Origin of the sequence: Kitasatospora sp. NPDC098652 (genome assembly GCF_044760155.1) — a bacterium.
In the GTDB taxonomy this organism is placed as follows: domain Bacteria; phylum Actinomycetota; class Actinomycetes; order Streptomycetales; family Streptomycetaceae; genus Kitasatospora.
The window spans coordinates 57,416-113,126 of record NZ_JBIWAQ010000024.1 but is presented as its reverse complement, the minus strand read 5'-3'; the positions used below and the strand labels follow the sequence as shown (position 1 = coordinate 113,126).

General features: G+C 74.3%; 48 protein-coding genes and 2 pseudogenes (1 of these 50 only partly in view). 22 read left to right on the top strand and 28 right to left on the bottom strand.

Annotation, left to right across the window (positions count from 1 at the left end; translation table 11 throughout):
• The 3 genes and pseudogenes from ACIQWA_RS35010 to ddaH all read right to left on the bottom strand — a co-directional run.
• Positions 1-373, bottom strand: a pseudogene (locus tag ACIQWA_RS35010) (NADH dehydrogenase subunit D); the annotation flags it as partial.
• A gap of 131 nt (positions 374-504) precedes the next feature.
• Positions 505-1,143 carry an endonuclease gene (locus ACIQWA_RS35005; protein ID WP_402489608.1) on the bottom strand — a complete coding sequence of 213 codons (639 nt, stop codon included), beginning with the start codon at positions 1,141-1,143 and terminating at the stop codon, positions 505-507.
• Positions 1,144-1,163: 20 nt separating this feature from the next.
• Positions 1,164-1,991 carry a dimethylargininase gene (ddaH, locus tag ACIQWA_RS35000; protein ID WP_402489606.1) on the bottom strand — a complete coding sequence of 276 codons (828 nt, stop codon included), beginning with the start codon at positions 1,989-1,991 and terminating at the stop codon, positions 1,164-1,166.
• A gap of 145 nt (positions 1,992-2,136) precedes the next feature.
• Between ddaH and ACIQWA_RS34995 the strand changes: the two genes are divergently transcribed.
• A complete protein-coding gene (locus ACIQWA_RS34995) occupies positions 2,137-3,177 on the top strand; it encodes an iron-containing redox enzyme family protein (RefSeq protein ID WP_402489603.1) in 1,041 nt (346 codons plus the stop codon).
• Here the strand turns inward: ACIQWA_RS34995 and ACIQWA_RS34990 are convergent.
• Positions 3,127-3,339 carry a CDGSH iron-sulfur domain-containing protein gene (locus ACIQWA_RS34990; protein ID WP_402489615.1) on the bottom strand — a complete coding sequence of 71 codons (213 nt, stop codon included), beginning with the start codon at positions 3,337-3,339 and terminating at the stop codon, positions 3,127-3,129. The genes ACIQWA_RS34995 and ACIQWA_RS34990 overlap by 51 nt on opposite strands.
• Positions 3,340-3,364: 25 nt before the next feature.
• Positions 3,365-4,018, bottom strand: coding sequence for a HemK2/MTQ2 family protein methyltransferase (locus tag ACIQWA_RS34985; protein ID WP_402489600.1), 654 nt, complete (start codon positions 4,016-4,018; stop codon positions 3,365-3,367).
• 188 nt (positions 4,019-4,206) lie between these two features.
• Between ACIQWA_RS34985 and ACIQWA_RS34980 the strand changes: the two genes are divergently transcribed.
• Together ACIQWA_RS34980 and ACIQWA_RS34975 are read left to right on the top strand one after the other, a co-directional pair.
• Positions 4,207-4,431, top strand: coding sequence for a DUF6480 family protein (locus ACIQWA_RS34980; protein ID WP_360231787.1), 225 nt, complete (start codon positions 4,207-4,209; stop codon positions 4,429-4,431).
• A gap of 74 nt (positions 4,432-4,505) precedes the next feature.
• Positions 4,506-5,066 carry a type 1 glutamine amidotransferase domain-containing protein gene (locus tag ACIQWA_RS34975; RefSeq protein ID WP_402489598.1) on the top strand — a complete coding sequence of 187 codons (561 nt, stop codon included), beginning with the start codon at positions 4,506-4,508 and terminating at the stop codon, positions 5,064-5,066.
• Between the two features lie 172 nt (positions 5,067-5,238).
• On the opposite strand, the gene ACIQWA_RS34970 is transcribed toward ACIQWA_RS34975, so the two are convergent.
• The 3 genes from ACIQWA_RS34970 to ACIQWA_RS34960 all read right to left on the bottom strand — a co-directional run bounded on the left by ACIQWA_RS34970 (position 5,239) and on the right by ACIQWA_RS34960 (position 6,957).
• The gene (locus ACIQWA_RS34970) at positions 5,239-5,427 is read right to left on the bottom strand and encodes a hypothetical protein (RefSeq protein WP_402489595.1); all 189 of its coding nucleotides are present in this window, start codon (positions 5,425-5,427) and stop codon (positions 5,239-5,241) included.
• 114 nt (positions 5,428-5,541) lie between these two features.
• On the bottom strand, positions 5,542-5,715 hold the full coding sequence (locus tag ACIQWA_RS34965) for a CsbD family protein (protein WP_360231778.1): 174 nt from the start codon (positions 5,713-5,715) through the stop codon (positions 5,542-5,544).
• Positions 5,716-5,955: 240 nt separating this feature from the next.
• On the bottom strand, positions 5,956-6,957 hold the full coding sequence (locus ACIQWA_RS34960; protein ID WP_402489592.1) for a PHP domain-containing protein: 1,002 nt from the start codon (positions 6,955-6,957) through the stop codon (positions 5,956-5,958).
• Between the two features lie 447 nt (positions 6,958-7,404).
• On the opposite strand from ACIQWA_RS34960, the gene ACIQWA_RS34955 reads away from it, so the two are divergent.
• Complete coding sequence (locus ACIQWA_RS34955) at positions 7,405-8,364, top strand: SigB/SigF/SigG family RNA polymerase sigma factor (RefSeq protein ID WP_402489588.1); 960 nt, start codon at positions 7,405-7,407, stop codon at positions 8,362-8,364.
• Positions 8,365-8,403: 39 nt separating this feature from the next.
• Here the strand turns inward: ACIQWA_RS34955 and ACIQWA_RS34950 are convergent, their stop codons facing one another.
• The 6 genes from ACIQWA_RS34950 to ACIQWA_RS34925 form a co-directional block, all read right to left on the bottom strand.
• Positions 8,404-9,456 carry a YihY/virulence factor BrkB family protein gene (locus ACIQWA_RS34950; protein ID WP_402489585.1) on the bottom strand — a complete coding sequence of 351 codons (1,053 nt, stop codon included), beginning with the start codon at positions 9,454-9,456 and terminating at the stop codon, positions 8,404-8,406.
• Positions 9,457-9,711: 255 nt separating this feature from the next.
• Positions 9,712-11,934: a catalase gene (locus ACIQWA_RS34945; protein WP_402489583.1), complete on the bottom strand. Its 2,223-nt coding sequence runs from the start codon at positions 11,932-11,934 to the stop codon at positions 9,712-9,714.
• A 225-nt stretch (positions 11,935-12,159) separates the two neighbouring features.
• On the bottom strand, positions 12,160-12,333 hold the full coding sequence (locus tag ACIQWA_RS34940; protein ID WP_402489580.1) for a hydrophobic protein: 174 nt from the start codon (positions 12,331-12,333) through the stop codon (positions 12,160-12,162).
• A 136-nt stretch (positions 12,334-12,469) separates the two neighbouring features.
• On the bottom strand, positions 12,470-12,796 hold the full coding sequence (locus ACIQWA_RS34935) for a hypothetical protein (protein ID WP_402489577.1): 327 nt from the start codon (positions 12,794-12,796) through the stop codon (positions 12,470-12,472).
• A 126-nt stretch (positions 12,797-12,922) separates the two neighbouring features.
• On the bottom strand, positions 12,923-13,360 hold the full coding sequence (locus ACIQWA_RS34930; protein WP_402489574.1) for a hypothetical protein: 438 nt from the start codon (positions 13,358-13,360) through the stop codon (positions 12,923-12,925).
• Positions 13,351-13,545: a hypothetical protein gene (locus tag ACIQWA_RS34925; protein WP_402489572.1), complete on the bottom strand. Its 195-nt coding sequence runs from the start codon at positions 13,543-13,545 to the stop codon at positions 13,351-13,353. The genes ACIQWA_RS34930 and ACIQWA_RS34925 overlap by 10 nt, the downstream gene beginning before the upstream one ends.
• 228 nt (positions 13,546-13,773) lie before the next feature.
• Here ACIQWA_RS34925 and murJ point away from each other — a divergent pair, with 228 nt between their 5' ends.
• Positions 13,774-15,342: a murein biosynthesis integral membrane protein MurJ gene (murJ, locus tag ACIQWA_RS34920; protein WP_402489613.1), complete on the top strand. Its 1,569-nt coding sequence runs from the start codon at positions 13,774-13,776 to the stop codon at positions 15,340-15,342.
• A gap of 154 nt (positions 15,343-15,496) precedes the next feature.
• A complete protein-coding gene (locus tag ACIQWA_RS34915; RefSeq protein ID WP_360231754.1) occupies positions 15,497-17,137 on the top strand; it encodes a metallophosphoesterase family protein in 1,641 nt (546 codons plus the stop codon).
• Positions 17,138-17,218: 81 nt separating this feature from the next.
• On the opposite strand, the gene ACIQWA_RS34910 is transcribed toward ACIQWA_RS34915, so the two are convergent.
• The 6 genes from ACIQWA_RS34910 to ACIQWA_RS34885 form a co-directional block, all read right to left on the bottom strand.
• Entirely contained in the window at positions 17,219-17,545 is a 327-nt protein-coding gene (locus ACIQWA_RS34910) for a hypothetical protein (protein ID WP_402489569.1), read from the bottom strand.
• 185 nt (positions 17,546-17,730) lie between these two features.
• Complete coding sequence (locus ACIQWA_RS34905) at positions 17,731-19,260, bottom strand: cytochrome P450 (protein WP_402489567.1); 1,530 nt, start codon at positions 19,258-19,260, stop codon at positions 17,731-17,733.
• An 83-nt stretch (positions 19,261-19,343) separates the two neighbouring features.
• Entirely contained in the window at positions 19,344-19,961 is a 618-nt protein-coding gene (locus ACIQWA_RS34900; protein WP_360231745.1) for an ATP/GTP-binding protein, read from the bottom strand.
• Positions 19,942-20,301, bottom strand: coding sequence for a DUF742 domain-containing protein (locus tag ACIQWA_RS34895; protein ID WP_350510307.1), 360 nt, complete (start codon positions 20,299-20,301; stop codon positions 19,942-19,944). Before ACIQWA_RS34895 ends, ACIQWA_RS34900 begins: the two co-directional genes overlap by 20 nt.
• Positions 20,302-20,424: 123 nt before the next feature.
• A complete protein-coding gene (locus ACIQWA_RS34890) occupies positions 20,425-20,811 on the bottom strand; it encodes a roadblock/LC7 domain-containing protein (RefSeq protein WP_360231742.1) in 387 nt (128 codons plus the stop codon).
• Between the two features lie 17 nt (positions 20,812-20,828).
• Complete coding sequence (locus ACIQWA_RS34885) at positions 20,829-22,514, bottom strand: ATP-binding protein (RefSeq protein WP_402489564.1); 1,686 nt, start codon at positions 22,512-22,514, stop codon at positions 20,829-20,831.
• A gap of 526 nt (positions 22,515-23,040) precedes the next feature.
• On the opposite strand from ACIQWA_RS34885, the gene ACIQWA_RS34880 reads away from it, so the two are divergent.
• The 5 genes from ACIQWA_RS34880 (at position 23,041) to ACIQWA_RS34860 (ending at position 26,949) form a co-directional block, all read left to right on the top strand.
• Positions 23,041-23,976: a class I SAM-dependent methyltransferase gene (locus ACIQWA_RS34880; protein WP_402489561.1), complete on the top strand. Its 936-nt coding sequence runs from the start codon at positions 23,041-23,043 to the stop codon at positions 23,974-23,976.
• Between the two features lie 16 nt (positions 23,977-23,992).
• Positions 23,993-24,589 carry a GNAT family N-acetyltransferase gene (locus ACIQWA_RS34875; RefSeq protein ID WP_402489558.1) on the top strand — a complete coding sequence of 199 codons (597 nt, stop codon included), beginning with the start codon at positions 23,993-23,995 and terminating at the stop codon, positions 24,587-24,589.
• Between the two features lie 113 nt (positions 24,590-24,702).
• Positions 24,703-25,308: a hypothetical protein gene (locus tag ACIQWA_RS34870; protein ID WP_402489556.1), complete on the top strand. Its 606-nt coding sequence runs from the start codon at positions 24,703-24,705 to the stop codon at positions 25,306-25,308.
• Positions 25,238-26,344 (top strand): sensor histidine kinase, encoded by a 1,107-nt coding sequence (locus ACIQWA_RS34865; RefSeq protein ID WP_402489610.1) that lies wholly within the window; start codon positions 25,238-25,240, stop codon positions 26,342-26,344. Before ACIQWA_RS34870 ends, ACIQWA_RS34865 begins: the two co-directional genes overlap by 71 nt.
• Positions 26,341-26,949 carry a response regulator transcription factor gene (locus ACIQWA_RS34860; protein WP_360231724.1) on the top strand — a complete coding sequence of 203 codons (609 nt, stop codon included), beginning with the start codon at positions 26,341-26,343 and terminating at the stop codon, positions 26,947-26,949. The genes ACIQWA_RS34865 and ACIQWA_RS34860 overlap by 4 nt, the downstream gene beginning before the upstream one ends.
• Here the strand turns inward: ACIQWA_RS34860 and ACIQWA_RS34855 are convergent.
• Entirely contained in the window at positions 26,865-27,110 is a 246-nt protein-coding gene (locus ACIQWA_RS34855; RefSeq protein ID WP_402489552.1) for a hypothetical protein, read from the bottom strand. The two genes, ACIQWA_RS34860 and ACIQWA_RS34855, sit on opposite strands and share 85 nt — an antisense overlap.
• Here ACIQWA_RS34855 and ACIQWA_RS34850 point away from each other — a divergent pair.
• The gene (locus ACIQWA_RS34850) at positions 27,109-27,549 is read left to right on the top strand and encodes a VOC family protein (protein ID WP_360231719.1); all 441 of its coding nucleotides are present in this window, start codon (positions 27,109-27,111) and stop codon (positions 27,547-27,549) included. The two genes, ACIQWA_RS34855 and ACIQWA_RS34850, sit on opposite strands and share 2 nt — an antisense overlap.
• A gap of 93 nt (positions 27,550-27,642) precedes the next feature.
• Here the strand turns inward: ACIQWA_RS34850 and ACIQWA_RS34845 are convergent, their stop codons facing one another.
• Positions 27,643-28,086 carry a hypothetical protein gene (locus ACIQWA_RS34845; protein WP_402489548.1) on the bottom strand — a complete coding sequence of 148 codons (444 nt, stop codon included), beginning with the start codon at positions 28,084-28,086 and terminating at the stop codon, positions 27,643-27,645.
• 291 nt (positions 28,087-28,377) lie between these two features.
• Here ACIQWA_RS34845 and ACIQWA_RS34840 point away from each other — a divergent pair, with 291 nt between their 5' ends.
• Positions 28,378-28,878 carry a hypothetical protein gene (locus tag ACIQWA_RS34840; protein ID WP_402489545.1) on the top strand — a complete coding sequence of 167 codons (501 nt, stop codon included), beginning with the start codon at positions 28,378-28,380 and terminating at the stop codon, positions 28,876-28,878.
• 78 nt (positions 28,879-28,956) lie between these two features.
• On the opposite strand, the gene ACIQWA_RS34835 is transcribed toward ACIQWA_RS34840, so the two are convergent.
• Complete coding sequence (locus tag ACIQWA_RS34835; protein WP_402489542.1) at positions 28,957-29,301, bottom strand: DUF664 domain-containing protein; 345 nt, start codon at positions 29,299-29,301, stop codon at positions 28,957-28,959.
• 224 nt (positions 29,302-29,525) lie between these two features.
• Here ACIQWA_RS34835 and ACIQWA_RS34830 point away from each other — a divergent pair, with 224 nt between their 5' ends.
• Entirely contained in the window at positions 29,526-30,734 is a 1,209-nt protein-coding gene (locus tag ACIQWA_RS34830; RefSeq protein WP_402489540.1) for a lipase, read from the top strand.
• A gap of 65 nt (positions 30,735-30,799) precedes the next feature.
• Here the strand turns inward: ACIQWA_RS34830 and ACIQWA_RS34825 are convergent, their stop codons facing one another.
• Entirely contained in the window at positions 30,800-31,912 is a 1,113-nt protein-coding gene (locus ACIQWA_RS34825; protein ID WP_402489537.1) for an ABC transporter substrate-binding protein, read from the bottom strand.
• Between the two features lie 431 nt (positions 31,913-32,343).
• On the opposite strand from ACIQWA_RS34825, the gene ACIQWA_RS34820 reads away from it, so the two are divergent.
• The gene (locus ACIQWA_RS34820) at positions 32,344-33,717 is read left to right on the top strand and encodes a DUF4190 domain-containing protein (RefSeq protein WP_402489534.1); all 1,374 of its coding nucleotides are present in this window, start codon (positions 32,344-32,346) and stop codon (positions 33,715-33,717) included.
• A 134-nt stretch (positions 33,718-33,851) separates the two neighbouring features.
• Here the strand turns inward: ACIQWA_RS34820 and ACIQWA_RS34815 are convergent.
• Positions 33,852-33,989, bottom strand: a pseudogene (locus ACIQWA_RS34815) (DUF1330 domain-containing protein); the annotation flags it as partial.
• Between the two features lie 39 nt (positions 33,990-34,028).
• Here ACIQWA_RS34815 and ACIQWA_RS34810 point away from each other — a divergent pair.
• Positions 34,029-34,421, top strand: a complete 393-nt coding sequence (locus tag ACIQWA_RS34810) for a hypothetical protein (RefSeq protein ID WP_402489532.1) — start codon at positions 34,029-34,031, stop codon at positions 34,419-34,421.
• Between the two features lie 120 nt (positions 34,422-34,541).
• On the opposite strand, the gene ACIQWA_RS34805 is transcribed toward ACIQWA_RS34810, so the two are convergent.
• Positions 34,542-34,886 (bottom strand): hypothetical protein, encoded by a 345-nt coding sequence (locus ACIQWA_RS34805; protein ID WP_402489529.1) that lies wholly within the window; start codon positions 34,884-34,886, stop codon positions 34,542-34,544.
• Positions 34,887-35,154: 268 nt separating this feature from the next.
• Positions 35,155-35,958, bottom strand: a complete 804-nt coding sequence (locus ACIQWA_RS34800) for a hypothetical protein (RefSeq protein ID WP_402489526.1) — start codon at positions 35,956-35,958, stop codon at positions 35,155-35,157.
• A gap of 427 nt (positions 35,959-36,385) precedes the next feature.
• Here ACIQWA_RS34800 and ACIQWA_RS34795 point away from each other — a divergent pair, with 427 nt between their 5' ends.
• From ACIQWA_RS34795 to ACIQWA_RS34780, 4 genes are all read left to right on the top strand, one after another.
• Entirely contained in the window at positions 36,386-36,712 is a 327-nt protein-coding gene (locus ACIQWA_RS34795) for a hypothetical protein (protein ID WP_402489524.1), read from the top strand.
• Between the two features lie 316 nt (positions 36,713-37,028).
• A complete protein-coding gene (locus tag ACIQWA_RS34790; protein WP_360231698.1) occupies positions 37,029-38,327 on the top strand; it encodes an MFS transporter in 1,299 nt (432 codons plus the stop codon).
• 238 nt (positions 38,328-38,565) lie between these two features.
• A complete protein-coding gene (locus ACIQWA_RS34785) occupies positions 38,566-51,927 on the top strand; it encodes a MupA/Atu3671 family FMN-dependent luciferase-like monooxygenase (protein WP_402489521.1) in 13,362 nt (4,453 codons plus the stop codon).
• Positions 51,924-53,459, top strand: coding sequence for a condensation domain-containing protein (locus ACIQWA_RS34780; RefSeq protein ID WP_402489518.1), 1,536 nt, complete (start codon positions 51,924-51,926; stop codon positions 53,457-53,459). The genes ACIQWA_RS34785 and ACIQWA_RS34780 overlap by 4 nt, the downstream gene beginning before the upstream one ends.
• Positions 53,460-53,552: 93 nt before the next feature.
• Here ACIQWA_RS34780 and ACIQWA_RS34775 read toward each other — a convergent pair whose 3' ends face one another.
• A complete protein-coding gene (locus ACIQWA_RS34775; RefSeq protein WP_402489515.1) occupies positions 53,553-54,089 on the bottom strand; it encodes a helix-turn-helix domain-containing protein in 537 nt (178 codons plus the stop codon).
• Positions 54,090-54,154: 65 nt separating this feature from the next.
• On the opposite strand from ACIQWA_RS34775, the gene ACIQWA_RS34770 reads away from it, so the two are divergent.
• Positions 54,155-55,012 (top strand): alpha/beta fold hydrolase, encoded by an 858-nt coding sequence (locus tag ACIQWA_RS34770; protein WP_402489513.1) that lies wholly within the window; start codon positions 54,155-54,157, stop codon positions 55,010-55,012.
• Between the two features lie 225 nt (positions 55,013-55,237).
• Positions 55,238-55,711, top strand: the 5' end (the start) of a protein-coding gene (locus ACIQWA_RS34765; RefSeq protein ID WP_402489510.1) for a hypothetical protein. It continues 588 nt past the right edge of the window; the window shows 474 of its 1,062 coding nt (coding positions 1-474); the start codon lies at positions 55,238-55,240; its stop codon lies off the right edge, out of view.

The window sequence follows — 55,711 nt, the reverse complement described above, 5'->3', positions numbered from 1 at the left end:
CGAGCAGCTTCTCGACCGCCAGGCAGTAGGCGGTCTCGTTGAACAGCGGGGTCAGGTAGTCCATCCGGGTCACGAAGGTGGTGCCCTGGACCCAGTTGCGGAACTCCATGTTCTTCTCGATGCCGGTGTGGAGGTAGCCGATGCCGCAGCGGGCCTCCCGCACCGTCTCGCCGTCGATCTCCAGGATCAGCCGCAGCACGCCGTGGGTGGACGGGTGCTGGGGGCCCATGTTGACGATGATCCGCTCGTCGTCCGCCCGTTTGCGCGCCAGTACGGCATCGGCGACCTCGTCCCAGTCACCGCCGGTGACGGTGTAGACCCGGCCCTCGGTCGTGTCCCGTGTTTCTGCCGGCTCGTGCTCGGTGCCGCTCATCAGTCGTCCGACCTCCGCCCGGGCGCCGGTCGCGTCCGTCCTTCGATCGTGCCTCCGCGGCCCCGGCGGGGGCCACCGCTGGGTCGCCGCGGGGCCACCGCTGGGTCGCCCGGAGCCGGGCCGGCCCGGGTTCAGGCGGCTCGGCGTGTGTCGGCCACGCGCTTGGACAGGCGCACGCGCACCAGGGCGGCCGCCAGCCGCGCCGAGTCCGCCGCCGGTACGAGTTTCGCGAGGCCGTCCGGGGTGTGCGGCAGGCCGAGTTCGGCGGCGGTCGCACATGCGCGCTCGTCGAAGAACGGACGCAGGTCCGGCCAGACGGCCTGGGCCTCGCGGCAGAAGATGTCGGCGCCCACCGGTCCGATCCTCGGTACCTCCTGGAGCAGCTCGCGCAGCCTCCCCAGGTCGCCGTCGGCCCGCGCGTGCAGCTTCCGCAGGTCGCCCGCGTAGCGGTCGAGCAGCAGGGCGGCGCCGTCCCCGAGGGCGGTGGCGGTGCTCTCGTCGTACCGGACGTAGTGCGCCCGGCCGAGCGCGTCCACCCGGTCCTGCCAGCCGGAGTCCGCCATCGCGCGCGGCGTCCGCAGCCCCGCGGCGAACAGCTCGCGGGCCGCGGCGGTGGCGATCTCCGCTTTGATCCGGATCGAGCAGAGAACAGTGAGGACCAGCAGCTGGTACAGCGGGGCGGGCTTGTCGCGAAGGGTGATGCCGGCTTCGTCGGCGTACGTCCGCCCGTGGTCGCGCAGCAGCGCGGCGGTCACGTCGGCGGTGTCCATCGGACGGTCCTTTCCATGAGTCAGGCAGGGCGCAGTTCGAGTACGCAGCACTTCGGCCCGCCGCCGCCCTTGAGGAGTTCGGGCATCCGGACCGGTACGGGCACGTACCCCTCGGCGTGGAGGCGGCCCGCCAACCCGTGCGCGCCCGCGGGCAGGACGACGTGGCGGCCGTCGCTGACCGCGTTGAGCCCGAACGTCGCCGCGTCCTGCGCCGAGGCGAGGATCGCGTGCGGGTAGAGCGTGTGCAGCAGGCGTCTGCTGGCGGGGGCGAACGCGGGCGGGTAGTACATGATCTGGTCGTCGTCCAGGACGGTGAGCGCGGTGTCGAGGTGGTAGAACCGCGGGTCGACCAGGGTCAGTGTGACCACGGGCCGGTCCAGCAGCCGACGGGCCTCGCGGTGCGCCGCCCGACTCGTGCGGAAGCCCGTCGCGGCCAGGATCCGCGGCCCGGCGAGCAGGAAGTCGCCCTCGCCCTCGTTGACCGGCCCCGCCGTGTGCACCGGCCGGTAGCCAGCGGCCACGAACCAGCGCCGGTGCGCCTCCGCTTCCGCCGCGCGCTGGTGGTGCCGGAAGCGGGCGACCAGGACGCGGCCGTCGACGACCGTGGCGCCGTTCGCGGTGAAGACCATGTCCGGCAGCCCCGGCAGCGGAGCGAGGAGTTCGACGCGGTGCCCGAGGGCGAGCAGGACGGTGCGCAGCCGGTTCCACTGCCGCAACGCGGTACCCGGGTCGACCGGCCGGGCCGGGTCCATCCACGGGTTGATGGCGTACTCCACGGCGAAGTGCACCGGAGGGCAGAGCAGGTAGCGGCGGCGCCGGGCCGTCCGAGGGGAACCGGACTTGTCCATGCGCGGCGCGTGCCCGGACCGGCGGGCGGGAAACCTGGGGGCGGACCGGGAGCGGGGCCGCGGCCCGGGCGTTAGTCCTCGGCGGGGTGGGGTAGCCGCACCGGCGGGTGGGCGGGGGCAAGGGTGTGCGAGGAGGCGGGAGCCGATGGGCGGAGCGGAGTGGGCGGTGGACGGGCGGTGGGGCGCGCGCGGGCCGTTGTCGGCCGCGGTGCTGGGGCTGGTGACCGCGGGGCCGCCGGGGGCGGGGCGGTTGCTGGCGCCGCCGGGCCCGTTCGCCGACCCCTGGGGCGAGGACCACCAGTTCGCGCTGTACCTGTGCTACGAACTCCATGACCGGGGACTGCCCGGGGTCCTTCCCGGCTGGGAGTGGGAGCCCGAACTGCTGACCTTGCGAAGGAATCTGGAGCGCTCGTTGCTCGCTGCGGTGCGCGCCGAGGCGGAGCCTGTCCGGTCGGTCGCGGACGCCCTCGACCAGCTGCTGACGGAGTCCCCGGACGACATCGGCCCGTCGCACTTCCTGCGCGACGAGGGCGGCCTCCGGCACGTCCGCGAGTACCTGGTGCACCGCTCGGTCTACCACCTCAAGGAGGCCGATCCGCAGCTGTGGCTGCTCCCGAGGATCCACGGCTCGGCGCAGGCCGTCCTGATGGCGATCGTCTACGACGAGTACGGCGCAGGGCGCCCCGAACGCGCCCACGCGGGGCTGTACGCCCGGATGATGGCGGCCTTCGGCCTCGAACCGGACTACGCCCACTACCTGGACCTCGTCCCGGCCCCCGCCCTGGCGGTGGTCAACCTGATGACGCTCTTCGGCCTGCACCGGGCGCTGCGCGGAGCGGCCGTCGGGCAGTTCGCCGCCCTGGAGATCACCTCCTCGCCGGGGTCCGCACGGCTGGCGGCCGCGCTGGAGCGACTGGGCGGCGGGCCGGACGGCACCCTGTTCTACCGGGAGCACGTGGAGGCCGACGCCGTCCACGAGCAGCTGGTCCGGCGTGGGGTCGTGGAGCAACTGATCGCAGACGAGCCGGAGTTGGCACCGGACATCGCCTTCGGTCTGGCCGCCGCGCAGGTCGTCGAGGGCCGGTTCGCGGACCACCTGCTCGGCTGCTGGCGGGCCGGACGCACGTCCCTGCGCTCAGCCCTCCCCGCCCTTCCCGCGCTCCCCTCGGAAGTCACCGCGGCTTGAGCCGCCCCTGCGGGGGCGACGGTGGCTGGTGTCGCAGAACGGGTAGCACCGGCTGCGGTGGCACGCGCAGAGCGCCACGACCGGTCGCTCGGAGCGCCGGACCTCGCCGTTCGGCAGGACCACCTCCACCGGTCCCTCGACCAGCAGCGGACCGCCGGGCACCACGACCACCCGGGTCGTGGGCCGGTCAGCGTTCCCGGACACCGCGCACCACCACCAGGACCTCGTGGCGCTCGCCCGGAGCGATCAGCCCGAGCCGCTCGAACAGTGCGGCCCGCGCCGTCATCACCGGACCGAAGGCCTGCCGGCGCCGGGCTGTCACCGCCGTCCGCAGCCCGGACGCGCCGAGGGCCGCCAGCGTGGCGGGGACGTCCGCGAGGGAGGACTGCACCAGGAGCAGCACGCCCCCGGGGGCCAGCCGCCGCGGTGCCTCCCGGCAGATCCGGTCCAGGACGAGCCGTCCGTCCGGCCCCGCGTCCCACGCGAGCCCGGGCCCGGGTCGGCCGCCCGCGGGGGCCACGGCCGGGACGTAGGGCGGATTGGCGGTGATCAGGTCGAAACGGCGCTCCGCCACCGGGGCCAGCAGATCGCCCCGGCGCAGCCGGACCTGGCTGCGGTGCAGCCGCGCGTTGAGCCAGGCCGTGGCCACGGCCCGGCGGGAGAGGTCCACCGCCGTCACCCGGGCGCCGTCGCCCGCGGCCGCCAGCGCGACCGCCCCCGTACCGGTGCAGAGGTCGAGCACCCGGCTGGCCCGGCCGAGGCGCTCGTGGTGCACGCAGGAGACCAGCAGTTCGGTGTCGCCCTGAGGCCGGTAGACACCCGGCGGTCTGATCAGCAGCACGGCGTCCGGTCTCCTCTCGGGGGAGGCGGCGCGGCGGGGCCGGCCGGCGGTGTGGTGGGAACGCCCATGACCGGCGGCTTGCCGGTTTCGGGGCGGCGAAACCGGTCCGCCCGGTTCCGTGCGAGGTTTCGGACCAGGGGCCCCGGGAAGCCGCCCGGCATCGGAGCCCGCACCACCCTGGACGCATCATGACCACACCCGACCCGGACCCGGCCCACACCCCGGCGCTCAACGAGCACGGCACCCTGCCCGGTGGGGACACCCCGCCGGCCGAGGGAGGCACGTCCGGCATCTCCCATCCCGAACCCGTGGAACTCCGCAGGGCCTGGGGCATCTGGCCCGCGGTCGTGATCGTGGCGTTGGCGCTGGCCGTCGCGGTCATGCTCGTCGCCATGATCTTCGTACTGGCCTGACCGGATCCGGGCGTGCCGGCCGTATCCCGCGGCCCGGCGGCGCCGCACCCGACCACGACCCGCAGGAGGTAACCGTGAACCGCGACACCAAGGCCCTGGCGATCGTCACCAACTACGGGGTCGAGCAGGACGAACTCCTCGTCCCCGTCAAGCACTTGCGCGAGGACGGTGTGCACGTCGACATCGCCGCCCCCACCCGGGACGACATCCGCACCCTCGTCGGCGACAAGGAGCCCGGCGAGACGGTGAGCCCGACCCACACCCTCGAGGAGGTGGACGCCACCGGCTACGACCTGCTCCTCATCCCCGGCGGCACGCTCAACGCCGACACCCTCCGGACCCACCGGGAAGCCGTCGACATCCTGCTCGCCTTCACCACGTCCGGCCGCCCCGTCGCCGCGATCTGCCACGGTCCCTGGCTGCTCGCCGAGGCCGGGGTGGCGCACGGCAAGGAGCTCACCTCCTACCCGTCGCTGCGCACCGACCTCGCCAACGCCGGTGCGACCTGGGCGGACGCCGCGCTCGTGACGGACGACACCGGCGGCTGGCGCCTCGTGACCTCGCGCAAACCCGACGACCTCGACCAGTTCCTGCGCGGGATCGACGCCGCGCTCAAGCTGGGGGCCACACCGTGAGGTCCCACTGAGCTTGCTCGTGAGCCCGTTGCCCGGCCCGCTGTGTCCGGGGCCGCCACCTCGGCCCGACCGGTGGCGTCGAAGCCGGGCTCGGCGAACTGCAGCGCGGGAGCGGATCATGTGATCACCTTTACAGCCCGGGCCGCCGCTCCCGCGCCGGCCGCCGGTGTCGTCAGCCGCGCTCCGGTGGAGCGGGCCGGTGTTCGTCCGCGGGCTCGGTGACTTCGAACTCCGGGCCGTCCTGCGGGCCCTTCTCCTCCTCGTGTTCGGGCGGCGGTCCGCCCTCGCCGGTCATCCGCGACTCGGGAGTCTCGATCGGGGACGCCGGTTCCGTCGGCGCGCGGTCCTTCCCGTCGCTCATCCTGCTCACCTCCTCGAACGTCCTCCGCCCCGACGCGATGTCAGGGCCGAACAGCACCTTCATCACACGGACGTCTCGGCGTACGTGCCACGTCACGGTCTTCCGGGCGGCGTCTCAGTGCTTGCCCGCGTCCTTGAGCTTCTCGGCGGCCTGCTTGAGGTCGCCCTTCACCTGGTCGACGCGGCCCTCGGCCTCCATCGGGCGGTCGCCCGTCGTCCGGCCGACGGCCTCCTTCGCCTTGCCGCGGGCCTTCTCGGCCATGTTGCGGATCTTGTCCGAGGTACCCATGCCGTACGCTCCTTTCGCCGGTGGGGCGAGCTCCGCCCCTGGCGGCGCCTGCCCGGGCAGCGCGGTTCCATGCGCGCCGTCCGCCGACTCGTCGTCCGGCGGTTCGTCGTCCGGCGGTTCGGCGTCCGCGGGGAGGCCGGCGGCGGGCCGCTCGTCGGGGGCGGTGCGGGAGCCGCCTGAGGGCCTGTTCCAGCGCGAACTCCTCCTGGTGGGGAACCGGGTGCCCGGGCCGGAGTCCGCTCAGGCGTGGGCGGACCCGGCCCAGGCGAGGAGGCGCTCGCCGGACCACGTGGTGACGAGCCGGTCCCGGGTGAGGCCGACGCGTGCGGCGCGGGCGTAGCCGGTGGTGTGCCAGTGGAGTTGGTCCGGTGCGTGGGCGTCGGTGTCGACGGCGAACAGGCAGCCCGCGTCGGCGGCCAGTCGCAGCAGGTCGTCGGGCGGATCACGGCGCTCGGGGCGGCAGTTGATCTCCACCGCCGTGCCGTTCTCGGCACAGGCGGCGAACACGGCCTCGGCGCCGAAGCGGGACTGCGGCCGGCCGCGCCCGGTGACGATCCGGCCCGTGCAGTGTCCGAGCACGTTGGTCCGGGGGTTGCGGACGGCCGCGAGCATCCGGCCGGTCATCGTTTCCGGGTCGGAGCGGAGCTTGGAGTGCACCGAGGCGACCACCACGTCCAGGCGGTCGAGCAGGCCGGGCTCCTGGTCGAGCGCGCCGTCGTCCAGGATGTCGCACTCGATTCCGCTCAGGAGGCGGAAGGCGCCGTCCCGGCCGTTGTACGCGGCGACGGCGTCGAGCTGGTGCCGCAGGCGTTCCGGGCTGAGCCCGTGGGCGATCGTGAGGCGCGGGGAGTGGTCGGTGAGCACCGCCCACCGGTGTCCGAGAGCCCGGGCGGCGGCCGCCATCTCCTCGATCGGGTGGCCGCCGTCGGACCAGTCCGAGTGCAGGTGGCAGTCGCCCTGCGCCGCCGACGCCAGCTGCCAGCCGGAGCGGGCGGCCGGTCCGGCGGCCTCCTCCAGGCGGCGCAGGTAGCCGGGCGTACGGCCGTCGGAGGCCTCCGCGATCACCTGGGCGGTCACCGGGCCGATCCCGGGCAGCTGCCGGGCGCGGGCCGGGTCCACCGGGCCCGGGGGCAGGCCCGTCAGGGCGCCGGCCGCGGTGTGGAAGGCGCGGACCCGGTAGGGGGAGGCGCCGCTCCACTCCAGCAGGAACGCGATCCGTCGCAGTGCCTCCGCGGGGTCCATGACGATCCGTCCCGTTCGGTCACCGCACCGGCGGGGACCCGGCGCCGGCGCCCGTGATGACCACGGTGCGGGGTCGGGTGGGCACGCTGGTTGTCGTCATGGCGGGCGTCTTGCCGGGTGAGCGGGGCCGAAACTTCGGGCCAGTGCGAGGGTAGACATCTGGTCGAATCTGCACAAGTCAGACTAAACGTGAATTCAATGTCGTATATCTGGGTAGAACACCCGTTGCAGCGGCCCTCGGCTGGTCCGACGGCCGCACCGGCACCCATGAATGCCACCGGCACCCATGAATGCCACCGGCACCCATGAATGCCACCGGCACCCCCGAGTGCCACCGGGACCGTCGCTTGAAGAAGCAGGGCACAGGTCCTGGGGGAAGAAGTCCTCAGCACGCGAGCGGCCACCGTTCGCGGAGCGGGGCGTTCACCCCGATGCCCAGGAGCAACAGTGTTCACCCTTTCGAAGCCTGTTTCCCGCCCGCTGTCGAATCCCGTACACCGCCCGTCCGATCCCGTACACCGCCCGTCCGACCTGCCGCCCCGGTACACCGAGGCCGAGCTGCGGGCGATGGGCAAGGCCGAGGCGCGCGAACTGAGCGACGCGCTGTTCGAGCGGCTGGCCGCGCTGGCCCGCGAGAGCAGCGCCTACAGCTACGTCCGCGGCACCATCATCGAGCTGAACATGCCGCTGGTGCGCTTCATCGCGGCCCGCTTCCGCCACCGCGCGGAGGACATGGAGGACATCCTCCAGGTCGGCACGATCGGCCTGATCAAGGCCGTCGACGGCTACGACCCGCAGCGCGGCGTCGAGTTCATCACCTACGCCGTCCCCACCATCACCGGCGAGATCAAGCGGTTCTTCCGCGACACCTCCTGGCCCGTCCGCGTGCCGCGCAGCATGCAGGAGCTCTACCTGACCGTCGCCCGCGGCTCGGACCGGCTGGAACAGGAACTCGGCCGCCTCCCGAGCCCCGAGGAGATCGCGGAGGGCCTCCACCTCACCGTGGAGCAGGCCACCGAAGGACTGGTGGCCGGCCGGGTCTACCGCCCCGACTCCCTCGACGCGCTGCGCGACCAGGACACCGACGAGAGCGGCAGCGCGATGCTCGACCGTCTCGGCGACTGCGATCCCGGCATCGAACTGGCCGACTTCCGCACCGCCGTGCGCCCCCTGCTGGCCCACCTGCCCGAGCGCGAGCAGACCGTGCTCAAGCTGCGCTTCTGGGACGGCCTGACCCAGTCCGAGATCGCGGCCCGGATCGGCGTCTCCCAGATGCACGTCTCCCGGCTGCTCAGCACCACCCTGAGCGGGCTGCGCGAACGCCTGGAGAACGACGACGCGCCCGGCTGGTCGGACCCGCACCCGGACGATCCGGTCGCCTGCGGGGCCGAGCCGCGGGCCCGCTGAACGACGCCGGGGGCGGTGGGGTCGGGCGTGGTCGGCGGTTCACCTTCCGGGGGCGTCACGGGTGGGGCCCTGCGGCGAAGCGCCGGGGTCGGGCTCCGGGGGCTCGGGGCCCGGTGGGTCGTTGTCCGGCGGGGGCCCGTGGTCCGTGAAGGCGACGTCGACCCGCTGTTCGGGGCGGCGCTCCTCCTGGCGGGCGATCGCGTCGAGCACCCGTTCGTCGGCGTTGGTGAGCGGCGGCTGGAGCAGGCTGCGCGGCCACAGCCGGCGGGCGAGGACGACATTGCTCTCGGCGGCGTAGACGGTGATCTGCGCGGCCAGGTAGAGCCAGGAGAGCAGGCCGATCACGGTGGCGAAGAAGCCGTACACCTGGCCGGCGTGGCGCAGCTCGTGCACGACGAGAAGCGAGCCGAAGGCCTGGAGGACGGTGAACAGCGGGCCCGCCACCGCGCAGCCCGGCCAGAGCGCGCTGGTCGGGATCCCGCGCGGGGTGAGCACCCGGAAGCAGGCCAGGCACAGGGCGGCGTTCAGCAGCGCGGAGACGAGCAGCCCGCCCACCCGGGCGGCGGGCCCGCCGAGCGAGGAGGTGACGACCGAGGCGGCCGCGGTGCCGAGCACCAGGCCGCTGCCGAGCACCACCAGGAGCAGCAGTCCACGGGCCAGCCGGGGCCAGTAGCCGGGGCGGCGCACGCCGGGGACGTTCCAGATCTCGGCCATCGCGTGCTGCAGCACCTGGGCGATGCCCAGGGCGCCGTAGAGCAGGAACAGCATGCCGACGGCCAGGGCGAAGCCGCTGCCCCGGAGCGAGTGGACGTTCTGGCGGAGCTGGTCGCCGATGATCGGGAAGTCGGCGAGGGCGGAGTCGAGGACGGACCGCTGCGCCCCGGGGTTGCCGTGCAGCACGAAGCCCAGCACGGTGCTCAGCAGGAGCAGCAGCGGGATCAGGGCGAGGAAGCCGTAGTAGCTGATCAGCGCGGCGAGCAGCCCGCCGCGGTCGTCGCCGTACTTCTTGACCACGCCGAAGACCACGGCGGTGGGCCGGTGGCGCTGCTGGAAGCCGTCCAGCGAGCGCAGCCCGCGTTCGACCGGGTTCATGCCGTCCTCCTCCGCGCCGCCGGTACGCGGACCCGCCACGGCCTGGGCCCGCGCGGGTGCGTCTGCCCGCTCGGGTCGTCCCTACGCCACGGGGCGCGAAGCCGGGGCTCGGCACGGTGAGGCCGGCCCGTCAGCCGCGACCATGGCGTCGGCCGGACCCCGCGCTGCCCCGGAGTGGTCCGGGGCAGCGCGCCCGGGGGCAGCGGGCGGAGGTCAGCGGTCGGGGCTCTGCGGGCGGAGGTCAGCGGGCGGGGCTCAGCGGGCGGGGAAGCGGTGGTGCTCAACCAGGCGGGCGAAGCCGTCCCAGAACTCCCGCCCGGCGGGCTCCTCCGGCCCGCCGACCGCGACGCCGGCCAGGCCGTCCGGCGCGCCGAAGCCTCCCGCCCGGGCGAGCTCGACGCCCGAGCCCAGCAGCGCGGCGGGCTTGCCGTGGCGCAGCGCCTCGGCGAGGAAGCGGACCGCGTCGGGATCGGCGGACAGCGCCGGCTCGCAGCCGTCCGGCACCACGACGGCGTCGTACAGCACCGAGGCCGTGGTGGGCAGCGGACGGTCCACGGGCAAGTGGCCGCCGTCGTGGGCGAGCACGTGCCCGCCGTGTGCGGCCAGCGTCTCCACCGTTGCGCCCTCGGCGCCCAACCCGTCGCGTGCGGCACGGACCTGGTCGCCGTCCACGCCCGGAGCCGTCAGGACGGCGACCCTGCGGGTACGGATGCCGGAGCCGCGCAGGTTCTCCAGGCTCAGCGCGGGGGAGACGGACGATTCGTCGGCGGCCGCGGTCGTTCCGGCGTCCCCGCCGAGGGCGGCGTCCTCGAAGGGCGGCTGCGGCTCGGGCACGCCGATCCGCCGGGCGACATCGGCCGCCAGCCCCCCGTCCACGTGCACCAGGTTGCCGACCATGCGGCGGCGGACCTCGTCGCTGCCCACCTTGCCCAGCTCGAAGGCGAAGGCGGCCGTGATGTGCTGCTGCTCCCAGTCCGCCATGCTGCGCCAGAACAGCCGGGCCTGGCTGTAGTGGTCGGCGAAGCTGGGGCTGCGGCGGCGTACGGCCGCGCCGTCGATCCGCTCCTGGTAGTGCTGGAACACCCCCTCGGGCAGGTGGCCGCCGCCCATCGTGGCGGGGCAGCCGCCGCCGAGGGAGTTCGGGCTGTAGCTGGGGCCGTCGTGGATCTGCTGCTGGCCGTAGCCGTCGCGGTGGTTGGTGCGGACCTCGGCGAGCGGGCGGTTGACGGGCAGCTGGGAGAAGTTGGGACCGCCCAGGCGGATCAGCTGGGTGTCCAGGTACGAGAAGTTGCGGCCCTGGAGCAGCGGGTCGTTGGTGAAGTCGATGCCGGGGACGATGTTGGCGGTGTGGAAGGCCGCCTGCTCGGTCTCGGCGAAGAAGTTCTGCGGGTTGCGGTCGAGGACCATCCGGCCGACCGGGCGCACCGGGACGAGCTCCTCGGGGACCAGCTTGGTCGGGTCGAGCAGGTCGAACGGGAAGGCGAACTCGTCCTCCTCCGGGATGAGTTGGACGCCGAGTTCGTACTCGGGGAAGTCGCCGTCCGCGATCGCCTCCCACAGGTCGCGGCGGTGGAAGTCAGGGTCCCGCCCGGCGGTCAGCTGGGCCTCGTCCCAGACCTGGCAGGCCACACCGAGCAGCGGCCGCCAGTGGAACTTCACGAAGGTGCCGCGCCCGGAGCGGTCCACCAGGCGGAAGGTGTGCACGCCGAAGCCCTGCATCATCCGGTAGCTGCGCGGGATGGCCCGGTCGGACATCGCCCACATCAGCATGTGGGTCGACTCGGGCTGGAGGGAGCAGAAGTCCCAGAAGGTGTCGTGGGCGGAGGCGCCGGTGGGGATCTCGTTCGGCGGCTCGGGCTTCACGGCGTGCACGAAGTCCGGGAACTTCGCGGCGTCCTGGATGAAGAACACCGGAATGTTGTTGCCGACCAGGTCGTAATTGCCGTGCCGGGTGTAGAACTTGACGGCGAAGCCGCGGACGTCGCGAACGGTGTCGGCGGAGCCGCGCGGCCCTTGGACGGTCGAGAAGCGGACGAACACGGGTGTCCGTCGGCCCGCCTCCTGGAGGAAGTCGGCGCAGGTGAACTCGGCGAGCGACTCGTAGGCCTCGAAGTAGCCGTAGGCGCCCGCGCCGCGAGCGTGCACCACCCGCTCGGGGATGCGCTCGTGGTCGAAGTGGGTGAGCTTCTCCCGCAGGTGGAAGTCCTCCAGCAGGGTGGGGCCGCGATCGCCGACCGAGAGGGAGTTGTCGGTGTCGTCGACGCGCACGCCCTGGTCGGTGGTGAGCGGGCCGTCCGGGTCGGGGGCGCGGACGGCGTCGAGTGCGGCGTCCTTGGCGTCGGTGGGTTGCCGGTCCTTGGTCGGGGGACCGGGGTTCTGCGGCTCGGGCGCCTGCGCGGGCTCGGGCGAGGGGGTCGTCGTGGGCGGGGTGGCCGGGGCGGTCGGACGGTGTTCGGGGCCTCCGGGATTGATGCTCATTGCGCGTTCTCCGTCCTGGGGTGATGGGCAGCAGGGTGGGGTCGGCAGGGGTGGGACGGCAGGGTGGTGGGGTTCTCAGGGGTGCAGCAGCAGGTCAGCGGCCTGGGCCGGGCCGGCGGCGGCCCGGCAGGCGGTCAGGGGCAGAGGGGACGGCCGCAGGGGCTCAGTCATCGTCCATGGCGTGCCGGTGGGCGACCCGGGCGAAGTGCAGCAGGGCGGCGACGGTCACCATCGGTACCACCGCCCACGGCCCCGGCCGCCACCGCTGCCCGTGGTGAAGAAGAAGCCCAGCACCCAGATCACCAGGACAGCGAGGGCGATCCACCACAGCACGTGGACGGCGAAGCCCGCGCCGCCCAGGATCAGGGCCAGGAGCAGGACGAGGATCAGGATCAGCATGGGATTCGGCCTCCTTCTCAGGGGCGGATGTTCGAACACGACGTGTGCCCGATCGAGGCCGGTCCATGCGGAGGTGACCGAACGCGTTTTTCCTGGATCCCGAGCCGCCCCCGGCGCGGCGGCGGCCGGTGGCGGGCTACTGGGTGCGATCGATGAGCCAGGAGCCGAGTTCCTTGGTGATCAGGGACGTGCCCGTGTTCGGGGAACTGGAGAAGTGGTCGTCGAAGTCGTCGTCGCTCAGGGTGTTCTTGAAGTCGCCGCTGACCAGCTTCAACAGCCGGGGCCTGAGGGGCCAGTTGCCCAGCTGTTCCAGCCCGGGGCTCTCCCGCTCCGGGATCGGCGCGGTGCCGTTGTAGGAGAAGTAGACCCGGGTCTGGTGGTCCAGCCTCTCGCGCTCCATCTTGGCCAGGGCGTAGCGGGCCGTCAGGGCACCCCGCCCGATGCCGCCCGCCACCAGCGGCACGAAGCCCCGACGCTCGGCGATGGCCCGCAGGACGGCGTGCTCCAGTACCCGCGCCGTCCGGGTGAAGCCGGCCAGCGGCCGTGGTCGCCGGGCGAGTACTGAGGCTGTCGCGCCCGGGGAGGGCCCTCAGCCGTGGGTGTGCGGGACGGGCTTCCCGGTGACGGCGTCGGTCAACGTGCGTGCCCCGAGCGGGCGGTGGAGGACGGCGGTGAGCCGGGCGATGCCGCCGTCCTCGCAGCCGATGTCCGGCCCGGAGGCGTCGCGGCGGTTCAGCAGCAGGGTGACCTGGTCGGCGGATTCCTTCGCCACCAGGTCCGGCTTGTAGTCGCAGCCGCTCCAGGAGGCGTCCAGGGTTATGGTGCGGTCGTCGGCCGCCACGGTGGTGTTCCTCGCGTCCGGGTCCGCCAGATCGATCCGCAGGAGGAGCGAGGCGGGGCGGCGCTTGTACGGGAGCGGGTAGTCGGATCCGCTCCCGTCGCCGCCCCACACGTAACAGGCCGCCACCCCGACGCCGATCAGCGCCACCGCCGCGATCGAGCGCCGCTCGCCCCTGGTCAGTTCCATGTCCTGCCGTTCTCCCGCTCGTCGAGCTCGTCGGGCTTGTCGAGACCGGTGCCGGGCCCGGTCACCCTGCCGAGGCCGCCGCCCGGGGACGGCGCGGCCTGCTCCGACCGCCATGCGTCGGCCCAGCGGTCGGCCGGTTCGTCCGTGCCCAGCACGAGGCCGTCGGGTGGGAGGGGATCGGTCATCGTGACAACCTACCGGCCCGGGGCGCGGCCGTGCACCATGGGCCGGAACGGGCGCGGATCACAGCGGAGTTGGGGGGAACGGCCGGAAGTCGCGGCCCAGGCCCGTAGATTGTGGCCATGATCGAGAAGACGTCGCCCGAGAGGTCAGCGCGATCCACGGGGCAGCGCCGGAGACACGCGGCGCCCAGGCGGGCCGGGGACGGCGGGGTGGCGCGGTCGTCCGCGCTGATGGCCGTCGGGACGGTGGTGTCGCGGGGCACCGGGCTGATCCGGCAGGTGGTGCAGGGCGCGGCGTTGGGCACCGGCCTGCTGGCCACGACCTACAACCAGGCCAACACGGTGCCCACCAGCCTGTACTTCCTGCTGATCGGCGGTGCGCTGAACTCAGTGCTGGTCCCGCAGTTGGTGCGGGCCCGGGTGGAGCACGCGGACGGCGGGGTCGCCTTCGAGCAGCGGCTGGTCACCCTGGTGCTGTGCGTGCTGGGCGTCGGCAGTGCGCTGGCCACCTGGGCCGCGCCCGCGATCATCGGCATCTACCAGGACGACACCCCGGCCACCCACGAGGCGTTCGAACTGACCGTGGTCTTCGCCCGGTTCCTGCTGCCGCAGATCTTCTTCTACGGGGTGTTCGCCGTCTTCGGGCAGACCCTCAACGCCCGGAACCGGTTCGGCGCGATGATGTGGACGCCGGTCCTGAACAACCTGGTGCTGATCGCGGTGTTCGGCCTCTACCTCGGCCTGCTGACCGTCCCGGCGACGGTCACGGAGATCACCGGCGCCCAGGTCCGACTGCTGGGCATCGGCACCACCGTCGCCCTGGCCCTCCAGGCGCTGGCGTTGGTCCCGTACGCCCGGGCGGCCGGCTTCCGGCTGCGGCCGCGGTTCGACTGGCGGGGCACCGGGCTGCGCAGCAGTGTGGGCGCGGCCCGCTGGACGCTGCTGTTCGTCCTGGCCAACCTGGTGGCGAGCACCGTGGTGACCAGGCTGGCCTCCGACGCGGACGCCGCACTGCCCGGCGACGGGGTCGGCTACACCGCCTACAGCTACGCCCAGCAGATCTGGATGCTGCCCCAGTCGGTGGTCACGGTGTCGCTGATCACCGTGCTCCTCCCGCGGATGAGCCGGGCGGCGGCTGAGCACCGGCTCGACGACCTGCGCGCCGACCTCTCCCGCGCGCTACGGGTCAGCGGGGTGGTGATCGTCCCGGCGGCGTTCTTCTTCGCCGCCTTCGGCCCGCAGCTCGCCCGACTGCTGTTCGCCCACGGCGCCGCCGACGCCGCCACCACCGCCCCGCTGGGCCACATGCTGCAGGCCTTCGGGCTGGGGCTGATCCCGTTCTCGGCCCAGTACCTGCTGCTTCGCGGCTGCTACGCCTTCGAGGACACCCGGACGCCGTTCCGTACGGCGCTGTGGATCGGCGGCGTGAACATCGCGCTGGCCCTGGCCTGTCACCAACTGCTGCCCGCCCGGTGGGCGGTCACCGGTATGGCCGCCGCCTACGCCGTCTCGTACGGGGTCGGGCTGCTGCTCACAGCGGTGCGGCTGCGCCGCCGCACCGGCGGGCTCCTGGACGGCCGGCGGATCTGCCGGACCTACGCCAAGCTGACCGTGGCCGCCGCGGTGGCCGGAGGCGTCGGCTGGGTCATCGCTCGCTCCTGCGGCAACGGCCCACTCCCGGCCGCCTGGGCACCGGCCCTCCCGCTGCTGGCGGGCGGTGCCACGATGGCGCTGCTGTTCCTCGCCGCCGCCCGGCTGTTGCGGATCGGGGAGCTGCGCAGCCTGCCGGGCCTGGGCTGAGCCTGCCCGGCGGCCCGGGCCGGGCCCGACCGGGTGCGACCCGCGGCCGAGCCTATGGCCGGACCTGACCGTTCGTCGGAAAAGCGATCGCCATTGCATGTTCATGTCGCTACAGTGCTGCGGATCCCGAACCCCACTCGGCAGACGGAGCGTCATGACGATCGCACGCAGGTCCATCCTCAAGGGCACGTCGGCGGCTGGGGCCGCCCTGGTCGCCGGGGGCGCCGCCGCCGGAGAGGCCGCGGCGGACGACGGCGCGGACAGCCCGTCGGCCCCGCCCGCGAGCCCGCTGCTCCAGGCCCGGCCGCACCGGATCGGCGCGCCCGCGGTGAGCGGCCTGCACCTGCAGTTCGGCACCGACCCGGCCACCGAGATGACCGTCTCCTGGCTCACCCCGCAGTCCGTCCGGCGCCCCCTGGTCCGGCTCGGCACGCCCGAGGGCGGCACCGGGGCGGTGGTCGAGGCCGAGACCCGCACCTACCGGGACTCCCTCGGCAAGGACGAGGTGTACGTCCACCACGCCCGGCTCACCGGACTGCGCCCGGCCACCACGTACCTGTACAGCGCCGGGCACGACGGCGCGAACCCCGAGACCGGCACGTTCACCACCGCCCCGCGCGGCCGCACCCCCTTCACCTTCACCAGCTTCGGCGACCAGGCCACCCCCAACCTGCGCCGCAAGGTGGACTTCCCGGACGGCATGCCCTCACCGCTCGGCAAGTACCCGGTGTACACCAGCAGCCAGATCGGCAGCCCGCACGCCGCCGACATCGTCGCCGCCGTCGAACGCGTCGGCCCGCTGTTCAACCTGGTCAACGGCGACCTCTGCTACGCCTCCTACGGCGGCCGGCACGGCCAGAGCCGTACCGCCATCTGGGCCGACTGGTTCATCAACAACAGCCGCTCGACCCGGCTGCGCCCCTGGATGCCCTGCGCCGGGAACCACGAGAACGAGCGCGGCAACGGCCCGATCGGCGCCGCCGGCTACCAGGCCTACTTCACCCTCCCCGCCTCCGCCGCCGACCGCGACGAGGAGACCCGGGGCATGTGGTACGCCTTCACCGTCGGCTCGGTGCGCTTCCTCAGCCTCGCCAACGACGACGTCGCCATCCAGAACTCCGGCGAGACCTACCTGCGCGGCTACTCCGGCGGAGCCCAGCAACGTTGGCTGGAGCGGGAGTTGCGCACGGCGCGGAGCGACCGGGGGATCGACTGGATCGTGGTCTGCATGCACCACCCGATGATCTCCAGCTCCAAGCACGGCTCCGGCAGCGACCTCGGCATCCGCGAGGCCTGGGGCCCGCTGTTCGACGCCTACGGGGTCGACCTGGTGGTCAGCGGCCACGAGCACTACTACGAGCGCTCCCACCCCGTCCGCGGCACCCTGCCGAACGACACCCGCACCCCGGTGCCCACCGGCACCGACCCCCGGCTGGCCGACACCGGCCGGGGCACCGTCCACATGGTCATCGGCGCCGGGGGCAACGCCGCCACCACCCAGGACGACCTGTTCGAGCGCCCCCAGGGGCGGGTGGTGATCGGCCTGGAGGACAAGCCCGCGCCGGGCGCGCCCTACCGGGAGTCGATCTGGCTCACCGAGGACGCCCCCTGGGCCGCCTACCAGGACCGCACCCACACCCACGGCTTCGCCGCCTTCGAGGTCGACCCCGGCGACCGCCGCGGCGGCACCACCACGATGCGGGTCACCTACTACACCTTCGACGGCCCGCACGGCGACCTCACCCCGGTGGACACCTTCACCCTGCACCGCCGCCGCACCGACGGGCACGGCTGAGGCGGAGGACCCGGGCGGGGCGGCTGCGGGCCGGTACCGGAGTCGCGCATCCGGGTGAACGGTCGCCGGGATCGCGCCCGGCTACCCGGGCACGGCGTCGCCCTCGGGGCCGTCCGGCGCGGCCACGGTACGGGTACGGGGCGCCGCGCCCTCCTCGACGGCGCGGCAGTTCCGGCAGGTGTTCCAGTGCGGCTGTGGCCGAGCGCCCTCGGTGGAGCGGCGGGGGGCGAGCGTCATGCCGGCGGTGTCCAGGCCGCACAGGGTGAGCGGGCCGCAGATGCCGGAGGGCTCGGCGGGGGTGGCGTGCGCGAGGCGCACCGGGTTCTCCGGATCGGCCGGCTGGTGGCCGGGGCCGAGGAGCCGGACATTGGTCGGGATGTCGGGTTCGAGCACGATGACGGTGTCCATCCCATCAACGTCGTCGCAGATCCGATGCGTTGCACGCGCACCGGGGCATCCGGACGAGTCGGCGCCGGACGAGGCGGCGGAGGGTGCTCGACAGCCACTGCTTCTCGCGACCGGCGCCGGGCCCCGCGTCCTCGCAGGTGGGGCCCGGCGCCGGGGTCGGTCGCCCCGGGGATCAGCGCCGGGGATCAGCGCCGGAACAGGCCGGTGAGCACATCCCACCAGCTGCGCCGCTGCGCGGGAACGGTCGCGGTCGCGGTCTCAGCCGATGCCGAGGCCGCCGCCGTTCCCGTCGCCGTTCCGACCGCCGGTGCCGCGGCCTGGGCGGCCGCCCGCTGGGTGGCCGCCAGCGCGCGCTCGGCGAGCTTCTGCGCCTCCGCCGCCGCCCGCTCCGCCGCCCGCTCGGCCTCCGCGACCGACTCCGGGTCGGGCTCGATCTCCTGCGGCGTGAACTCCACCGGCAGCGCCGTCAGGTGGCGCGAGATCCAGGCTGAGTTCCAGGTCAACTCCTCCTCGGGGACGGCCAGTCGGAGGTCCGGCAGGAGGGTGAGCAGGATGTCGATCCCGGCCTCGGCGACGTGCCGGCCGATGTCCTGCCCGGGGCACTCGTGCGGTCCGGCCCCGAAGGACAGGTGGGAGCGGTTGCCGTAGAGCGGGGTGGTGAGGTCGGGCCGGACGGTCGGGTCGACGTTGCCCGCGGCGAGGCCGAGCAGCAGCATGTCGCCGGCCTGGATCTGCTGGCCGCCCAGTTCGGTGTCCGCGGTGGCCCAGCGCCCGGCGACCAGGGACATCGGCGGGGAGTCCCAGAGCACCTGGTCCAGCGCCTCGCCCAGGGTCATCTGGCCGCCGGACAGGTGGGCGCGGAAGCGCGGGTCGGTGAGCACCATCTTCAACGAGTCGGCGATCAGGTTGACGGTGGTCTCGTTGGCGGCGAGCAGCACCACCCGCAGGTGCTCCATCACCTCGTCGTCGGTCAGCCCGGCCGGGTGGGCGAGCAGGCGGCTGGTCAGGTCGTCGCCGGGGGACTCGTGCTTGATCGCGATGGTGCGGCGCAGGCTCGCCACCACGTACTCGTTGCTGGCGATGGCCGTCTCGGTGCCCTTCATCAAGTCCCGGGCGGCGTTGACGAGTTGGGGGCCGTACTCGTCGGGCATGCCGATCAGCTTGGTCATCACCAGCATCGGCAGGTGCTCGGCGAACTGGGTGATCAGCTCGGCCCGGCCGGTCGGCCCGACCACCTGGACCAGGTCGGTGGTGAAGCGGCGGACGTGGCGGCGGATGCCGCGGCGGTCGAAGCCGTTCAGACCGTCCAGCACGGCGTTGCGCAGCCGGCGGTGCTCCTCGCCGTCGGCGAAGACGCAGATCGGCTGCCAGGCGACCACCGGCAGCAGCGGGGAGTCGGGCGGCACCTCGTTGTTGCGGAAGGCGCTCCACAGCCGGGAGTCGCGGGAGAACAGCGAGGGGGTGCGCATCGCGGTGATGTTGGCGGCGTGGCCGAGGATCAGCCAGGCCCGCTGGTCGCCGTGCAGCAGCACCGGGGCGACGTCGCCGTGCTCGGCGCGCAGCTTCTCGTACAGGCCCGCCGGGTCGGCCTCGGCCTCGGGGCCGTACAGCCGGCGCAGTCCGCCGGGGCCGGTCGGCTCGACGGCGCGCCCGTGGGCGGGGCAGCCGGGGGGCGGGGCGGGGGCGGCGGCGTCGTCGGGGAACGGGGTGGTCAACAGGGTCTCCGGGTCACGAGGTTCGGAAGCGGTACGACGGGGGTGGGCGCCAGGGGAGAGTGCCCCGGGGGCGTCAGCGGGCCTCAGCCCGCGGGCGGTGCGGCCAGCTCGTATAGGTAGTGCATCAGCGTCATCAGGGTGTCCCGGCTGGACTGCCGGCTGCGCGCGTCGCAGGCGACGATCGGTACGTCGGCCGGGAGGTCGAGCGCCTGGCGCAGCTCGTCGAGGGGGTAACTTGGCGCCTCCGGGAAGCCGTTGACGGCCACCACAAAGGGCACGCCGCGGTCCTCCAGGCGGCCGATCACCTCGAAGCTGACCTCCAGCCGGCGGGTGTCCACCAGGACGACGGCGCCCAGCGCGCCCTCGAACAGGCCGTTCCAGAGGAACCAGAACCGCTCCTGACCGGGGGTGCCGAAGACGTACAGCACCAGCTTGTCGCTGATGCTGATCCGGCCGAAGTCCATGGCCACCGTGGTGGAGGTCTTGCGTTCGACCCCGGTCGGGTCGTCCACGCCGACCCCGGCCTGGGTCATGGTCTCCTCGGTGGTCAGCGGGCGGATCTCGCTGACCGCGCCGACCAGGGTGGTCTTGCCGACGCCGAAACCGCCGACGATCACCACCTTGACCGCCGTGGTGACGGTGTCGGGGAGCAGGTCCGAGCTCGCCGGGCCGACGACCGTGTCAGAGCCGCTGAAGTCCATGGATCACCGCCTCCAACAGGGCACGGTCGGGGAGTTCCGCCGCGGGCACGGCGGAACGGGCCTCGATCCGCCCGTCGTCGAGGAGGTCCGCCAGCAGGACGGTGACCACGCTCGTGGGCAGTTCGAGGTAGGCGGAGACCTCCGCCACCGAGAGCGGCGAGCGGCACAGCCGCAGGATCGCCGCGTGCTCGGGCTGCATGGCGGGGGTGGGCTCCGCGAGGGAGACGATCAGGGTGACCAGGTCGAAGACGCCCGGCCCGGAGGGGCCGCTGCGGCCGCGGGTGATCACGTACAGGCGATCGGGCTCGGGTCCGTCCCAGCCGCCCTGGTCGGCGGTCATGTCACTGCCTCACTGTGCTCGTTCATGTGCCCGCCCGGGCGCCGGGGGCGCTGGTCGGGGCCGCCGCCGGGGTCGCGGCGCGGGCCGGGGCCGGGGCGGGGGCGGGGGCCGCGGTGCGGCGGGTCACGCGACCACCTCCGGGTTGCGCGGCGGGGTGGAGAGGTGCTCGCCGATCCGGTCGACCAGGTCGCGCATCTGGTGGCTGACCAGCCCGGCGTCCACGCCCTCGTCGGCGAGCACCGCGAGGTAGGCGCGGTCGCCGGCCGACATCAGGTAGAAGTAGCCGCCGTCCACCTCGATGACGACCAGCTTCATCGCGCCGTTGCCGTGCGGGAACTCGTGCCCGACGGCGGCGGCCAGGCTCTGCAGCCCGGCGCAGGCGGCGGCCAGCCGGTCGGCGGTGTCCGGGTCGGCGCCGTACTGGGCGATCCGCAGGCCGTCGGCGGAGAGCACGATGACGTGGCGCACGTACGGGACGCTGTGTGCGAGGTCGTTGAGGATCCAGTCCATGTTGCTGCGGTGCGGAATCACTGCTCGCCTTTCGCTGCCGTCTCTTCGGTACCGGTCTGTCCGGCGCTGTGCTGCGGGGTGGTGCCCGGGGGGTCGCCCGGGGTGGCGTCCTTGCTGCCGCCGGTGCCCTTGTAGCCCTCCATGAAGGCCTCCAGCCATAGGCCGGGCTGCTTCTTGGGGCGGGGCGCCGGGGCGGCCGGTCCGGCGGCGGGCCCGGCGGTGGGGCCGTTGGGCTGGGCGGTGCCGCGCGGGGGCGTGGTGAAGGCGGCCCGGCCGGTGGGGCGGCTGCGGCGGCGCTGGGGCAGGCCGTTGGCGGTGCGCTCGGTGACCACCACCTCGTCGTCGCCGGGTGCGGCGGGGGGCGGCCCCCAGGGGGTGGTGGCGCCGAAGGACGGTCCGATGCCGGCCGACCGCGCCGGTTCGGTGGCGGTGCCCGGGGCCTGGTGCCCCGGCCCGCCGGCGGATCGGGCACCGGCGGATCGGGCGCCGGGCGATCCGGCACCCGGCGATCCGGCACCGGCCGGTGCCGTCCGGGCGCCCCAGGGCCGGGCGGCGGCGGCATGCCGGGGCGGGTTGGCCGGGAGCGGCCGCGGCCCGGAGAAGGCGCCGATGCCGTGCGCCCGCCCGGTCGGGGGAGCGGTGGTGAGCAGTTCCTGCGGCACCACCAGCACCGCGCGCACGCCGCCGTACGCGGAGCGGCGCAGCGACACCTGGAAGCCGTACGCCTGGCAGAGCCGGCCGAGGATGGCGAAGCCCAGCCGGGGGGACTCGGTGAGGTCGTCGAAGTCCTTGGACACCATGGCCTCGCGCATCGAGCGCTCGGCCCGGGCGCGGGCCTCGTCGGTGAGTCCGAGGCCGCCGTCCTCAACCTCGATCGCTATCCCGCTCTGCACCTCGGAGGCGCTCAGGTGGACGTGGGTGTGCGGCGGGGAGTAGCGGGTGGCGTTGTCGAGCAGCTCGGCCACGGCGTGGATCAGGGGTTCGACGGCCGGTCCGGTGACCGAGATCTGGGTGACCGGGTGGAGGTCGACCCGCTGGTACTCGAGGATCCGGGACATCCCGCCGCGCAGCACGCTGTAGAGGGCGATCGGGCGGGTCCACTGGCGGCCGGGCCGGGCGCCGGAGAGCACGGCGATGGAGTCGGCGAGACGGCCGACCAGGGCGTTGCCGTGGTCGAGGCGCAGCAGGTCGTCGAAGACCGCCGGGTCGTTGCCGTGCCGGTCCTCCATCTCCCGCAGGTCCTTGGCCTGGCGGTGGATGATCGCCTGGACCCGGCGGGCCAGGTTGACGAAGGCGCGCTCGGCGGAGTCGCGCCGACTGACCTCGTCGTCGACGGCTTGGGCGATGCCGCGCACCACCCGCTCCAGCGAGGCGCGGAACTTCCGTGACAGCAGCGGGTTCGGCTGCTGGAAGGGCTGGAGCAGCACGTCGATGGAGGAGCCGTACCGGGCGCCGCCGACGAGTCGGCGCAGTTCGCCGGCGGCCATCCGCTCGATCTCGTCCTCCTGCCCGGCCAGCTTGCGGTGCAACTCCTCGACGCGCCGGGTGTGTTCGTCCCGCAGTTCGGCGAGCGCCCGCCCGCGGCGGGCGGACTCGGCGGCCACCACGGCGACCAGCACGGTGGCCGTCGCCCCGCACCACAGCACCTGGGCCCGGGCTCCGGCCGACACCACCACCGCGGCGACCGCGACCGCCGCAGCCATCACGGCGGTGGGCAGTATCCAGCCGAGCAGGGGCGCGGGGCGCCGTCTGATGGGTGACGTACCAGCTCGAAGCATTCGGCATCCTCAAACGATCGGAACAGAAGTCGGAACACAGTGGGGTACGAACGGGGTCGGGCGACGACCGGCTCCGGAGGCGTGGTGCTGCAGCATAGCCAAGTTCAGGACAATCCTGACCGAAACTCAAAAATACTGTCCGTCAACCGACTTGTGGCAACTTGCCCGGACATGACCGACAACTCGTACACCTGTCGCAGCCCGGTCGACCACCGCCGGTCACCAGGCTTCTCGCCCGGCCGCCCGCGCACCGGCAACCCGGCCGGGATTCGCCCATGTGAAGGGTTTCCAGCCCAAGTCGCCACGATCAGCAGTGAGTTCGTGCTACGTCGGGCTCGCGGTGCCCGGCGATCACTCCTCCGGGGGATGGACCGGCGTGGCGCAACAACCGTTGCCCCAGGCAGCAATGACTGTTGACGCCCTCGGCAGCCCGCCCCTACAGTGCGGGGCCATGGACGACGACGACCCCGGACGGCGGGTGGCGGCCCAGGTGGCCGCAGGTGGCGGGCTGGACGGCCTGCGGCGGCTCTCGGAGACGATCGAGGCACTGGAGGAACGGCGCACGGACCTGGTCGAGGAGCTCCGGCGCGGCCGGCAGGCGACCTGGGAGGAGATCGGCCGGGCCTGCGGGATGACCCGCCAGGGCGCGACCCGCCGCTGGGCCGGCCGGCTGCGCGCCCGCTCCTTCGGCCTCGCGGCCACCGCCTACCAGCACGGCCGGCCCGGCTACCCGCAGGCCCTGATCGGCTCCGCGGTGCCCCGCGAGGCCCGGCGGGTGCTCGACCTGGGCGCCGGCACCGGCAAGTTGACCCGGATGCTGGTCGAGGCCGGGCTGGACGTGGTCGCGGTCGAACCCGACCCGCAGATGCGCGACCGGCTCGCCGCCGCCGTGCCGAAGGCCGCCGTACGGGCCGGCTCGGCCGAACGCATCCCGCTGCCCGACGCCAGCGTGGACGCGGTCGTGGTCGCCCAGGCCTGGCACTGGTTCGACCGGGCCGCGGCCCTCCCGGAGATCGCCCGGGTGCTCGTCCCCGGCGGGACCCTCGCCCTGATCTGGAACGTCCGGGACGAGACCGAGCCCTGGGCCGCCGAACTCGGCGCCCTGATGCACGGCGCGGACCGTCAGCGGCTCGACACCGCACCGGACCTGCCGGCCCCCTTCGGCACCCCCGAGCGGCTGGAGATCCGCTGGGAGCACCCCACCACCCCGGCCGGAGTCCTCGACATGGTCGCCTCCCGCAGCTACGTCATCGCCCTGCCCGAGGCCGACCGCGCCCGGCTGTTGGCCGAGGTCGGGCAACTGCTCGCCACCCACCCCGAACTGGCCGGGCGGGAAGAGCTCGCCGTGCCGTACGTGACCAGGTGCACCCGTGTCCGCCTCGGCTGAGCCCGGGGCCGGGGGCATGGCCGAACCCGTGGCCGGAACCGTGGCCGCGCAGCCGCCCGTCACCGTCCGCCGCCTCGGCGTCGCGGACGCCGAACCGTACCGGGCGTTCCGGCTCACCGCCCTGCGCGAGACACCCACCGCCTTCACCTCCTCCCACGCCGAGGAGCGGGACCGGCCGATCGCCGCCACCCTCGCCCGCCTCGCCGACGCCGAGCAGGGCCCGGGCGCCCTGCTCGGCGCCTTCGACCCGGACGGCACCCTGCTCGGCACCGCCGGACTGCGGGTCGGACGGCGCGGCCAGGAACGCCACAAGGCCACCCTGTACGGCATGGCGGTGGCCCGGCCGGCCGGTGGGCGCGGCATCGGGCGGGCCCTGGTCGACGGGGTGCTCGCGGTGGCCGCCGAGGACGGGCTGCTGCGGCAGGTGCTGCTCACCGTCTCGGAGGGCAACGAACCGGCGCTGCGGCTCTACACCGCCTGCGGCTTCCGGGTGTGGGGCCGGGAGCCCGCCGCCGTACTGGTGGACGGGCGACCGGTCGCCAAGCTGCACATGATCAGGCCGCTCGGGGCGGCGCCGGACGGCGACCGACCGCGCCCGGCGGCGAGCGGCTGACAGGCACGGGGCTGACCGGCACGGGGTGACGGGCGCGGGGCTGACAAATGTCACGGTCCGGGGGTGTGGCAGCACACTGCCGACCACCCCGGGCCGGCGGCCACGCTGAAGCCATGACCTCCACCGACCGGCACCACCCCGACACCCGTCGGGCCTTCCGCACCGTACGGCACTTCGTGCTCGTCTACCTCGGCCTCAGCGCGCTCACCATGCTGGCCGCCTTCGCGCTGCGCTCCCACACCGACCTGATCACCCCGGCCGTGTGGGTGCGCGGCACCATCGTCCTGATCGGCGCCGCCGTCACCCTGCTGCTCACCGTCCGGGCGGCCCGCGGCTCCCGCGGCGCCTTCCGGCGGCTGCGGATCATCTCCGCCGTCATGCTGGTCGCGATTGCTGCGATCATCGCGGTGCCGGGCGTCTTCCCGGTCTGGATGAAGATCGAACAGGGCCTGTGCGGCCTCGCCCTCGCAGGGGTGGCCGTGACGCTCAACGGGACGGCAGCTGCGCACGCTGTTCGCCCGGCCCTGAGGAAGGGGCGCAAGGGTGACCGACCGGGTGACCGACGCAAGGACCGACGGGGCGACGGGCGGGGCGACCGACCTCGACCGGGAGGGCACGCCGGCCCCCGCCCACCGCTGGGCGGGCGGCCTGCGGCGGATACTGCTGGCCACCGGGATGCTGGTCTTCCCGGCGCTGACCGCCATGGCCGTCAGCCGTAACGTCAGCGGGCCGGCGGCGGTCACCGGGTATGCCGTCGTGGTCGCGTTCGGCGTCTGCTACGTCCTCCTCGCGCTCACCACCGGGCGCGCCCCCGGGGCGCGGCGGACGCGGCGGATCAGGGTGCTGCTGGCCGCGATGACCGCGCTGTTCCTGGCCGCGCTGCCGTCCGCCCACGCGGACGCCTTCTTCCTGGCCACCGTGCTCGTCTCCGCGGTCGCCGTGCTGTGGCACAAGCACACCGTCCCCGCGGTGGCCGCCGGCACCCTCGCCGCCCTGCTGCTGCCCTGGGCGGTGCCCGCCTGGCACACCGGGCCCGGCGGATTCCAGGCGCTCGCCCTGCTGTTCACCTCGATGACCTGCGCGGCCTTCACCGAGATCGCCGCCACCAACCAGGCGCTGGTGGCCGCCCGGGCCGAGGTCGCCCGGCTCGCCTCCGAGGCGGAACGCAACCGGATCGCCCGCGACCTGCACGACCTGCTCGGCCACTCGCTCACCGCGATCACCGTCAAGTCCCGCCTGGCCCAACGGCTGGCGGTCAAGGACGTGGACCAGGCGGTGGCGGAGATGACCGCCGTGGAGACGCTCTCCCGCCAGGCCCTGGCCGACGTCCGGGCCGCCGTCTCCGGCTACCGCGAGGTCACCGTGGCGGGCGAACTCGCCCGCGGCCGCGAACTGCTGCGCGCCGCCGGGGTGGTGGCCGACCTGCCCTCGGCGGCCGACGCGGTCGGACCGGACCAGCGCGAACTCTTCGGCTGGGTGCTGAGGGAGGGCCTCACCAACGTCGTCCGGCACGCCCGGGCCGCCCGCTGCTCGGTGCTGCTGACCGCCACCTCGGTGGAGATCCGCGACGACGGCCGGGGCGGGGCGGGCGGCCCCGGCGCCGGGCTGGTCGGCAGCGGCAAGGGACTGACCGGGCTGCGCGAACGCGTCGCGGCGGCGGGCGGTACGGTCGAGGCCGGCCCGCTCGACCCGCGCGGGTGGCGCCTGCTGGTCACCGTCCGGCCGCCCGACTCCCGCTCCGAAGGGACGACATGACGATCCGCCTGCTGCTCGCCGAGGACCAGGAGCTGGTCCGCACCGCGCTGCGCGCCCTGCTGGACCTGGAGGACGACTTCGAGGTGGTCGCCGCCGTCGGACGCGGCGACCAGGTCGTCGAGGCCGCCCGCGAGCACCGGCCGGACGTCGCCCTGCTGGACATCGAGATGCCCGGACTGGACGGCCTGGCGGCGGCCGCCGTGCTCGCCCAGGAGGTGCCCGACTGCCGGGTGGTCATCCTCACCACCTTCGGCCGGGCCGGCTACCTGCGCCGGGCGATGGAGGCGGGCGCGCTCGGCTTCGTGGTCAAGGACGCCCCGGCGGAGGTGCTGGCCGACGCCGTCCGCCGGGTCGCGGTGGGCGAGCGGGTGGTCGACCCGGAGCTCGCCGCCGCCACCCTCGCGGCCGGCACCTCCCCGCTCACCGCCCGCGAACGCGACGTCCTCAACGCCACCCGCTCCGGCGCCGGAGTCGCCGAGATCGCCGGGAAGCTCTACCTCTCCGAGGGCACCGTCCGGAACTACTTCTCCTCGGCCATCGCCAAGACCGGCACCCGCAACCGCACCGAGGCCCTGCGCACCGCCGACGAACGCGGCTGGCTGTAGCCGTTCACCCGGCAGGCTCCGGCGCCGCCGGAGGGGGCCGCGGTGGCGAACCCCGAACCGTGGCCGACGGCGACCGGCTCGTGGACGATGGCCAGGCCGGGCCAGGCCAGGGCCCGGGCCCGGACGCGGATGTCGCAGCGGCGCGGTACGGTCCTGGTCATGGCAGCCCGGATCGATCTGACCCTCGACTGCGCGGACGCGCAGCTCCTCGCCGCGTTCTGGCGGACGGCCCTGGGATACGTGGACGAGCCGCCGCCGCCCCCGTTCCGGACGCGCGCGGAGTGGCTCGCACAGTTCGACCTGCCGGAGGACGACTCGGCGGACGACGGCGCCTGGCTCTGCGACCCGCAGGGGGTGGGCCCCCGGCTGTCCATCCTCCGGGTGCCCGAGCCGAAGCGGGCGAAGAACCGGCTGCACATCGACATCCGGGTGCCGGGCCACGGCAGTCCGGCCGAGCGCTGGGCCCGGATCACCGCGGAGGCCGCACGGCTGGTGGCGGCGGGCGGCCGGGTGCTGGCGGAGGCCGACGGGCACCACGTGGTGATGGCCGACCCGGAGGGCAACGAGTTCTGCGTGGCGGCCGGCCCGGCCACGGGCTGAGCCGGGGCGTGCCGCCGCCGGACTGCCGGCCCGACGGGGGAGTGCGGCGGGCCGGGCCGGTGGTCGGCCCGGCCCGCAGGGGGCGGCGGTCGGTCAGGCCTTGATGGTGAGCCAGGCGCCGAGGCCGTTGCAGCCGCGGGCGTCGTAGGTGGTGCTGCGGTAGCCGGCCGGGATCGGCGAGTACGGGCAGGTCCAGATGCCGTTGCGGACCTGCTCGTGGAACCAGGCGCCGACGCCGTTGCAGCCCTGCGGGTTGTAGTTGGTCAGCACGTACCCGGAGACGATCGGCGAGCCCGAGCAGGTCCACAGGCGGTTCTGGGCGGGCTGCTGGAACCACGCGCCGTGGTTGTTGCAGCCGCTGGGGTTGTACATGGTGATGACGTAGCCGCTGGGCACGGGCGCGCCGGAGCAGCTCCAGCCGCCGGTGGCGGAGGCGGTGCCGGTCGCCGCGGTGCCGGTGAAGGCGGCGGCGAGCACGGCGACGGCGGCGGCCGCCCGTCCCAGGCGGGTGGTCAGCTGGCGGAGGGTGCTGGTCACGGCGTCACCGGTCCGATCGGTCGTCCCCGCGCCGCTGTCAGGGCGGCCCGGGGAGGCGGAAGTGCGAGGCTGCGTCGCACCCTAGCGGCGGTGATCAGTTCCCTGATAGGTCAGGATCGCAGGATCTTCACAACTGACCGAAAACGATCCGGCAGACCGCCGCCCTCCGCTGGCCCTGGTGACTGCGATCGATGGATCCCGGGCCGACCGCGCTGGGTCACCGCGCGGCCGCTCACCACCACGCAAAAGCCGTTGGACAGTCCAAGTCCGCAGCTGACAGGCTCCCGCCTCATGGAGCTACTCGACGTCCTGACGGAACTCGCGCGCTCGGGACGGCTGGGTCCTGTCGCGAACGGCGCAGACTGGAACGCGGTGACCGAGGCGCTCGGCGAGCCCTCTGAGGTGGTCGTCGGGAAGCGGCGGTCCTGGCCGCGTCTGCTCGCTCTCGGCGACCTCGAGCTCAGCGTCTGCCGCTGCCAGAGGATCATCCTGATCTGCCTCCAGACCTGGCGGGACGTCGTCGAGCTCCCTGCGGGCCTGGTCGCCGGGCAGACGTTCCCCGGCCACCCCACGTACGCGGACGTGATCGCGGCTCTCGACCACGCCGGTTGCGCCTGGCAGCCCTACCCGCCCCTGACCTTCGACGACCAATGCGCCATCCAGGCCATCTCCTCCGGCGTCGTCCTCGTTTTCGAGATCCCCGAAGGAGAGGACCCCATCCTCAACATCGCGGGACCCCAGCCCCACCGACACGACTGTCCGGCTGCCGCCGAGACCCACCCGACACCGTGAGCATGAAACCGCCACCGCGTTCACGATGAAGCCGGACTCGCCACCCGTCCACCGAACTCACGGGTTCGAGGACGGGCCTCAGCCCTTGTTCGGTGCGGCCGACCTGGCGACCCGCTCGATCTTCGCGCGGTAGGCCGCACGGGCCTCCTCGTCGATGTGCTTCTCGTGTTCGGGACGCATCCCGGTCCGGCCGTCGAGGCCCTCGCGCAGGATGTCGGCGTGCCCGGCATGCCGGTTGGCCTCGCCGAAGTACCTGGCCTCGACGGTGGCCACGTGTTTGACCAGGCCGAGGAGGTTGGTCCCGGTCGCCGTCAGAGGTCGGCGGGCGTTGTACTCGGACACGCCGTCGAGTTTCCAGAGCAGCGCCTCGCGGTCCCGACGCAGTCTCGTGCGCAGGTTGTCCTTCGCGAAATCATCGATCATGCGGCATGAGCCTGCCATGGGTTGCTCGTGGTCTCAAGATCCCGTAGGTGGTCCGCGACGGCTCCCGGGCCGTCGCTCGCACACCGTGGTGGGGACAACCCCAGGACGGATCCACCCGCTGGCCGGACTGCGGTTCGAGGGCGACCGACCGTAGCGTCGACGGCATGAACTCCCCACAATCGAACGGAAGATCACGCTCCGTCAGGCACCGGGCCGGCGCTGCGGTGGCCGTAGCCGCCCTGGCCGCCACGACCGTGACGGCAGGGGTCGCGTCGGCGGCCCCGACGGACCGGTCGGACCACGGCGACCGCGGCCGGCTGGTCTCCGCACAGCTGACCGGCACCCTCGACAGCAAGGAGGCCGTCGCCACCGCCCTGACCGCCGCCGAGTACGACGCGGCCGCCGTCCGCTACGGCGTGGACACGTACCGCCTGGAGTACCGGACCGTCGACCCGCAGGGCCGGCCGACCACCGCCAGCGGTCTGCTGGTGCTCCCGCGCGGTGGTGAACACGAGCTGCGGACGGTCTCGTTCACCCACGGCACCGCCTCCTACCGCGGCGACGCCCCCTCCACCACGGCCAGGCCCGGGTTCGTGACCTCGCCCGCCCTCACCTACGCCTCCGCCGGGTTCGCCGCCGTCGCCCCGGACTACCTGGGCCTGGGCACCGGACCGGGCACCCACCCCTGGATGGACGTGCCGTCCGAGACCACCGCCTCCCTGGACATGCTCCGGGCGGCCCGCGCCTTCGTCCCGCGCACCGGCCGGACCCTGGGCCACGACGTCCTGGTCACCGGCTTCTCCCAGGGCGCCTCGGCGGCGCTGGGCCTCGCCCGCGCCCTCCAGGCCGGAGACGACCGCTGGTTCCACCTCCGCGCCCTCGCCCCGGTCAGCGGCGGCTACGCCTTCCGGGAGGCCGAACTGCCGGCCCTGCTCGACGGCTCCCTGGAACCCAAGTCGAGCGCGCTGTACGCCGCGTACCTGCTCGTCGCCTGGAACCGGCTGCACCACCTGTACGACTCCCCGGGCGAGGTGTTCCAGGCGCCGTACGACCGCACCGTCGAGGCGCTGTTCGACGGCTCGCACACCGGCCCGGAGCTGTTCGCCGGCACGCCCGGCACCGTCGGCGAACTGCTCACCCCGCGCGCCCTCGCGATGCTGCGCCACCCGACCGGCCGCTTCGCCGCGGCGCTCCGGGTGGCCGACGCCACCTGCGACTGGGCGCCGCGAGCCCCCGTCCGGCTCTACGCGGCCGAGGCCGACGAGCAGGCCGCCGACGCCAACACCGACCACTGCGAGGCCGCGCTGCGCGCGCACGGCGCGGACCCGGAGGTCGTCGACCTCGGCACCCCGGACTTCGCGGGCTCCCGCCACCTGGGCTCCAACGTGGCCGCCACGGCCGACATCGTGCGCTGGTTCACCGCCCTCGGCTGAGCACGGCCAGCCGTGGCACGAACGATTGAGGCACAACCAGCGGCCGTGACACGGTCGTTGCCCGCTCAGCCGGAGCGCAGCACCCGGAAGCGGTCGGGCGCCGCCGGATCCCGGTCGACCACCTGGACCGGCGGCCACGCCCACTGCCACACGCCGGTACCGGGCACCCGGGTGAAGCGGATCCGCCCCCGGGTGCCCTCGACGTCGACCCGCGGCCAGGCGGCGGCGACGCGCTCCCGGTCCGCCCCGGCGGAACGCAGCACCTCGGCGAGGACGGTGACGGCGTCGTAGCCCTCGAAGGCGACGAAGGACGGCGCCTCGCCCAGCCGCTCCCGCACGGCCGCCGCGACGCGCTCGCCCGTGGCGCCCAGCCGCTCGGGCAGGTAGCGCAGGAACGGGACGGCCGCGCCCTCGTCGCCCAGCAGCTCCTGCCACTGCGTGAACTCCGGCTGCCCCGCCGGGGCACCGATCAGGACCCCGGCGAGGCGCTGGTCACGGCGGACGGCCCGGACGATCGGCACGGCCGGCTCGGGGTGGCCGACCAGCAGCAGCAGGGCCGTCGCGCCGTGCCGGGCGAGCTCCCCGGACAGCTCGGCGGGGGAGAGGGCGCCGGCGTCCAGCTCGACCACAGTGCCGCCGTGCGGAGCCAGCCGCTCGCGCAGGATCCGGGCGCCGGCGGCCCAGTAGACGCTCTGCTGGGCCGCCACGGCGATCCGGCGGTGGCCCGCGTCGAGGAGGAAGTCCGCGTAGATCCGCCAGCCGTGCGACTGGGCCGGGCAGAGCCGGGCGACCCGGTCCGTCGGCCCGTCGGTGAGCGCGTCCAGGACGGCCGAGGAGCAGAGGTACGGCACACCGAGTGCGTCCGCCCGCGCGGCCACCGCCCGGGCGACCACACTGTGGTACTCCCCGGCCACGGCCACCACGCCCAGGCCCGCCAGCTCCTCCACCGCCGCCGCGGCCCGCTGCGGATCGGCCGCCGTGTCCCGGACCAGCAGCTCCAGCGGACGGCCGGCGATCCCGCCCGCGTCGTTGACGTCCCGGACGGCCGTCTCCAGCCCGGTGAGCAGCTGCCGGCCGGCCTCGACCCACCCCGGGCGGCTCAGCGGGACGAGGGCGCCGATCGGCACCGACGGACCGTCGACCCGCTCCGCACCGGCTGACGAAGGTGGCGTACTCATGGGCCGGCGTCTCCCGCCTGACGGTCCGGTGGCAGGAGAGGGCCCGGACCGCCGACCGGCGGGGCCGGGAGGCGCACCTGCGTGATCATGCCGGGCATTGAATCCGGCCCCGGGCCCGGCGGGCAAGCGGTTTTCGCCGCAGCGCGCTGCGCCGGCCCTCGGCGAAACCGGCCGTGGTCAGTCGCGGGCGAAGCACGCGGCCTGTCCTGCGCGATGACGGCACCCGCGGTGTCGGGGATGTCACCGGGCACCTGTATGTTGATCAGTCGCCGACCCTGCCGCGCTCCCCACCGGGATGCCGACGCCCGGGTCCGGTCCGGACCGGTGCGCGCATCGCGGAGGTCGGGCCGTCGGTGCGGGGGGAACTGCGGAGGGACCTCGGCCCGGGGCGGACAGCCGCTCACCGTCCCGACGCTCCCGAAGGATCCCGTATGACCGTTCCTGTCCCGCCCGACAGCCCGCAGCCGGGGGCGGCGCCCGCCGACGCCGACCCGGGGACGCCGCTGACCCCGGGGCAGGGCGAGGCTCCGGAACCGGCCGAGGCGCAGGGCGAGGCGCACGTCGAGGGGCAGGGCCCCGCCGCGGAGCCCGCGCCCGCCGAGGTCGAAGGCGATGCCGACGCCGATGCTGACGCCGACGTGGTCTCGCTCACCAAGGCCGTGGCGCCCGTGCCCGCTGACGCCGAGTCCGACGCCGAAGCCGAGGCCGAGGTTACGGAGCAGGCCGAGGCCCATGGCCCCGCCGAAGAGCCCGCGCCCGCTGACGCCGCGCCTGCCGACGCCGCGCCCGCCGCGCCCGCGCCGGTCGGTGCCCCCGCTGCCATCGGAGGCGAGTCGCCGTTCGCGCCTCCGGCCGCGGCCCCGACCCCGGCCCCCGCCTCCGCTGCCTACCCGGCTCCGGCTCCGGTCGGTGCCCCGGGTGCCTCCGGTGCGTACCCGGCCGCGCCGTACTGGCAGGGGTACCCGGTGGTTCCGCCCCAGCCCCGCAACGGCCTGGGCATCGCGGGCATGGTGCTCGGGATCGTCGGCACCGTGCTCGGCCTGGCCGTCGTGCTGTTCTGGCTGTCCTGGCTGCCGGCCCTGCTCGCGCTGATCTTCGGCATCATCGGCCTGGGGTACGTGCGCAAGGGTGAGGCGACCAACCGGGGGGTGGCCCTGGCGGGCGTCATCCTGGGCGTCACCGGACTGCTGTTCTCGGTCGGCGGCGGGGTGGTCTTCGCGGTGGCGCTGCACTCCGTGCAGGAGGACGAGAAGGCCGACGCGCGCGCCGCCCGGCTCCGCGCCGAGGCCGACGACCGCGCCGCCGCCGACCGGGCGGCGAAGGCCAAGGAGCGACTCGACGCCGCGAAGAAGAAGTTCGAGGAGGAGGAGCAGGTGAGGGCCGCCGACGAGAAGGCCCGGCACCTGGGCTTCGGCCAGTCCTACACCTTCGCCGACGGGTTGAAGGTCACGATGGCCGCGCCGGCACCGTACGTCCCGGACGAGACCGTGTTCCCCGCGCCGAAGAACAGCACGATCATCCAGGTGCGGATCACCGTCACCAACACCGGCTCCAAGGATGTCTCGCTCGTCGGATCGGGGCTGCCCACCGTCAAGGACGCCAACGGGGGCCTGGTCACCGCGCTGATCGACGGCAGCGGCCGGATGAAGTTCATCGGCAACTCGCTGGCCCCGGGCGCGGAGGCCACCGGAGTCTCCGCGTACGCGCTGCCGAACGCCGCGGCCGACCCGTTCTCCGTCCAGTTCACCTACTACGGCAGCGGGCAGGGCATGAAGTCCGTGACCTGGACCGGCTCGCCGAACTGACCCAGGCTCCGGCACGCCGCGACCCCCGACCCCCGACCTCTGCGGGGCCGGGGGTCGCGGCGTGTGCGGGGCGCGCGGGCGGTGGCGATGGGCGTGTCAGGTGACGGATGCTCGGAGATAGCCGAGCCGGTCGGTCAGTCGATGCCTTCGATGATGCGGAAGGCGCGCTCAACGCTGTCGGAGAGGATCACCAGTGCTCCTGGTACGCCTCGCTCTCGTACGCCGCGACGGCCGGGTTCGAAGCTGTCGAACTCGATCAGGATGACGCGTTGCGTGTTCCTTGCTCGCAACTGCCCAGACCAGGAGGCACCATGATGCTCGAACTCCCAACGGACGCCGAGGTCAAGCAGGCGATGGACGAAGTGCTCGCCCAGGCCGCGCAGTCCGGCAGAGTGGCCACAGTGACCGCCGTTGAGCGCAAGCTCGGCATGCGGCACGCGACGTTCTACCGCCACTTCCAGCCGATGATCGCCGAGTACTTCCGCCCGAGGGCCCAGCCCGACAGCACCCCCGCGATGCTGGCGACCACCGACGAGCCGAACGCCAGCCAGACCATGGCGCGGCTCCGTCAGGAGAACACCGAACTCCGCAAACTCGTGAACATCTACGCGGAGACGATCCGGCAACCCACCATCGACAACACCAATCTCGAAGCCAAGATCCAGACCCTCAACGGAATTACCCGATTGAAACCCCGAAGGTGATCGGCAGCAGGTATCGAATTCCTGGCACGGTTCCCGATGCGGGCGCCATGCCGGGCAGGTGTATCCGGCTCCGGTGTTGTGGCAGCCTGAAAGGACCGACACAACACCGGGCCAGTCAGGTCACTCCTTCTTGTGGATCTTCGCCCAAGCGCCAGCAAGACCGGCGATCAGCAGGAGAAGAGTCGTCACAAGGGACTGGCTGAGGAGGAGGACGATAGCGAGCCCGATCGCGATGACTAGCAGGAAGATGAAGAGGTCCTGGTAGAACCCCCACCCGCTCTCGTCCCGGGCTGGGGATGGATCGCCCTCTGAGGCAACGGAGTTCTGGCTGCCAGAACCCGGTGCACTGGGGGTGGCGGCGGAAGAATCTGAACTTCCGATTGCCTCCCCGCCCTGCCCCGGGCTATAGTTGTTGTAGTTCACGGTAATCGAATCCGCTATGAAGCGGTGGTTGTCGTTGGACATAAGGAACCTCCTAAGGGGTTCGTTGAAGGGACTCTAAAAGCGGCACCTGGGTTTCCGCCAAGATAATCAGGCGTCGTTTCCATTTTACCATTAATGCGCACAACTCGCTAGCTCTGCACATTTCTTGAGACCGCATGACGACTACCTGCGGAAATCTGCCGGAATGATTCGCGGCGATGCCGATGTGGGGGCGATGTACTACTTCCCCTGCGCGAGTCTGGCGAGCCAAGATCAGGCACAGCTCGCGTCGTTTTCATTCTACGCCGTGTCAGCTCGGCGCCGCCGCTTGCTTCTGCTTGCGCACCCGCATCGCCGAGGCGAGCCGGTACTGGTACACCAGCGTCCTGCCCGTGGGGGACAGCGGGGTCGTCAGGTAGGTCTCCCGGCGCTCCACCAGGCCGAGGGCGAGCAGCTTCTGGAGGCCCCTCAGGTGGGTATCGGCAGACCAGCCGTACCGCTCCGGCGCCGGCTCGGCGGGGAAGGGCGACCACGGCTTCTCGCGGGCGATCACCAGGAACAAGGCCAGGGCGGGGAGGTCTATTTTGGTGTCGTAGCCCTTGGTCCAGAACGTGATCGGGATCTGCAGGAAGCGGTCCGCCTCGACCTTCCCGTCCGGGCGGGTGTACTCCAGGCCGGAGCCGTCCTCGCGGAGCAACGTCACCGAGATCTTGGTGCTGCCGTGAGGCCTGCTGCACTTGATGAGCTTCATCTTCTGCAGGCGCTGCAGGGTGCGCCAGGCCGCGGTTCGGGCGGACTGGCCGGTGGCGGTCTGCGTGGTGTCGATCAGCCGGGCCCAGACCATGCTGTCGAGCGTGGTGGTCCAGCCGTCCGCGTTCTCGCGACTGCAGGCGGCCACGATGATCAAGTACGCCTTCGCGCCGCGCAGGTCGCGGTTGTTGACGAAGTGCTTGAGGGGGCCGTGTCGGCTCTCCCCTCCGCGGTGGGCCTGCACGAAGGTCTTGCGGTAGGGCGCGGCCTTCCGCTTGGCGCGGGTCAGCAGCGCCGTGCGGGTCTCCTGTTCGGTGACCTCCGGCGGCTGCACGGTCGGGGTGGGGCTCGTCGTCTTCTTCACACCGACGACGCTAGACGTCTGACTGGGGCGGACTCAACCTGAATAGGCCCCGCGGATCTGACCGTCTGAGCGGGTATATGAGAGAGCCAAGTGAGAGAACCAGGTGTGAGTACCACATGTAGAGATACATGTGAGTACCGACATCTAGGGTCCTCGACGACATAGCGGTTGGATCTGTATGGCTGGTCGTCACCTCATGGTTGGTGCAGCGGATGACGCCGACCATCTCGTCTTTTTCGAAGACCGGACCCCGCGCCTGGTGTGGCTCCTCCTGCTGGCCCGCCGGAGCCCCCGAGTGCTCCTAGATATGTGCGCCGGCCCACAGCCCGCGGCGAACGGTCATGGGCGACGAGAGGCCGTCACGAGGCATGGCCTCCTGGGGGAAGGGCTCTCGCTACGCTCGTCCTCCCCGGAACCAGGAGTCCACGTGATCGAGTTCGAGTCGTACTGCGAGGCGCTGCGTCAGCGGGTTGAGGAGGCCCGAGCTGATCTGTCGTCGGACAGTCCGTTCGACCTGGAGGCGATCGTCCGGGTCCTCGACCTCTACGCGGCGGCGTCGACCCGTGCCGAGATGGAGGACAACATGCTGAGCGGCTGGGCGCTCAACTTCGACATCGGCTTCACGATGCCGAACGAGAGCGGGATGCGAACCCTGCTTCCCGGTCTCCGCGCCGCCATCCTCCACCTGTACAGCGGGTTCGCCACCGATGAGGAGCCGCCCGCGCGGCACCTGTACGGCGTACCCAACGATTGATCCTCAGCCCAGCGTGACGTGTGGTGGGTCCTGCCCCGATTGGGGGCAGGACCCACCACGTCTTTCCTGCTCGTTGTCCGGACAGCGGACAGATTCAAAGCCCCCTCATAACGCGCGCCGTCATACGCAGGTGAAGGCGAGTTGACGTGACACCGACGGCAAATCGCCACCCTGGCCGGAATGATGACCCCGAGTCGGCCGAACTCACGATCTTTCGGACAGCGGACGATCAAGCTCTTGATCTACGGCCGGGTGGCTTCTACATTGCGGTGCAATGTCACACTGAGCCGACCGACGCGGCCTTCCTGGGGGACCGGTGCCGGACACCGCACAGCAAGTACCGCTCCAGACCACCGAGAAGCTGCCCCGGGTGTTCTACCGGCTGGCACTGGGCGACGCGCTCTCCACCTACGGGAGCCAGCTCGACCTGGTGGCGCTGAGCCTGTTCGCCTACGAGGCGGCCGGGAACGCACTCGGCACGGCCGGGTACCTCATCCTGCGCCTGACCGGCGGTTTCGCCGGTGGGCTGGTCAGCGGGCGGCTCGTCGCCCGGGTCGACCGGCGGCGGCTGATGACGGGCTGCGCCCTCGCCCAGGCGGTGGCGCTGGTCGTGGTGGCCCTCGCCCCGGCGTCCGCGCGCATTCCGGTGCTCTACCCGCTCGCGCTGGTCTTCGGCGGCGCGGCGGCGGTGTGCGCCGTCGCGTTGCGCACCAGCATCCCGGAGATGGTCGGAGCGGAGCGCCGGGCCCGTGCCAACAGCCTGATGGCCAGCTGCCGTTCGGCCGCCATGGTGCTCGGCTTCGCCTCCGCCGGGGTGGTGGTGGCCTGGGCCGGGTTCCGCGCGGCGCTGCTGATCGACGCGTCGAGCTTCGTGGTCTTCGCCGCCGTGGTGCTCCGGCTGCCGCTGCGCACCCGGGCCGAACCCGCCGAGCAGGCGGCCGAGCAGGACGCCGACCCGGCCGCGACCGGCGTCGGGCCCGACGACGCTGCCGACGGCGGCAAGACGAAACGATTCGGCAGCCGGTGGCAGGCCCTGGTCGTGCTGCGCGCGGCCCCCGTGGTCGGTGCGATGGCGGCGATCCGACTGCTGGACGCCTTCGGCTCCGCCGCGCACAACATCAGCCTGCCGGTCTTCGCCAACCAGCACGACCCCGGTAACCCGGCCGCGCTGCTGGGCATGTTCTGGGCGACCTGGGCGGTGGGGAACCTCGGCGCCCAACAACTGGTCTCCCGCCTCCTGCTGCGCCGGGGCATCGAACCGGGCGAGCGCGCCTTCGCCCTGGGCACCTGTCTGATGTCCGGCTGCTTCATCCTGGTCTTCACCGGGCTGCCGACTCCGCTGTTCCTCCTGGTGGCGATCGGGGCGGGGCTCGGCGACGGCTTCACCGAGATCTCGTACACCACCCGGATCCAGGCGCTCACCGACGAACGGCGCGGCCAGGCCTTCGGGTTGCTCGCCTCCGCCGAGAACGTCGGCATGGGCACCGGGATGCTGCTGAGCGGATCGCTGCTGGCACTGCTCAGTCCGCTGACCGTGGTCGGCGTCTCGCACGCCGTGCCGATCGTGCTGGCGCTCGGCTTCCTGGTCCTGGTCGGCCGGGCCCGGAAGCGCTGACCGCGCGGCCCGGAGCCCGTACCGCCGAACCACCGCACACCGCACGGCCGTTCACCCCAAGACCACCCACCGCCCGACCGCACCCGCGACCACCGTGCCACCGCACCCGCAAGTACCGCGCCACCGGATCCGCCGACGCCCCACCGGGCCACCGGCGACCCCGATCCGCCCACCCTCCGCAACCCGGGGCAGCCCTACCCGCGCACGCCCCGCACCGATCCGAAAGGTGCCGTCGCCGATGAGCCCCACCGGTTCCGAGCGCGCCCGGCTGCGCGCCCTGGAGGCCCGGCTGCTGCTGCGTCCCGAGGTCGCCGACTGCGCAGTGCTGCCGGTCGAGCGCGCCGACGGCCGCCGCGGCCTGCTGGCCTACCTGGTGCCCGCCACCGACACCGACCCCGTCGCGCTGCGCCGCCGGGCCACCGCCGCCCTGCTGGACACCGACCCGGGCACCGAGGTGCACCTCCTGGACGGCATCGTCCGGACCGCGCTGGGCGAACCCGACCGCGCCGCCCTCGCCGCCGCGGCGGCCCGGCCGCCGGCCGGCCCCGGGCCCGCGCTCCGCCACCTGCGCGAACTCACCCCGAACTGGCGGCCGTTCGGCGCCCCCGGCCCGGCCGCTGGTGCCACCCCGAGCGGCCCGACGGCTGCCCCCTCGGAGCCCGGGAGCGTGGAGCCCGGGGCCGTGGAGCCCGGTGCCGAGGAGCCCGGGACCGAGGCGGTCGGCGCCCCGCTGCCCGAGCCGGAGCCGGACGCGCCGCGCACCCTGCCCGAGGCCCTGCTGCGCGCCGCCGAGCGGCACCCGGACCGCGGCCTGCACCTGGTCCGGCCCGACGGCGGTGCGACCAGGCTGACCTACCGCCGGCTGCTGGAGCGGGCCCGGGAGACCCTCGCCCTGCTGACCGCCGCCGGGCTGCGGGCGGGCGACCGGGTGATCCTCCAGGTGCCGGACCAGGAGGGCTACTTCACCACCCTGTGGGCCTGTCTGCTGGGCGGGGTGCAGCCGGTCACGGTGGCCCGTCCACCGGCGTACGACCAGCCCAATCCCGTCCTGGAGAAGCTCTGGCACGCCTGGCAGACCCTGGCGGAGCCGCCGGTGCTCGCGGGCGGCCCGGCCGTGGCGGGCCTGGCCCGGCTCGGGGAGCTCTACCCGGCGCCCGGCCTGCGGGTCATCGCGGTCGACCGGCCCGTCGACGGCGGCACCGCGGCCGTCGGCACCAGCGCCGGCGCCGAGCACGCCCCGGACCCCGGCGAGGTGGCGATCCTCCAGCTCTCCTCCGGCAGTACCGGCCGCTCCAAGGCGGTGCAGATCACCCATCGCGGCATCCTGGAGTACGTGGCCGGCGCGGTCGCCCAGGGCGCCCTGCCCGAGGACGTCACCGTCAACTGGCTGCCGCTGGACCACGTCGCCGGGCTGCTGATGTTCCACCTGCGCGACGTGGTGCTGGCCGCCGACCAGGTGCAGGTGCCCACCGAGCTGGTGCTCGCCGACCCGCTGGTCTGGCTGGACACCCTGGAGCGCTACCGGGGCGCGCACTCCTGGTCGCCCAACTTCGGCTACCGGCTGGTGGCCGAGGCGGTGCGGGCGGCCGGCCCCGGCCGGCGCTGGGACCTCTCCTCGGTCAAGTCCCTGATCAACGCGGGGGAGCAGTGCACCGAGGCGGTGCTGGACGAGTTCCTGGCCGCCACCGCTCCGTTCGGCGTACGGGCGGAGCACGTGCTGCTCGGCTGGGGCATGGCCGAGACCTGCACCGTCATCACCTACAAGCGCTACCACGAGGACGGCGCCCGCCGTCTGGTGCGCACCGACTCGCTGACCGGCCGGCTGGAGCCCGCGGACCCGGACTCCCCGGAGCGCGGCACCGCGTTCCTCAGCATGGGGCGCCCCGCCCCCGGCGCCCGGATGCGGGTGGCGGGCGAGGACGGCCGGGCCCTGCCCGAGCACCGGGTCGGCCGGCTCCAGGTCAACTCCGGCCGGGTGACGCCGGGTTACCTGAACAACCCGGCCGCCGACGGCGAGGCCTTCGTCGGCGAGGGCTGGTTCGACACCGGGGACCTCGCCTTCCTGGCCGACGGCGAGGTGGTGCTCACCGGCCGTCGCAAGGAGATCATCATCGTCAACGGGGTGCACCACTTCTGCCACGAACTGGAGGACGTGGTCGCCTCGGTGGCGGGGGTGCGCTCCGGGCACGTCGCCGCCTTCGGGGTCCCGGACGAACGCACCGGCACCGAACAGCTGGTGATCGCCTACGTGCCGAGCGACCCGGCCGCCCCCGCCGCCCCGGTGGCCGCCGAGGTCCGCCAGGTGTTGGCCGCCCGACGGCAGCCGGCCCCCGCCCTGGTACTGCCGGTGCCGGCGGCCGAGTTTCCGCGCACCACCAGCGGCAAGATCCAGCGCACCGCCCTGCGCGCACGCCTGCTCGACGGCGAGCTCGACGAGCACATCGTGGCGCTCGACCTGGCGGAGGCCAACGCCCGGACCGTGCCGGACTGCGTGCGCCGGATCGTCTGGGAACCCCGCCCGGCGCCGGACGCCCCCGAAGCTCCGGAGAGTATCGAGGATTCCGAGAGTCCCGAAGATGCCGAGGATTCCGAAGATTCCGAGGGTTCCGGGTCTGGCGGGCCGACCCTGCTGCTCGGCCCGGCCGGCCCCGGCACCCTCGCCGAGGCACTGGCCGCCGCCCTGCCGGGGGCCGTCCTGGTGGAGCAGCCGCCGACCGCCGACCCCGCGCAGTGGCGGCGGGCGCTCGGCGCCGAACGCCCCGGGCGGGTGGTGCACCTCTGGGGCGCGGACGGCGGGCCCGCCTCGCCGTCGGACGGCGTGCCGCCGGACGAAGCCCTGCTCGCCCTGCTGCACGCCCTCGCCGACCGGCCGCCGAGCGGTGAGCTGGTCACCGTCAGCGCCGGGCTGCACGCCGTGCTGCCCGGCGAACTCCCCGACCCGGCAGCGGCGTTGACGGCCGCGCTGACCGCCGGGGCGAGGGCCGAGCAGCTGGTGCCCGCCGCCCGGCACATCGACCTGCCGGTCGGCCCGCCGACCGCCGAGCAGGCCGCCGCCCTGCTCGCCCTGCTGGCCGAGCCCCGGCCGGAGCCGGAGAGCGCCTGGCGCCGGGGCCGCCCGTGGGTGCCCCGGCTCGGACCGGTCGAGCCCGACACCGAGCCCGCCGATGTCGACGCCGACGCCGAGGCCGACGCCGACGGCAAGGCCGAGGCCGCTGCCGCCGACGGCTGTTCGCTGCTCTCGCCCGGCGCCCGCTACCTGGTCACCGGCGGCCTCGGCGGGATCGCCGCCGAGCTGCTGCCCGGCCTGCTGCGCGACCACGGCTCCCGGCTGCTGCTGATCGGCCGCACCGACCTGGACGCGCCCACCGCCGAGGCGGCCGAACGCCGCGCCGCGCTGCACCGGCTGTCCGGCTACGGCGGCCGGGTCGACTACCGCCGCGCCGACGTGACGGACCGCGAGCAGCTGGCCGCCGTGGTCGCCGAGGCCGAACGGGACTGGGGAGCACCGCTGGACGGCGTGCTCCACCTGGCCGGCGCCTACCGGATCGCCCTGCTCTCCGGCACCGGCCCGGAGGACTGGCGGGAGGCGGTGCGCGCCAAGACCACCGGCACGGACCACCTCGTCGAACTCGTCCGGCAGCGCCCCGGCGCCCAGTTCGTCGGCTTCTCCTCGATGGTCGGCCTCCAGGAGGCCGTCGGCTCCACCGCGTACGCCGCCGCCAACCGCTACCTGGAGAGCGCGGTCGAACGGCTGCACCGGGAGACCGGCACCCCGGCCTGGACGATCTCCTGGGGCCTGTGGAGCCGGGTCGGCATGAACCGCGCCACCGACCACGAGCAGGCCTCCGCCGCCCGGGGCATCGCCGTGCTGAGCGCCGCGCACGGCCGCCGACTGGCCGCGCTGCTGCTGGCCGGCGCCCCGGGCCGCTGGTACGCCGGGCCCGACCCGAGCGCCCCCGCCGCGCGCCGCCACCTGCTGGCCACCGCACCCCGGCCGATCGCGGAGGCGCCGGCCGGCCGTACGGACGAGCACCGGCCCCCGCAGCCGACCGCCGCCCGGGCCGCCGTCACGGACCCCGCCGCCCGGCCGGCCGGCACGGACCCCGCCGCCCGGAACGCCCCCACCGCCCGAAGCGCCCCGGCCGAGCTGCGCCGGACCGTCCTGGACGCCTTCGAGACGGTCCTCGACGCCCCGCTCGACCCGGCCCGCCCGCTGGCCGAACTCGGCATCGGATCCCTCCAGTTGATGCGGGTGCACGGCGCCCTCAGCGCCGCCCTGCCGACGCCCCCGGCACCCACCGAACTGTTCCGGCACCCCACCGTGGACGCCCTGATCGCCCACCTGACCGAGGCCCCCGCGCCGGCCCCGGCCACCGCCACCGGGGCGGCGGCCGGGGCCCCGGTCGGCGACGACCGCCGGATCGCCGTCGTCGGCCTGGCCCTGCGCTTCCCCGGCGCCGACACCCCCGAGCAGTACTGGCGCAACATCGTCGACGGCGTCCGCAGCACCACCCGGTTCACCGAGGAGGAGCTGGCGGCGGCCGGACTGCGCCCCGAGGAGTACCGGCACCCCGACTTCGTCCCGGTGACCGGGGCGCTGCCCGACACCGACCACTTCGACGCCGAGGCCTTCGGCATCAGCGGCACCGAGGCCGCGCTGATGGACCCCCAGCAGCGCCTGTTGCTCGAGATCTGCCGGCAGGCCCTGGAGGACGGCGGCTACGACGCCCCCGACCCGCACCGCCGGGTCGGCGTCTTCGCCGGCACCGGGATGACCCTGTACGCGCTGCGCACCTACTACCAGCACACCCTGGCCGGCACGGCCGACCCGGCCCAGCCGGTGTCCGCGCTGCAGACCGCGATCGGCAACCAGGCCGACTTCGCCGCCACCCGGGTCGCCTACCGGCTGGGCCTGACCGGCCCGGCGGTCGGCGTGCAGACCGCCTGCTCCACCTCGCTGGTCGCGGTGCACCTGGCAGCTCAGTCGCTGCTCGCCGGGGACTGCGACCTGGCCCTGGCCGGGGCCGCCGCCCTGCACATCCCGCAGGCCGCCGGATACCGCTACGAGGAGGGGTCGATCCTCTCGCCCGACGGCGAGTGCCGGGCCTTCGACGCGGAGGCCGCCGGCACCGTCGGCGGCAACGGCGTCGCGGCCGTGCTGCTCAAGCGCCTGGACCGGGCCCTGGCGGACGGCGACACCGTGCACGGCGTGATCCTCGCCTCCGCCGTCAACAACGACGGCGGGCTCAAGGTCGGCTACACCGCGCCCAGCGTGGACGGACAGGCGGCCGTGATCGGCCGGGCCCTCGACCTGGCCGGAGTGCCGGCCGAGAGCGTCGGCTACGTCGAGGCGCACGGCACCGGCACCCCGCTGGGCGACCCGATCGAGTTCCGGGCCCTGGCCCAGGCCTTCCGGGCCCGGACGCAGGCCGCCGACTTCTGCTCGCTCGGCTCGGTCAAGCCCAACATCGGCCACCTGGACACCTGCGCCGGAATGGCCGGGCTGATCAAGGCCCTGCTGGTGCTGCGGCACGGCACCGTCCCGCCGCTGGTCAACTTCGACCGCCCCAACCCGGCGCTGGAGCTCGCCGGGAGCCCGTTCCGGCTCTCCGCCGAGCGCCGCGACTGGCCGGCCGGCGCCACCCCGCGCCGGGCCGGGGTCAGCGCCCTGGGCGTCGGCGGCACCAACGCCCACCTGGTGCTGGAGGAGGCCCCGGCGGCGGCCGCGCCCGGCGCCGCCGACGGCTCCCGGCAGGCGGCGCCGACCGTCCTGCCGCTGTCCGCCCGTACGGAACAGGGCCTGACCGCCCTGGCCGGGCTGCTGCGCGACCGCCTCGCGGCCGGGCCGGCGCCCGCCCCCGGCGACCTGCTGCTCACCCTGGGCGGCGGGCGCCGCGCCCTGCGCCACCGGCTGGCCGTCACCGGCGCCGGCCCGGTGGAGCTGCTCCGCGGCCTGGAGGCCCATCTGGCGGGCCGCACCTCGGGAATCGCGCCGGTGCGCCGCGAGGCCCCGCGCGGTGACGTCCGGCCGGTGCTGCTCTTCACCGGCCAGGGCGCCCAGTACCGGGGCATGGCCGCCGGACTCCACCGCGCCTTCCCGGTCTTCCGGGCCGTGCTGGAGGAGTGCGACCGGCTGCACCGCGAGGCCTGGGACGAACCGCTGCTGCCACTGCTGCTCGACCCCGTGCCGGAGGGCGCCGCCGACGACTGGACCACCGAGGCCGCGCAGCCCGCGCTGTTCGCCCTGCAAGCGGCCCAGCTGCGGCTCTGGCAGGAGCTGGGACTGCGCCCGGCCGCGGTCGCCGGGCACAGCGCCGGTGAGTACGCGGCCTTCCACGCGGCCGGCGCCCTGGACCTCGCCGACGGGATGTTCCTCACCGCGCTGCGCGGCCGGCTGATGCACCGGGCGACCGCTCCCGGCGCCATGACGGCGGTGATGGCCGGCCCGCAGCGGCTCGCCGAACTCGCCGACCGGCTGCCCGGGGTGGAGCTCGCCGTGGTCAACGGCGCCGGCCAGTGCGTGCTGTCCGGCCCGCCGGGCGACATCGCGGCCGCCGAGGCCGTCCTGGCCGCCGAGGGCGTGACCACCGAACGGCTCGCCACCGACCGGGCCTTCCACTCCCGGCTGCTCGACCCGGTGCTCGAACCGTTCCGCGAGCAGCTCGCCCGGCTGCGGCTGCGGCCGCTGACCGTACCGCTGGTGAGCAACCTGGGCGGCGAGGTGCTGGCCCCCGGCACCGTGCCCGCGCCCGACTACTTCGTCCGGCAGACCCGGGAGAGTGCCCGCTTCGACCAGGTGCTCGCCGTCCTGGACGGGCAGGGCCACGAGCTGTTCCTGGAGCTCGGCCCGCACCCGACGCTCACCGGCATGGGCCGCCGGGAGCTGCCGCACCGCCACTTCGTGGCCGGTGCCCGGCGCGGCGCCCCGCAGGAGCCGCAGTTCGACGCCGCGGCCGGGGCGCTGTGGTCCCACGGCGTCCCGATCGACTGGGCGCGGTTCGCCGCCGCCCGCGACTGGCCGGACGGCCCGGCCCGCCGGGTGCCCCTGCCGACCACCGTCTACCAGCGCCGCCGCCACTGGTTCACCGCCCCCGACCGGCCGACCACCGAGGACCCCGCCATGCACCAGGCACCGCCGCCCCAGCAGACCGCCCCGGGCCCCGTCGTCCCCGCGCCCGTTGTCCCCGCGACCGCCGTCCCGCCCGCCGTCGCGAGCCCCGAGCAGCTCGCCGAGGAGGCGGTGCTGCGCCGGGTGCTGGAGCAGACGGCCCGCCAGCTGGGCCACGACGAGGGGGCGGTCGGCGCCGACGACCCCTTCTTCGACCTGGGCGCCGACTCGCTCGGGATGATCAACATGATCCGGGACCTGGAGCGCGCCTTCCGGGTACGCATCTCGATGCGCGAACTGTTCGAGGCGGCGGACACCCCGGCCCGGCTGGCCGGGCTGATCGCCGACCGGCTGGAGCCGGACGTCCGGGACGCGCTGCTGCCGGTGGCCGCTCCGGAGCCGGCCGCGGTGCCCGAGCCGGTCGCGGCCCCGGCTCCCCAGGCGGCCGCGCCCGTCCTCCCCGCAGTGCCCGCCGCCCCCGTACCCGCCGCGCCCGTCCTCCCGGCGGTGCCCGCCGCCCCCGCTCCCGCGCCCGTTCCGGCCGTCCCGTCCGCGCCCCCGGTCCCGGTCGGGGCCGCCCCGGTGACCGACGGCACCGGCCTGATCGAGCGCCAGCTCGCGCTCCTCGGCCAGTTCTCCGACCTGATGCGCGACCAGCTCGGCCTGCTGGCCGGAACGGCGACGGCGACTGCGACCGCGACCGCGACCGGGGTGGTGCCACCCGCGCCCCTCCCGGCGGCGGCCCCCGTCGCCCTGCCACCGGCCGTCGCCCCCGCCGTCCAGGCCACCCCCGCGCCCGTCGCCCCCGCAACCCCCGCGCCCGCCGCCCCGCAGGTGCACGGCCCCCGGGTGACCGTCTCCCGCGAGTCCGGCATGGCCGCCGGCGGCCTGACCGAGCAGCAGCGCGCCCACGTGGACGGGCTGGTCGCCCGCTTCACCGCCCGCACCGCCGCCTCCAAGGCGGTCACCCGCCGCCACCGCCGCACCCTCGCGGACAGCCGCGCCGTGGTCGGCTTCCGCTCCGCCACCAAGGAGATGCTCTACCCGCTCGCCGCCCGCCGGGCCCGGGGCTCCCGGCTGGAGGACCTCGACGGCAACACCTACGTCGACATCACCATGGGCTTCGGCGTCCTGCTCTTCGGCCACGACCCGGAGTTCGTCGCCGAGGCCGTCCGCGAGCACCTGGCCGGCGGGCTGCGGCTGGGCCCGCGCGGCCCGGAGACCGGGGAGGCCGCCGAGCTGCTGGCCGAGCTGACCGGCACCGAGCGGGTCGCCTTCGCCAACTCCGGCACGGAGGCGAACGCCGGGGCGATCCGGCTCGCCCGCGCCTTCACCGGCCGGGACAAGATCGTCATGTTCGAGGGCTCCTACCACGGCCACTTCGACCACACCCTGGGCCGGACGGTGGGCCACGGCGCCGACCGGGAGACCGTCCCGGTGTCGAGCGGCATCCCCGCCAGCGCCGTCGCCGACCTGATCGTGCTGCGGTACGGCGATCCGCAGAGCCTCCAGGTCATCGAGGAGCTCGGCGACCGGATCGCCGCCGTGCTGGTCGAGCCGGTGCAGAGCCGCCACCCGGGGCGCCAGCCGGTCGAGTTCGTCCGCTCGCTGCGCGAACTGACCGCCCGCCGCGGCATCGTGCTGCTCTTCGACCAGATGCTCACCGGCTTTCGGCCCCACCTGCGCGGCGCCGAGGGCTTCTGGGGCGTGACCCCGGACCTCTCCACCTACGGCAAGGTGCTCGGCGGCGGCTACCCGATCGGCGCGATCGCCGGGCGGGCCGACATCCTGGACGGGATCGACGGCGGCCACTGGGACTACGGGGACGACAGCTACCCGCCCAAGGACACCACCTTCTTCGGCGGCACCTACATCCAGCACCCGCTGGCGATGACCGCGGCCGGCGCCGTGCTGCGCCACCTCAAGGAGGCCGGCCCCGGCCTCCAGGAGCGGCTGAACGCCCGCACCGACGAACTGGCCGCGACGCTCAACGGGTTCTTCGAGGAGGAGGAGTTCCCGCTCCGGCTGGCCCACTTCGGCTCGCTGTTCCGGTTCGAGCCGCGGGCCGACGTGGAGCTGTTCTTCCCGGAGCTGCTGACCCGCGGGGTCTACGTCTGGGAGTGGCGCAACTTCTTCCTCTCCACCGCCCACACCGACGGCGACCTGGAGTTCGTGGTCGACGCCGTCCGGGAGTCGCTGCGCGCCCTGCGGCGCGGCGGCTTCTTCCCGGCCCCGCCCGGCCTGCGGGTCCCGGCCCCGCGCCCGGCGGCCGCCGAACTGCCCCCGTCCGAGCCGGAGACCGGCACCGCCCCCGTGCCGTACCACCCGGTGAGCGACCCGCAGCGCCCGGTCGACTTCAGCCTCTACTTCTTCGGCGACTACCCCCTGGACTCCCCGGAGGACGAGAAGTACCGCATCGTGCTGGAGAGCGCCCGCTTCGCCGACCGGCACGACTTCCACGCGGTCTGGCTGCCGGAGCGCCACTTCCACTCCTTCGGCGGGATCTTCCCCAACCCCTCGGTGCTGGCCGCCGCGCTGGCCCGGGAGACCAGCCGGATCCGGCTCAACGCGGGCTGCGCGGTGCTGCCGCTGCACCACCCCGTCCGGGTGGCCGAGGAGTGGTCGGTGGTGGACAACCTGTCCGGCGGCCGGGTCGGCCTGGGCTGCGCCAGCGGCTGGCACCCCAACGACTTCCTGTTCTTCCCGGAGAACTACGGCGGCCACAAGGAGCTGATGCACCGCCAGATCGACACCGTCCGGGCGCTGTGGCGCGGCGAGCCCTACCGCGGCCGCAACGGCAACGGGGAGCCGATCGAGGTGACCCTGCACCCGCGCCCGTTGCAGGAGCAGCCGCCGATGTTCACCGCGATCGTCGGCAACCCGGACAGCTTCCGGGAGGCCGCCCGGCACGACCTCGGCGTGATCACCAACCTGATGACCCAGGACATCGCCCAACTCGCCGAGAACGTCGCCCTCTACCGGCGCACCCGGGCCGAGCACGGCCTGGACCCGGAGGCCGGCCGGGTCGTCGTGCTGGTCCACACCTACCTGGGCACCGACCTCGCCACCGCCCGGGAGCAGGCCTACCGCCCGTTCTGCCACTACCTGCGCTCCTCCCTCTCGCTGTTCGGGCAGATGGCCAACAGCCTCGGCCTGACCCTGGACTTCGAGCACACCCGCGAGGAGGACCTGGAGTTCGTGCTGGAGCGCGCCTACGAGCGCTACTGCGCCTCGCGCGCCCTGATCGGCACCCCGGAGAGCGTCGGGTCCGTACTCGCCGAGCTGCGGGCGGCCGGCGCGGACGAGATCGCCTGCTTCGTCGACTTCGGGCTCGCCCCCGACCTGGTGGCCGCCGGCCTGCCGCAGATCGACGCGCTGCGCCGCTCCACCGAGCGCGGCGCCGCACTGTCCTACGCGCAGCAGCGGATGTGGTTCCTGCACCGGATGCTGCCCGACGCCGCCCAGTACAACGAGGTCAAGGCCGTCGAACTGGACGGCCCGCTGGATCCGGAGGCGCTCGACACCGCGCTGCGCGCGCTGGTGGAACGGCACGTCGGGCTGCGCACCGTCTTCCGGGAGCAGGACGGCGAACCGTTCCAGCAGGTGCTCCCGGCGCCGGACGGCCCGGTGCTGGAGCGGGTCCCGGTGCACGGGCCGGCCGAGGAGGCGGTGGCCGGGCTGGTCGCCGCCGAGGGCGCCCGCCGCTTCGACCTGGCCGAGGGCCCGCTGTTCCGGGCCGGGCTGCTGGCGACCGGGCCGGACCGGCACGTCCTGGTGCTGTCGATGCACCACATCGTGATCGACACCCTGTCCACCGTGGTGATCACCCGGGAGCTGGGGGAGCTGTACCGGGCGGCCCGGGAGCGGCGGCCGCACCGGTTGCCCGCGCTCACCACCACCCCGGCCGCCGAAGCCGCCCGGGAGCGGGCCGCGGTGGCCGCCGGGGCGTACCAGGAGAGCCTCGACCACTGGCGCAAGGTGCTGGGCGGCGAGCTGCCGGTGCTGACCCTGCCCACCGACCGCCCCCGCCCCGCCGTACCGGACGGCCGCGGCCGCGCCCACGTCCGCCACCTGCCCGCCGAACTATCGGCAGACGTACGGGAGTTGGCCCGCGACCGGCGTTCGACCCTGTTCATGGTGCTGCTCACCGCCTTCGCCGGGGTGCTCCAGCGCTACAGCGGCCAGGACGAGGTGGTGCTGGGCACCCCGCTGGCCAACCGGGCGGACGGCACCGAGGACCTGGTCGGCTTCTTCGTCAACACGCTGGCGCTGCGGCTGGACCTCTCCGGCGAGCCGGACTTCGCCGAGGCGCTGGACCGGGTCCGCTCCACCGCGCTGGACGGCTACGAGCACCAGCAACTGCCCTTCGAGGTCCTGGTCCAGGAGCTGAACCCGCAGCGGGACACCAGCCGCAACCCGCTCTTCCAGGTCATGGTCGAGTTCGAGAACCACGAGGTCTTCGAGCTGGACCTGCCCGGGGTGACGGCCCGCCCGCTGGACCACGTGGTCGACCGCTCCGCCTTCGACCTGGCGCTCTTCCTCACCAACCTGCCCGAGGGCATCCGCTGCCACGTGGAGTACGCCGAGACCCTGTTCGACCGGGCCACGGTGGACCGGCTGTTCGACGCCTTCGAGCGACTGCTGGCCGCCGCCGTCGCCGACCCGGCCCGACCGCTCGCCGAGCTGACGGCCGCCCCCGCCGACCCCGCCCTGGAGTGCGGCCCGGCGGCGGAGCCGGCGCCCGCGCACCCGCTGGCCCGGGTGGCGGCCACCGTGGCCGACCGGCCGGAGGCCGTCGCGGTGGTCGCGGCCGACGGCACCGCGACCGACTACCGGACGCTGTACGCCAGGGCCGAGGAGCTGGCCCGCCGGCTGCTGGCCGCCGGGGTGCGCGAGGGCGACCGGGTGGCCGTGCTGGTGCCGCGCTCGGCGGACCAGGTGGCCGCGCTGCTGGCGGTGCTGCGGCTGGGCGCCGTCCTGGTGCCGATCGACCCGGTGCAGGGCGCGGAGCGCTGCCGGCTGATCGCCGCGGACAGCGCCCCGACCGTGCTGCTCACCGCCCGGGGCACCGACCTGATGGGCATCTCGCTGCCGACGGTCCACACGGACGCCGAGGCCGACGCCACGCCCTCGGCGGTGGAACTGCCGCCGCTGCCCGTCCCCTCCGCGCAGGCCGCCGCGTACCTGCTGTACACCTCCGGCTCCACCGGCCGGCCCAAGGGCGTGCTGATGCACACCCTCGCGCTGGCGTCGTTCCTGGTCTGGAACGTCGCCGATCACCCGGCCGCCCGCACCCTCCAGTACGCCTCCTGCGGCTTCGACGTCAGCGTCCAGGAGGTGCTGACCACGCTGGCCGGCGGCGGCACCCTGCTGCTGATCGAGGAGGAGACCCGCTACGACATCACCGCGCTGGCCGCCGTGGTCCGCGCCACCCGGGCCGAGCGGCTGCACCTGCCGTACACCCCGCTGGCCGCGCTGGTCGAGGCCCTCGGCGACGAACCCGTGCCGCACCTGCGCGAACTGATCCAGGGCGGCGAGCAGTTGCTGCTCACCCCCGCCCTGCGCGCCTTCCTGGCCCGCAACCCCGGCTGCGCGCTGGTCAACCACTACGGCCCCACCGAGACCCACGGGGTCACCTCCGGCCGGATCGACCCGGACGGGCCGGACCACGCCTCGATCGGCCGCCCGGTGCCGGGCAACCGGATCGTGCTGCTGGACGCCGCCGGGCGGCCCGTCCCGGCGGGAGCGGTCGGCGAGATCCACGCGATCGGCGTCCAGGTCGGGCTCGGCTACCACGGCCGGCCGCAGGAGACCGCCGCCGTCTTCACCGACACCCCGGAGGGCCGCCGCTACCGCACCGGCGACCTCGGCCGGTGGCGGCCGGACGGCACCCTGGAGTACCTCGGCCGGGCCGACCGCCAGGTCAAGGTGCGCGGCTACCGGGTCGAGCCCGGCGAGGTCGAGACCGTGCTGCGGACCGTACCGGGCGTGCGCGGCGCGGCCGTGACCGGACGCCGCACCCCGGCGGGCACCACACTGGCCGGGTACGTGCGGTGCGCGGCCGCCGACCTGCCCCGGGTCCGCGACCAGCTGGCCGACCTGCTGCCCGAGCACATGGTGCCGGGGCTCTGGGCCGCCGTCGAGGAGCTGCCGTTCAACCTCAACGGCAAGCTCGACACCGCCGCGCTGCCGGAACCGCTGCCGTTGGGCGCCGGACTGGCCGCCGTCGCCCCGGCCACCGAGCTGGAGCGCACCGTGCAACGGCTGTGGGAGGAGGAGCTCGGCCGCCCCGCGGGCGTGGAGACCTCCTTCTTCGACCTCGGCGGCCACTCGCTGGCCGCCACCCGGCTGCTGAACCGGGTCCGCGAGGCCACCGGGCTGCGGATCGGCGTGCTGGACTTCTTCCGCCGGCCCACCGTCCGCGCGATGGCCGCCCACCTGCCGGCCGCCCAGGAGCGCCCGGCCCCGGCCTACGAGGAGGGCACGCTGTGACCGCCGCCGCCCCCGGTCCCGCCGCCGCCCCCGGCCCCGCCGCCGCCCCCGCGTCCGGGCCCGCCCCCGCGTCCACCGGCACCGATCACGGCTGGGACCGCCTCCTCCGGCTACTGGACGAGCGCGGGATCGTGCTGCGCACCACCGGCGAGCGGCTCGGCTACCTCGCCCCGGCCGGCGCGCTGGACGAGGAGGCCGCCGGGCTCATCCGGGCGCACCGGGAACGGCTGCTGGCGGTCCTCACCGGCTCCGGTGCGGCGCTCGCCGCCGCGCCGGCCGGGCTGGCCCAGCACCGGCTGTACCGGACGCACGGCCGCTCCGCCGACCCGGCGGTGTGGAACATCACCCAGCGCATCACCCTGCGCGGGCCGCTCGACCCCGAGCGGCTGGCCGCCGCCCTCACGGCGCTGAGCGAGCGCCACGAGAGCCTGCGGACCCGCTACCAGGACACCGAGCTGGGCCTGCTCCAGCAGGTGCGGCCGAACACCCCGGTGGAGTTGCCGGTCGAGGACCTGCGCACGCTCGCCCCCGCCGCGCGGGACGCGGCGCTCGCCGGGGCCACCCGGGCCGAGGGCGCCCTGCCGTTCGACCTGGACGGCGACCGGCTGCTGCGCGCCCGGCTGCTCCGCACGGCCGAGGACGTCTGGGTGCTGCTGCTGTCGCTCCACCACATCGTGGTCGACGGCTGGTCCCTGGCCACCCTGCTGGCCGACCTGGGCGCGCTGTACCGCCGGGACGGCGCTCCGCTGCCGGACCCCGGCCGGATGACCGACCACGCCTGCTGGGAGCGGACCGTGGTCACCCCGGCCGCCGTCACCGAGGCCCTCGAGCACTGGGCCCACGTCCTGGGGGACACCCCGCCGGCGGTGGACCTGCCCACCGACCGGCCGCGCCCCGACCAGCGCTCCGGGCGCGGCGGCACCCTCGCCTTCCGCGTCCCGGCGGCGCTGGCCGAGGCGGTGGGCCGCTGCGCCGCCTCGCGCTCCACCACCGCCTCGGCGGTGCTGCTGGCCGGCTACGCCCGGCTGCTCGGCGAGCTGACCGGGGCGGCGGAGACCCTGGTGGTGCTCTCGTACGCCAACCGCACCCGGCCGGTGGACGAGCGGGTCGTCGGCCTGCTCACCACCGGCCTGCCGATCCGGCTGCCCACCCGCCCGCCGGGCGGGTTCGGGGCCGCAGTGGACACGGCGGCCAGGGCGGTGGCCACCGCCCTGGACCACGCCACGGTGCCCTTCGGCCACCTGATCGAACCGCTGCGCGAGCGCGGCGTCGGGCTGCCGGCCGGCTACCCGCAGGTCCTGCTCGCGGTGCAGAGCACCCCGGCGATCGCCCTCGACCTCCCCGGCCTGGCCGTCGAGGTCGAGGACGTGCCGGGCCCGTCCACCCGCGCCGACCTCTCCGTGCTCCTCACCCCGGACGCGGACGGCTACGCGGGCCTGGCCGAGTACGACGCCGACCTGTTCGACCCGGAGACGGTGCGGTCCTGGCTGGAGCGGATGGTGGCGGGCCTGGCCCGGGAGCTGACGGACTGACCGCCCCTGACCCCCCTGACCCCCTCAGACCGGCCCTGACCGGCCCTGGGCGCCGCGCGGCGTGCGTCGCGCGGCGCCGAGTCGCGTCCCGGCTCAGGGGGAGGAGGGATCGGTGGGGAAGAGGACGGGGCTGAGCAGGTACGGCACCCGGCCCGGGCCGGGCTGGTTGCCCAGCCGGGGCCGCAGGGCGGCGACCAGTTCGCCGACGAGCTCGGTGAGTTCGTCCGGGCTGAGCCAGAGCGTGCCCTGGCGGTAGGAGACCGAGTCGGCGGTCGGGTTCGCGCCCTCGCGGTCGAGGTAGGCGTTGAACTCGGCGATGAGGACGGCCATCGCGGCGGCGAAGCCGCGGCGGTGGTCCTCCAGGGACATGGTCGCGGCCGCTTCGCCGTCGATCGAGGGGCGGTCGCGGCGCAGCCGGTAGCGGCGCTCGACGACATTGCGGACGCGGCGCTCCTCGGCCACGTCGAGGAAGCCGGCCTCCGCGAGCAGGGCCACGTGCCGGTAGACGCTCACCTTCGGCACATCGGGCAGCCGGGCGGACAGTTCGCCGGTGGTGAGCTCGCGTCCGCCGGACAGGGCGTGCACCACGCGGAGGCGTACTGGGTGGAGAAGCAGTTCGGCGGTGTCCATGGCGCCACTATTTCACGAGTGATACCGTTATCGAAATTGAAACCGTGGATGGGGGAGCGCAGCGGATGAGACGGGAAACCGGACGTGCAGTGGCCGTGAACGGGCGCTCCGTCCATGTCGAGGAGTCAGGTCGGGGCGCCGACTGGGTGGTCTTCGAGGCCGGAGCGGGCCTCGGCCGGACCAGCTGGGACGCGGTCCTGCCGCTGCTGGCCGACCGTGCCCGGCTGGTGGCCTACGACCGTGCCGGGTTCGGCCGCAGCGGCCGAACCCCGGGCCGGCTGGGCATCGACGACCTGGCCGCCGACCTGGCCGCGTTGATCGGGGAAGTGGTCCCGCGATCGTCCCCTCCGGTGCTCGTCGCGCACAGCATGGGCGGCCTGGTCGCGCGCCGCGCGGCGGACAGCCCGGGCCTGCGGCTGCGCGGCCTGCTGCTGCTCGACCCGACACCGGAGAGCGCACCCGTCTACGACCGGTTCGACCGAACCGCCGGGAAGGTCGACCGGGTGCTCGCCGTGACGCAGGCGCTGGTGCGGCTGCGCCCACTCGCCCGCCTGGGCAGCGGGAACCTCCGGCGCGCGTTTCCGGCCGACACCTACGCGACCATGCTCGCCGAGGACCTCGTCCCCGCCGGGATCGCGCAGACCAGGAAGGAGCTCAGGGCCGTGGTCGAGGCCATCCCCCGGTTCCGCGCCGAGCCGCCCGGCCTCCCGAGCTGCCCGACCGTACTGCTCTCGCCGTCCCGCCCCGACCGGGGCCGCGCTGTGCAGCGCACCGCCATGACCGCCCACCAGCGGCAGTGGGTCGCGACCCTGCCGGACGGACTGTTCGAGGTGGTCGACTCGGGCCACCTCATCCAGGCCGAGCAGCCGGGGGCGGTGGCGCAGGCGGTCGGCCGCCTCCTCGACCGGACAGGTCCTCGTTGATCCGTCCCTTCCCGGAGTTCCCGGAGCCCACCCGTGGGGCTCCGGGGCCCTCCCGAGGGCTCGGCTTGCACGTGTCCGCCGACCGGGTGAGCCTGGAGTTGGCAGCCCGTACGGGGCGCGGGCAGGTGCGCCGAGCGTCAGAAGGACGCGTCGAGTCGCGGACCGCGTCGCACCGCATGGACCCCGCGTCGCACCGCACGGAACCCACAGTGCTGAGGACCCGTCATGCCACTGTTCACCGGTCCCGTTGACGACCCGCTCGCGTTCAACAACAACCCGTCCATGCAGAACGCCCTGGACACCACGCGGCAGCAGCTGTCGGACGCCGGCACCCCGACGGTCGACGACCTGGCCGTCATCGTCGTCGCGCTGACCGGGTTCGAGGGCGGGCTGAACCACCCCTGGGCGGCGATCCGGGACCAGGACGAGTGCTACTCGGCCAGCCTGATCAAGATCGCGGCGATGTACACGGCCTTCGACCTGCGGTCGAGCGCCGACCAGCTGGCCGGCGATCTGGGGCTGACCACCTGGCCGGCCATCGAAGCCGCACTGAAAGCCACCTTCGACCCGGACATCGGCGCGCACACGCCGTCACAGATCAAGGTGTCGACGGCGTTGCGCGCCGAGGACAAGGCCAGGCGGCCGAACTATTCGGCCGTTCTCCGACTCGGACCCTCCGGTGGGGTCTTCACGGTCGAC

Excerpts from the sequence above, each read along its gene's own strand:
- ACIQWA_RS35005 (WP_402489608.1), bottom strand. The coding sequence starts at position 1,143 with ATGGACACCGCCGACGTGACCGCCGCGCTGCTGCGCGACCACGGGCGG.
- ddaH (WP_402489606.1), bottom strand. The coding sequence starts at position 1,991 with ATGGACAAGTCCGGTTCCCCTCGGACGGCCCGGCGCCGCCGCTACCTG.
- ACIQWA_RS34995 (WP_402489603.1), top strand. The coding sequence starts at position 2,137 with ATGGGCGGAGCGGAGTGGGCGGTGGACGGGCGGTGGGGCGCGCGCGGG.
- ACIQWA_RS34980 (WP_360231787.1), top strand. The coding sequence starts at position 4,207 with ATGACCACACCCGACCCGGACCCGGCCCACACCCCGGCGCTCAACGAG.
- ACIQWA_RS34970 (WP_402489595.1), bottom strand. The coding sequence starts at position 5,427 with ATGAGCGACGGGAAGGACCGCGCGCCGACGGAACCGGCGTCCCCGATC.
- ACIQWA_RS34965 (WP_360231778.1), bottom strand. The coding sequence starts at position 5,715 with ATGGGTACCTCGGACAAGATCCGCAACATGGCCGAGAAGGCCCGCGGC.
- ACIQWA_RS34960 (WP_402489592.1), bottom strand. The coding sequence starts at position 6,957 with ATGGACCCCGCGGAGGCACTGCGACGGATCGCGTTCCTGCTGGAGTGG.
- ACIQWA_RS34950 (WP_402489585.1), bottom strand. The coding sequence starts at position 9,456 with ATGAACCCGGTCGAACGCGGGCTGCGCTCGCTGGACGGCTTCCAGCAG.
- ACIQWA_RS34945 (WP_402489583.1), bottom strand. The coding sequence starts at position 11,934 with ATGAGCATCAATCCCGGAGGCCCCGAACACCGTCCGACCGCCCCGGCC.
- ACIQWA_RS34940 (WP_402489580.1), bottom strand. The coding sequence starts at position 12,333 with ATGCTGATCCTGATCCTCGTCCTGCTCCTGGCCCTGATCCTGGGCGGC.
- ACIQWA_RS34930 (WP_402489574.1), bottom strand. The coding sequence starts at position 13,360 with ATGGAACTGACCAGGGGCGAGCGGCGCTCGATCGCGGCGGTGGCGCTG.
- ACIQWA_RS34925 (WP_402489572.1), bottom strand. The coding sequence starts at position 13,545 with ATGACCGATCCCCTCCCACCCGACGGCCTCGTGCTGGGCACGGACGAA.
- murJ (WP_402489613.1), top strand. The coding sequence starts at position 13,774 with ATGGCCGTCGGGACGGTGGTGTCGCGGGGCACCGGGCTGATCCGGCAG.
- ACIQWA_RS34915 (WP_360231754.1), top strand. The coding sequence starts at position 15,497 with ATGACGATCGCACGCAGGTCCATCCTCAAGGGCACGTCGGCGGCTGGG.
- ACIQWA_RS34910 (WP_402489569.1), bottom strand. The coding sequence starts at position 17,545 with ATGGACACCGTCATCGTGCTCGAACCCGACATCCCGACCAATGTCCGG.
- ACIQWA_RS34900 (WP_360231745.1), bottom strand. The coding sequence starts at position 19,961 with ATGGACTTCAGCGGCTCTGACACGGTCGTCGGCCCGGCGAGCTCGGAC.
- ACIQWA_RS34895 (WP_350510307.1), bottom strand. The coding sequence starts at position 20,301 with ATGACCGCCGACCAGGGCGGCTGGGACGGACCCGAGCCCGATCGCCTG.
- ACIQWA_RS34890 (WP_360231742.1), bottom strand. The coding sequence starts at position 20,811 with ATGGACTGGATCCTCAACGACCTCGCACACAGCGTCCCGTACGTGCGC.
- ACIQWA_RS34885 (WP_402489564.1), bottom strand. The coding sequence starts at position 22,514 with ATGGCTGCGGCGGTCGCGGTCGCCGCGGTGGTGGTGTCGGCCGGAGCC.
- ACIQWA_RS34880 (WP_402489561.1), top strand. The coding sequence starts at position 23,041 with ATGGACGACGACGACCCCGGACGGCGGGTGGCGGCCCAGGTGGCCGCA.
- ACIQWA_RS34875 (WP_402489558.1), top strand. The coding sequence starts at position 23,993 with ATGGCCGAACCCGTGGCCGGAACCGTGGCCGCGCAGCCGCCCGTCACC.
- ACIQWA_RS34870 (WP_402489556.1), top strand. The coding sequence starts at position 24,703 with ATGACCTCCACCGACCGGCACCACCCCGACACCCGTCGGGCCTTCCGC.
- ACIQWA_RS34860 (WP_360231724.1), top strand. The coding sequence starts at position 26,341 with ATGACGATCCGCCTGCTGCTCGCCGAGGACCAGGAGCTGGTCCGCACC.
- ACIQWA_RS34850 (WP_360231719.1), top strand. The coding sequence starts at position 27,109 with ATGGCAGCCCGGATCGATCTGACCCTCGACTGCGCGGACGCGCAGCTC.
- ACIQWA_RS34855 (WP_402489552.1), bottom strand. The coding sequence starts at position 27,110 with ATGACCAGGACCGTACCGCGCCGCTGCGACATCCGCGTCCGGGCCCGG.
- ACIQWA_RS34840 (WP_402489545.1), top strand. The coding sequence starts at position 28,378 with ATGGAGCTACTCGACGTCCTGACGGAACTCGCGCGCTCGGGACGGCTG.
- ACIQWA_RS34835 (WP_402489542.1), bottom strand. The coding sequence starts at position 29,301 with ATGATCGATGATTTCGCGAAGGACAACCTGCGCACGAGACTGCGTCGG.
- ACIQWA_RS34825 (WP_402489537.1), bottom strand. The coding sequence starts at position 31,912 with ATGAGTACGCCACCTTCGTCAGCCGGTGCGGAGCGGGTCGACGGTCCG.
- ACIQWA_RS34820 (WP_402489534.1), top strand. The coding sequence starts at position 32,344 with ATGACCGTTCCTGTCCCGCCCGACAGCCCGCAGCCGGGGGCGGCGCCC.
- ACIQWA_RS34810 (WP_402489532.1), top strand. The coding sequence starts at position 34,029 with ATGATGCTCGAACTCCCAACGGACGCCGAGGTCAAGCAGGCGATGGAC.
- ACIQWA_RS34805 (WP_402489529.1), bottom strand. The coding sequence starts at position 34,886 with ATGTCCAACGACAACCACCGCTTCATAGCGGATTCGATTACCGTGAAC.
- ACIQWA_RS34785 (WP_402489521.1), top strand. The coding sequence starts at position 38,566 with ATGAGCCCCACCGGTTCCGAGCGCGCCCGGCTGCGCGCCCTGGAGGCC.
- ACIQWA_RS34775 (WP_402489515.1), bottom strand. The coding sequence starts at position 54,089 with ATGGACACCGCCGAACTGCTTCTCCACCCAGTACGCCTCCGCGTGGTG.
- ACIQWA_RS34770 (WP_402489513.1), top strand. The coding sequence starts at position 54,155 with ATGAGACGGGAAACCGGACGTGCAGTGGCCGTGAACGGGCGCTCCGTC.